At 67.3% G+C, this 48,164-nt stretch carries 44 protein-coding genes, 2 tRNA genes and 1 pseudogene; 26 read left to right on the forward strand and 21 right to left on the reverse strand.

What is annotated here, in order from left to right; translation table 11 throughout:
- Nucleotides 1-105: 105 nt before the first annotated feature.
- Nucleotides 106-513, forward strand: coding sequence for a hypothetical protein (locus tag AB0L57_RS30220; protein WP_364969403.1), 408 nt, complete (start codon nt 106-108; stop codon nt 511-513).
- 87 nt (nt 514-600) lie between these two features.
- Here the strand turns inward: AB0L57_RS30220 and AB0L57_RS30225 are convergent, their stop codons facing one another.
- The 4 genes from AB0L57_RS30225 to AB0L57_RS30240 form a co-directional block, all read right to left on the reverse strand.
- Nucleotides 601-2,685 carry a glycosyltransferase family 39 protein gene (locus AB0L57_RS30225; RefSeq protein WP_364969406.1) on the reverse strand — a complete coding sequence of 695 codons (2,085 nt, stop codon included), beginning with the start codon at nt 2,683-2,685 and terminating at the stop codon, nt 601-603.
- Nucleotides 2,686-3,150: 465 nt separating this feature from the next.
- Complete coding sequence (locus tag AB0L57_RS30230) at nt 3,151-5,181, reverse strand: glycosyltransferase family 39 protein (RefSeq protein WP_364969408.1); 2,031 nt, start codon at nt 5,179-5,181, stop codon at nt 3,151-3,153.
- A 10-nt stretch (nt 5,182-5,191) separates the two neighbouring features.
- Entirely contained in the window at nt 5,192-6,784 is a 1,593-nt protein-coding gene (locus AB0L57_RS30235; RefSeq protein ID WP_364969410.1) for a HAMP domain-containing sensor histidine kinase, read from the reverse strand.
- Complete coding sequence (locus AB0L57_RS30240; protein WP_364969508.1) at nt 6,762-7,466, reverse strand: response regulator transcription factor; 705 nt, start codon at nt 7,464-7,466, stop codon at nt 6,762-6,764. The genes AB0L57_RS30235 and AB0L57_RS30240 overlap by 23 nt, the downstream gene beginning before the upstream one ends.
- A 269-nt stretch (nt 7,467-7,735) precedes the next feature.
- Between AB0L57_RS30240 and AB0L57_RS30245 the strand changes: the two genes are divergently transcribed.
- The 3 genes from AB0L57_RS30245 (at nt 7,736) to AB0L57_RS30255 (ending at nt 9,558) form a co-directional block, all read left to right on the forward strand.
- Entirely contained in the window at nt 7,736-8,458 is a 723-nt protein-coding gene (locus AB0L57_RS30245; protein WP_364969413.1) for a hypothetical protein, read from the forward strand.
- A 140-nt stretch (nt 8,459-8,598) separates the two neighbouring features.
- Nucleotides 8,599-8,877, forward strand: coding sequence for a hypothetical protein (locus AB0L57_RS30250; protein WP_364969416.1), 279 nt, complete (start codon nt 8,599-8,601; stop codon nt 8,875-8,877).
- Nucleotides 8,878-9,003: 126 nt separating this feature from the next.
- Nucleotides 9,004-9,558, forward strand: coding sequence for a GNAT family N-acetyltransferase (locus AB0L57_RS30255; RefSeq protein WP_364969419.1), 555 nt, complete (start codon nt 9,004-9,006; stop codon nt 9,556-9,558).
- Between the two features lie 41 nt (nt 9,559-9,599).
- Here the strand turns inward: AB0L57_RS30255 and AB0L57_RS30260 are convergent, their stop codons facing one another.
- Entirely contained in the window at nt 9,600-10,055 is a 456-nt protein-coding gene (locus AB0L57_RS30260) for a MarR family winged helix-turn-helix transcriptional regulator (RefSeq protein ID WP_364969421.1), read from the reverse strand.
- 98 nt (nt 10,056-10,153) lie between these two features.
- Here AB0L57_RS30260 and AB0L57_RS30265 point away from each other — a divergent pair, with 98 nt between their 5' ends.
- Nucleotides 10,154-10,549, forward strand: coding sequence for a hypothetical protein (locus tag AB0L57_RS30265; protein WP_364969424.1), 396 nt, complete (start codon nt 10,154-10,156; stop codon nt 10,547-10,549).
- A gap of 37 nt (nt 10,550-10,586) precedes the next feature.
- On the opposite strand, the gene AB0L57_RS30270 is transcribed toward AB0L57_RS30265, so the two are convergent.
- The gene (locus tag AB0L57_RS30270) at nt 10,587-11,021 is read right to left on the reverse strand and encodes a DUF4345 domain-containing protein (protein WP_364969426.1); all 435 of its coding nucleotides are present in this window, start codon (nt 11,019-11,021) and stop codon (nt 10,587-10,589) included.
- A gap of 90 nt (nt 11,022-11,111) precedes the next feature.
- Here AB0L57_RS30270 and AB0L57_RS30275 point away from each other — a divergent pair, with 90 nt between their 5' ends.
- Complete coding sequence (locus tag AB0L57_RS30275) at nt 11,112-11,711, forward strand: TetR/AcrR family transcriptional regulator (protein ID WP_364969428.1); 600 nt, start codon at nt 11,112-11,114, stop codon at nt 11,709-11,711.
- A 96-nt stretch (nt 11,712-11,807) separates the two neighbouring features.
- Here the strand turns inward: AB0L57_RS30275 and AB0L57_RS30280 are convergent, their stop codons facing one another.
- Nucleotides 11,808-12,395: a TetR/AcrR family transcriptional regulator gene (locus tag AB0L57_RS30280; RefSeq protein ID WP_364969430.1), complete on the reverse strand. Its 588-nt coding sequence runs from the start codon at nt 12,393-12,395 to the stop codon at nt 11,808-11,810.
- Nucleotides 12,396-12,481: 86 nt separating this feature from the next.
- Here AB0L57_RS30280 and AB0L57_RS30285 point away from each other — a divergent pair, with 86 nt between their 5' ends.
- Nucleotides 12,482-12,994 (forward strand): DUF1772 domain-containing protein, encoded by a 513-nt coding sequence (locus tag AB0L57_RS30285; protein WP_364969432.1) that lies wholly within the window; start codon nt 12,482-12,484, stop codon nt 12,992-12,994.
- Between the two features lie 12 nt (nt 12,995-13,006).
- Nucleotides 13,007-13,408 carry a hypothetical protein gene (locus AB0L57_RS30290; RefSeq protein ID WP_364969435.1) on the forward strand — a complete coding sequence of 134 codons (402 nt, stop codon included), beginning with the start codon at nt 13,007-13,009 and terminating at the stop codon, nt 13,406-13,408.
- 16 nt (nt 13,409-13,424) lie between these two features.
- On the opposite strand, the gene AB0L57_RS30295 is transcribed toward AB0L57_RS30290, so the two are convergent.
- Both AB0L57_RS30295 and AB0L57_RS30300 read right to left on the reverse strand, forming a co-directional pair.
- Entirely contained in the window at nt 13,425-14,183 is a 759-nt protein-coding gene (locus AB0L57_RS30295) for an ABC transporter permease (protein WP_364969438.1), read from the reverse strand.
- Complete coding sequence (locus AB0L57_RS30300; RefSeq protein WP_364969441.1) at nt 14,180-15,457, reverse strand: glycosyltransferase; 1,278 nt, start codon at nt 15,455-15,457, stop codon at nt 14,180-14,182. The genes AB0L57_RS30295 and AB0L57_RS30300 overlap by 4 nt, the downstream gene beginning before the upstream one ends.
- Nucleotides 15,458-15,563: 106 nt before the next feature.
- On the opposite strand from AB0L57_RS30300, the gene AB0L57_RS30305 reads away from it, so the two are divergent.
- A complete protein-coding gene (locus tag AB0L57_RS30305; protein ID WP_364969443.1) occupies nt 15,564-18,188 on the forward strand; it encodes a cytochrome P450 in 2,625 nt (874 codons plus the stop codon).
- Here AB0L57_RS30305 and AB0L57_RS30310 read toward each other — a convergent pair.
- Entirely contained in the window at nt 18,185-18,697 is a 513-nt protein-coding gene (locus AB0L57_RS30310; protein ID WP_364969446.1) for a DUF664 domain-containing protein, read from the reverse strand. The genes AB0L57_RS30305 and AB0L57_RS30310 overlap by 4 nt on opposite strands.
- Before the next feature lie 248 nt (nt 18,698-18,945).
- On the opposite strand from AB0L57_RS30310, the gene AB0L57_RS30315 reads away from it, so the two are divergent.
- From AB0L57_RS30315 to AB0L57_RS30325, 3 genes are all read left to right on the forward strand, one after another.
- The gene (locus AB0L57_RS30315; RefSeq protein WP_364969449.1) at nt 18,946-20,220 is read left to right on the forward strand and encodes a cytochrome P450; all 1,275 of its coding nucleotides are present in this window, start codon (nt 18,946-18,948) and stop codon (nt 20,218-20,220) included.
- Nucleotides 20,221-20,234: 14 nt separating this feature from the next.
- Nucleotides 20,235-21,449 (forward strand): cytochrome P450, encoded by a 1,215-nt coding sequence (locus AB0L57_RS30320; protein WP_364969452.1) that lies wholly within the window; start codon nt 20,235-20,237, stop codon nt 21,447-21,449.
- Between the two features lie 106 nt (nt 21,450-21,555).
- Entirely contained in the window at nt 21,556-22,263 is a 708-nt protein-coding gene (locus AB0L57_RS30325) for a cyclase family protein (protein ID WP_364969455.1), read from the forward strand.
- A gap of 49 nt (nt 22,264-22,312) precedes the next feature.
- Here AB0L57_RS30325 and AB0L57_RS30330 read toward each other — a convergent pair whose 3' ends face one another.
- Both AB0L57_RS30330 and AB0L57_RS30335 read right to left on the reverse strand, forming a co-directional pair.
- Nucleotides 22,313-22,813 (reverse strand): nucleoside deaminase, encoded by a 501-nt coding sequence (locus AB0L57_RS30330; RefSeq protein WP_364969458.1) that lies wholly within the window; start codon nt 22,811-22,813, stop codon nt 22,313-22,315.
- Between the two features lie 130 nt (nt 22,814-22,943).
- Nucleotides 22,944-25,223 (reverse strand): hypothetical protein, encoded by a 2,280-nt coding sequence (locus AB0L57_RS30335; RefSeq protein WP_364969461.1) that lies wholly within the window; start codon nt 25,221-25,223, stop codon nt 22,944-22,946.
- A 425-nt stretch (nt 25,224-25,648) separates the two neighbouring features.
- On the opposite strand from AB0L57_RS30335, the gene AB0L57_RS30340 reads away from it, so the two are divergent.
- From AB0L57_RS30340 to AB0L57_RS30375, 8 genes are all read left to right on the forward strand, one after another.
- The gene (locus AB0L57_RS30340; protein WP_364969463.1) at nt 25,649-26,416 is read left to right on the forward strand and encodes a hypothetical protein; all 768 of its coding nucleotides are present in this window, start codon (nt 25,649-25,651) and stop codon (nt 26,414-26,416) included.
- Between the two features lie 52 nt (nt 26,417-26,468).
- Nucleotides 26,469-27,353 (forward strand): transcriptional regulator CynR, encoded by an 885-nt coding sequence (gene cynR, locus AB0L57_RS30345; RefSeq protein WP_364969466.1) that lies wholly within the window; start codon nt 26,469-26,471, stop codon nt 27,351-27,353.
- Nucleotides 27,354-27,452: 99 nt separating this feature from the next.
- Nucleotides 27,453-28,034, forward strand: coding sequence for a carbonic anhydrase (locus AB0L57_RS30350; RefSeq protein WP_364969469.1), 582 nt, complete (start codon nt 27,453-27,455; stop codon nt 28,032-28,034).
- Between the two features lie 53 nt (nt 28,035-28,087).
- Entirely contained in the window at nt 28,088-28,558 is a 471-nt protein-coding gene (cynS, locus tag AB0L57_RS30355; RefSeq protein ID WP_364969471.1) for a cyanase, read from the forward strand.
- Between the two features lie 22 nt (nt 28,559-28,580).
- Nucleotides 28,581-29,081: a nucleoside deaminase gene (locus AB0L57_RS30360; RefSeq protein WP_364969474.1), complete on the forward strand. Its 501-nt coding sequence runs from the start codon at nt 28,581-28,583 to the stop codon at nt 29,079-29,081.
- Between the two features lie 300 nt (nt 29,082-29,381).
- A complete protein-coding gene (locus tag AB0L57_RS30365) occupies nt 29,382-30,566 on the forward strand; it encodes an FAD-dependent oxidoreductase (protein ID WP_364969477.1) in 1,185 nt (394 codons plus the stop codon).
- Entirely contained in the window at nt 30,563-31,459 is an 897-nt protein-coding gene (gene sigJ, locus AB0L57_RS30370) for an RNA polymerase sigma factor SigJ (protein ID WP_364969480.1), read from the forward strand. The genes AB0L57_RS30365 and sigJ overlap by 4 nt, the downstream gene beginning before the upstream one ends.
- Before the next feature lie 392 nt (nt 31,460-31,851).
- Nucleotides 31,852-34,278, forward strand: a complete 2,427-nt coding sequence (locus AB0L57_RS30375; protein WP_364969483.1) for a hypothetical protein — start codon at nt 31,852-31,854, stop codon at nt 34,276-34,278.
- A 114-nt stretch (nt 34,279-34,392) separates the two neighbouring features.
- Here the strand turns inward: AB0L57_RS30375 and AB0L57_RS30380 are convergent, their stop codons facing one another.
- Entirely contained in the window at nt 34,393-35,211 is an 819-nt protein-coding gene (locus tag AB0L57_RS30380; protein WP_364969485.1) for an alpha/beta hydrolase, read from the reverse strand.
- A gap of 191 nt (nt 35,212-35,402) precedes the next feature.
- The gene (locus tag AB0L57_RS30385) at nt 35,403-35,606 is read right to left on the reverse strand and encodes a hypothetical protein (RefSeq protein WP_364969486.1); all 204 of its coding nucleotides are present in this window, start codon (nt 35,604-35,606) and stop codon (nt 35,403-35,405) included.
- Between the two features lie 137 nt (nt 35,607-35,743).
- Between AB0L57_RS30385 and AB0L57_RS30390 the strand changes: the two genes are divergently transcribed.
- Nucleotides 35,744-36,640, forward strand: coding sequence for a cation transporter (locus AB0L57_RS30390; RefSeq protein ID WP_364969487.1), 897 nt, complete (start codon nt 35,744-35,746; stop codon nt 36,638-36,640).
- Between the two features lie 20 nt (nt 36,641-36,660).
- Here the strand turns inward: AB0L57_RS30390 and AB0L57_RS30395 are convergent, their stop codons facing one another.
- Nucleotides 36,661-39,192 (reverse strand): AAA family ATPase, encoded by a 2,532-nt coding sequence (locus AB0L57_RS30395; protein WP_364969489.1) that lies wholly within the window; start codon nt 39,190-39,192, stop codon nt 36,661-36,663.
- A gap of 252 nt (nt 39,193-39,444) precedes the next feature.
- Here AB0L57_RS30395 and AB0L57_RS30400 point away from each other — a divergent pair, with 252 nt between their 5' ends.
- The 3 genes from AB0L57_RS30400 (at nt 39,445) to AB0L57_RS30410 (ending at nt 42,195) form a co-directional block, all read left to right on the forward strand.
- Entirely contained in the window at nt 39,445-39,624 is a 180-nt protein-coding gene (locus tag AB0L57_RS30400) for a hypothetical protein (RefSeq protein WP_364969491.1), read from the forward strand.
- 130 nt (nt 39,625-39,754) lie between these two features.
- Nucleotides 39,755-40,906: a styrene monooxygenase/indole monooxygenase family protein gene (locus tag AB0L57_RS30405; protein ID WP_364969492.1), complete on the forward strand. Its 1,152-nt coding sequence runs from the start codon at nt 39,755-39,757 to the stop codon at nt 40,904-40,906.
- Nucleotides 40,907-40,923: 17 nt separating this feature from the next.
- A complete protein-coding gene (locus tag AB0L57_RS30410; RefSeq protein ID WP_364969494.1) occupies nt 40,924-42,195 on the forward strand; it encodes a cytochrome P450 in 1,272 nt (423 codons plus the stop codon).
- Between the two features lie 115 nt (nt 42,196-42,310).
- Here AB0L57_RS30410 and AB0L57_RS30415 read toward each other — a convergent pair whose 3' ends face one another.
- The 3 genes from AB0L57_RS30415 to AB0L57_RS30425 form a co-directional block, all read right to left on the reverse strand.
- Complete coding sequence (locus tag AB0L57_RS30415; RefSeq protein WP_364969497.1) at nt 42,311-43,012, reverse strand: type 1 glutamine amidotransferase domain-containing protein; 702 nt, start codon at nt 43,010-43,012, stop codon at nt 42,311-42,313.
- A 140-nt stretch (nt 43,013-43,152) separates the two neighbouring features.
- A complete protein-coding gene (locus tag AB0L57_RS30420; protein WP_364969499.1) occupies nt 43,153-44,016 on the reverse strand; it encodes an SDR family oxidoreductase in 864 nt (287 codons plus the stop codon).
- A gap of 963 nt (nt 44,017-44,979) precedes the next feature.
- The gene (locus AB0L57_RS30425) at nt 44,980-45,390 is read right to left on the reverse strand and encodes a hypothetical protein (RefSeq protein ID WP_364969501.1); all 411 of its coding nucleotides are present in this window, start codon (nt 45,388-45,390) and stop codon (nt 44,980-44,982) included.
- A 372-nt stretch (nt 45,391-45,762) separates the two neighbouring features.
- On the opposite strand from AB0L57_RS30425, the gene AB0L57_RS30430 reads away from it, so the two are divergent.
- On the forward strand, nt 45,763-45,996 hold the full coding sequence (locus tag AB0L57_RS30430; RefSeq protein WP_364969503.1) for a hypothetical protein: 234 nt from the start codon (nt 45,763-45,765) through the stop codon (nt 45,994-45,996).
- Between the two features lie 57 nt (nt 45,997-46,053).
- Here AB0L57_RS30430 and AB0L57_RS30435 read toward each other — a convergent pair.
- A tRNA-Met gene (locus AB0L57_RS30435) sits at nt 46,054-46,127 on the reverse strand.
- Nucleotides 46,128-46,612: 485 nt separating this feature from the next.
- Nucleotides 46,613-46,686: transfer RNA gene (locus AB0L57_RS30440), tRNA-Met, on the reverse strand.
- A 713-nt stretch (nt 46,687-47,399) separates the two neighbouring features.
- On the opposite strand from AB0L57_RS30440, the gene AB0L57_RS30445 reads away from it, so the two are divergent.
- Nucleotides 47,400-47,933: a transglycosylase family protein gene (locus tag AB0L57_RS30445; RefSeq protein WP_364969505.1), complete on the forward strand. Its 534-nt coding sequence runs from the start codon at nt 47,400-47,402 to the stop codon at nt 47,931-47,933.
- 139 nt (nt 47,934-48,072) lie between these two features.
- On the opposite strand, the pseudogene AB0L57_RS30450 reads toward AB0L57_RS30445, so the two are convergent.
- Nucleotides 48,073-48,164: pseudogene (locus AB0L57_RS30450) on the reverse strand (Long-chain-fatty-acid--CoA ligase); the annotation flags it as partial.

Below are 48,164 nucleotides of genomic sequence, written 5' to 3' on the forward strand. Positions count from 1 at the left end.
AGGTTCGGGCGACGGGGGTCGGGTGAGCAGTTCGGCGTTCGGTCACCCCGGTCGGGTGACCGGCCGAACGCTCGACATCACGGCAACAGAGGAAATGGGTTCAGATTGATCAACGTCACGAAGTCGATCGCCGTATGCGCGGCCGCCCTCGGGATCACAGCCGGAGCGGCGATCCTGTTTCCCGCCACCGCGTCGGCAGCGACCTATCACGGCCAGTGCGGTGACGGCTTCAACGTCATCGACAAGCACGATCTGAAGGGGGGTACGGTCTTTCTGACCTACAACGGCCGGACGAACTGCGTGGTCACCGTGCGGGACCATCCGGGCGAGCCGATCTCGATGGGCGCCGCGGTACGGCAGTCGAAGGACCACTCCGCGGTGGTCATCAACGACGACCGCAAGTTCGGCGAATTCGCCTACGCGAAGGTCGAGGCGGAGGGTAAGTGCATCGACTGGGGCGGACGCATCCAGGACGATCTGTGGCAGGACTTCAACGTGCACTGCGGCCGGTAATCGTTCGATCGCATCGAGAACGACTGTGGCCGAGCCCCGGACACCGATACCGTCCGGGCCTCGGCCACCGCGTGCCGCTCGCCGTCCTCAGCCGATGGGCTGGGTGAGGTCGTAGACGGTGGTTCCGCCCACTGTTATTGCGGTGTAGTGGGATTGGACCCACGAGGTGATCTCGCTCGCACTGCCCGATCCGCCACCGGGACCACCGCCGCCACCCGGGCCACCGCCGGTGAAGAAGTAGTGGATCTCACCGTTGTTCACATGGTCCTGGAACTGTGCGAGGGTCGGCGAGTTGTCGCTTCCGGTGAAGCCGCCGATCGCCATGATCGATGTGCCCGTGGACAATTCGAGGCTGCCCGCGGACTGGGAGCCGACCGTGGCGGCGGCCCAGCGGTTGTTCGCACTCTTCACCAGTTCCTGCAGGGCGGTGTTGTCGGACATACCGCCGCCCGGTCCCGCATTGCGCGTGCCGGACCGCGAGGCGCTGTCCGTGCCGGGTGCCGAGCCCGCACCGTCGGCGGATTCCGGGCCCGCACCGGCGGGCGGTGTCGCTCCCCCGGCGTTCGATGTTCCCGCATCCGTTGTGCCACCGGCATTTCCACCCGGAGGCGTACCGCCGCCGTTCCCGCCGGGACCGCCCATTCCGTTACCGCTGTTCGGTCCGGAGGTGGGAATGGAACCCGAATGCGGCATCGACGCGGTCTCCAGGGCGTACGCGGCGGTGCCCGCGAAGCCGAACAGCAGTCCCGCGGCGGCGACGATCACCGTGAACCTGCCCAGCGCGTGCGCACCGGCGATGAGCACGGCGGCGATCACGATCGAGCCGATCAGCACCACCCACCGCAGCCAGGGGTACCAGTCCGGGGTGCGATCCAGCAGGACGAAGTTCCAGATACCGGTCAGGGCAAGCATCGCGCCCAGTGCGACGCGCGCCGAACGGAACTGCCGGCCGCGCCACAATTCGACCACCACGATACCCACGAGCGCGGCGATGGCGGGCGCCAGGGCCACCGTGTAGTACGGGTGAATCGTGCCCTGCATGAAGCTGAACACCACACCGGTGACGAGAAGCCAACCACCCCAGAGGATCAGACTCGCGCGGGTACGTCCGGTGCGCGGAGTGCGGCGGGTGAACCACAGTCCCGCCACCAGGCCGATCAGCGCCGCCGGCAGCAACCAGGAGATCTCGGTGCCCATCGAATCGCCGAACAGCCGGGTGATGCCGGTGCTACCACCGAACGCGGTGTTACCGCCCCCGCCGGGGCCCCCACCGCCGCCGCCGTTACCCTCGCCGCCCATGACCCGGCCGAGGCCGTTGTAGCCCAGCGCCAGGTCGAGCAGGCTGTTGTTGGTGGAACCGCCGATGTACGGACGGGAATCGGCGGGCCACAGGCTCACCAGTGCCACGAACCAGCCGCCCGAGATCACCAGCGCGACAAGGGCTCCCAGCAACTTCAGGATCCGGCGGCCCAGGCCGATCGGCGCGGCCACCAGGAACACCAGTCCGAAGGCCGGCAACACCAGGAAGGCCTGCAGCATCTTGGTCAGGAATCCGAATCCGACCGCGACACCCGCCAGCGCGAGCCAGCGGCCACTGCCCTTCTCGGTCGCCCGCACCGTGCAGTACGCGCCGGCCACGAGCAGCAGCACCAGCAGCGCATCCGGATTGTCGAACCGGAACATCAGCGCCGCAACGGGAGTGAGTGCCAGGGCCGCACCGGCGATCAGGCCGGCCGCGGGTCCCGCCCACCGACGCACCGCGCCGTGGAGCAGCCCCACCGAGGCCACTCCCATCAACGCCTGCGGCAGCAGCAGTGCGAACGAGCTGAATCCGAGCAGCCGTCCCGACAGGCCCATCACCCACAACGAGGCCGGGGGCTTGTCGACGGTGATGGCATTACCCGAGTCCAGCGACCCGAACAGCAACGCCTTCCAGCTCTGCGTACCGGCCTGCACAGCGGCGGCGTAGAAGTCATTGGCCCACCCGGAGGCAGACAGCCCCCACAGATACAACACGGCCGTCGCGATGAGCAGCACGAACAGTCCTGGTCGCGCCCACCGCGGCTGATCCGCCGCGCCCGAAAGCCACGTACTCCATCGGGCCGGCCGCGGCGGCGACCCGGTGGGCTCGCTGCGTTCGGCCCGCCGTCGCGGCGCCTCTGTGATCGTCATCGAATTCCTCTCGTCCGCCTCGCTCCCCCGGCTGTCGCCGAGGCCGTCGAAACGATGATCACGCGCCGAAGTGGGCTGAATCTTTGCCGAAGCTATGCGCCGACTGTGAGCGGGCGCTTCGCCGCCATGAACGTATGTCGCGCCCGAACGTGACGCGGCAAGACCTTCCCGAGCTCATGACATGGGAAGATCTCGCGCCCCGGTCACAAGCCCAGCCTTATCCGCTCAACCTGGACCCCGTGCCCGACGACGTCGTCCGCCACGTGCGAGCCGGTGGACCAGCCGAAATTGGATACGTGGACCGAACGCGTCCTGACGGCGACCACGCTCGAGCAATTTTCCGCCTGAAACGGAACGTGTGACCAGCAGACTCCGAGGGCGAAGGAGTCGTAGCGATCGGCTCTTGGCAGCCGACGACCAGGGATGACTGCATCCCCGTGGCGGGATGCAGCCACCGTGCCGGGATCACGAGGTGAGGTCGTAGACCGTCACTCCGTCGATGGTCCGGGCCGTGAACGTGGCCTCGACCCATTCCGCGATATCGGTCGCTTCCCGGCTGCCGCCGCTGTCGGAGCCACGCATACCGCTCATTCCGGCGCCACCGATGAAGTAGTGGATCTTGTGCTGCGCCACGTACTGCTTGAACTGCGCGAGGGTCGGTGCCGGGTCGGTGCCGTTGAAACCGCCGACCGCCATCACCGGATTCTCCGTGGCGAGCTGGTAGGCGGCGGCACTGTTGGAACCGACCGCGGCTGCCACCCAGGTGTATTCGGAGGCGTTGTCGTTCAGGGCCGCAACCATGGTCGAGCCGACCGAGACACCACCGAGAAGTCCGCCCATCGGTCCGCCCGTGTGGGTGGACCCGGTACCGGACGGCGCATTCGTGGTCGACTGTCCGGGGCCGGTGCCCGACTGCCCGCCCGCGGCACCGGGTTGCGTTGCGGGGGTTCCGGTCACGGTATTCGATTGCGCCCCAGCAGTTCCGGACGCCGAGTTGCCCGGTCCACCGCCCGGCGGCATCCCGCCGGGGAAGTGTCCGCTCGACGGACCGGCCGACGGTATCGCGCCGGTGTGCGGGGTCGACGCGGTGGCCAGGGCGTACCCGGTGGGACCGGCCAGCCCCGCCGCGAGTGCGAGTGCCACCACACCGGCGGCCATCGCCCGCGGCAACCGGGACACGACCAGCAGCAACGCGGCGGCTCCGATGCCCACGACAGCCACCACCGGCCGCAACCACGGCATCCAGTCACTGGTGCGCGCGAGCAGCAGGCAGGCGGTCACGGTGGTCACCACCAGGGTCGCCGACAGTACGGCCGTCGCGCGAATGTCGTTGCGCCGCTGCCACAACTGCGCCGCCCCGATCGCCACACTGCCCGCGATGGCCGGTGCCAGCGCCACGGTGTAGTACGGGTGCAGGATGCCACCAGCGAAGCTGAAGATCACGCCGGTGAGGACCAGCCAGCCCAGCCACAGCAGCAGCGATGCGCGCACCGGATCGGTGCGGGGCGCACGCCGGGTGAGCCACAATCCGGCCGCCCCGAGGATGAGCGCCGCGGGGATCAGCCAGGCGATCTGGCCGCCCATCTCCGAACCGAACAGCCGGGCCCAGCCCACGTCGTAGTTCATATTGCCCAGGCCGCCGACCTCGTCACCGGTAAGCCGACCGAAACCGTTGTAGCCCAAGGCCAATTCGAGCACGCTGTTGCGCTGCGAACCACCGATGAAGGGCCGATCCGACGCCGGCCACAGTGCCACGACGGCCAGATACCAGCCCGCGGACACGACCACCGCCACCACGGCCAGTACCGAGCGGACCAGTCGGGTGCGCCACGGTGTTTGCGCGGCAAGGAGATACACCACCGCGAAAACCGGCAGTACGACGAACGCCTGCATCATCTTCGCCAGGAACCCGAAGCCGATCGCGACGCCCGCCAGTGGCAACCACCATGCGGCACTGTTCTTCTCGATCGCGCGTACGACACAGTAGGTGGCCACGGTGAGCAGCAGCACGAGCATGGCATCGGGATTGTCGAAGCGGAACATCAACGCCGCGGCCGGGGTCAGGGCCAGGATCGCACCCGCCAGGATCCCCGGCCAGTGCCCGGAGACCCGCCGCACGGCGGCATACAGCACCCCGACGGCGAGGACGCCCTGTACAGCCTGCGGTACGAGCAGGCTCCAGGAATTGAAGCCGAAGATCCGGGCCGAGAGGTCCATGACCCACAGCGCGCCGGGCGTCTTGTCCACGGTGATCGCATTGGCGGCGTCGCTGGATCCGAACAGCATCGCCTTCCAGCTCTGCGATCCGGCCTGCACGGCCGCGGCGTAGAACTCGTTGGCCCAGCCACTCGCGCCCAGATCCCACAGATACAGCAATGCCGTACCCACCAGCAGGGCCGCCAGTGACAGCAGCCGCCACCTGGGGTTCGGGACGCGCACCGGGTCCGGCGCGGTCGTCGCCGCGGCCGGGGGTGCATCCAGCACAGTCGTCGTCATATTTCGATCTTCATCGGTCGAGGTGGTTGTCACCTGGGTCCTCACTGTGGGCCGGCTGTGTGGGTCCGGCGCCGGATTCGCCCGGTAACCGGACGGTGAAAACGGTGTGCCCGGGCGCGCTGTCGAGGTCGATCTCACCGCCGTGCGATTTCACGACCGCGGCCACGATGGCCAGGCCGAGACCACTGCTGCCGGCTCGGCGCGATCGCGAGGAGTCACCCCGCGCGAAGCGTTCGAACACCTCGGGCTGCAGCTCGGCGGGAATGCCGGGTCCGTCGTCGGCCACGCGCCAGATCGCCGTGCCGGACCGATCACGATGCAGTGCGACGGTGACCGTGGTGCCCGGGCCGGTGTGCACGCGGGCATTGGCGAGCAGATTCGTCAGCACCTGGTGCAGGCGCGCCGCGTCACCGGTGATCACGACCGGTTCGTCGGGTAGATCCAGATTCCATCGATGATCCGATCCGGCGATGTGGGCATCGCTGACGGCATCGACGGTGAGCTGGGTCAGATCCACCGGCTCGTGTTCGAGACCGCGGCCGGAGTCGAGCCGGGCCAGCAGCAGCATGTCCTCGACCAGAGCCGTCATCCGACGCGATTCCGAATCGACCCGGCTCATGGCGTTGGCGACGTCACCGGGGACCTCGGCCCGTTTGCGCTGGGCCAGTTCGGCATAGCCGCGGATCGCGGCGAGCGGTGTGCGCAGTTCGTGACTGGCGTCGGCGAGGAATTGCCGCACCCGGGTCTCACTGGCGTGGCGGGCCGACAGCGCGCCGTCGATGTGATCGAGCATGCGGTTGACCGTCGAGCCCAGCTGGCCGACCTCCGTGCGCGGATCGGCATCGGCGGCCGGAACCCGGACCGGGAGCACGACCTCACCCTTGTCGAGTTGCAGATCGGCCACCCGGGCCGCCGTCGCCGCGACCCGGTCCAGCGGTGTGAGTGCGCGGCGGATCACCCAGATCCCGACGGTGATCGCGATGACCAGCACGATCGCGGCGACCACCACCAGGATCAGCAGCACGCGCATCAGAGTCGCGTGCACCGCCGTCAGCGGCATACCCGTCACCACCGTCGCGCCCGACCAGGTGGAATTGGCGACCACGCGATAGGACCCCTGGCCGTCGAGATCCACGGTGACCGGATCGCCGTCCGAGGACACCTCGGCCAATTGCCGCTGCGCCTGTGCCGACAGCGCGGTCTGGGTGCCGTCGGCATCGATCTTGGCGGCCGTGGTCGTGTCATCGTCGATCATGGCGCCGACGGTGTCGGCCTGGATTCCGCGCCGGTCCAGGAAATCGGGACCGGGACCGCGATCGCCCGCCGGCGGCGGCGGAAGGTGATGCGCGGCGTCGGCACCGGGCGGCGGTCCCAGACTCGGCCCGCCCCCGGCCTCGCCGAGCGAACGCTTCTGCACATCGACCAGTTCGGTGTCGAGCTGATGGACCAGGAACTGCTGCAGCGCGAATTCGGTGGCCACACCGATACCGACGACCACGACGACCAGCAGCAGGACCTGGCCCACGAGCAACCGCGCCCGCAGCGACCAGCCGCGCGGCGACCACGATCGCCGCGGCCGGTCAGCCGGCGGGTTTGAGGACATATCCGGCACCGCGCAGGGTGTGGATCATCGGTTCGCGCCCGTTGTCGATCTTCTTGCGCAGGTAGGAGACATAGAGTTCGACGATATTGGAGCGACCGCCGAAGTCGTAGCTCCAGACCCGATCGAGGATCTGTGCCTTGCTGAGCACCCGGCGCGGATTGCGCATGAAGTAGCGCAGCAGTTCGAATTCGGTGGAGGTGAGGGTGATCGGCTCACCGGCCCGCGTCACCTCGTGGCTGTCCTCGTCGAGCATGAGATCGCCGACCACGATCTGCGCGTCGTTGTCGACGGCGGTGATGCCGGTGCGGCGCAGCAGCGCGCGCAGTCGCAGCACGACCTCCTCGATGCTGAACGGCTTGGTCACATAGTCGTCGCCGCCGGCGGTCAGACCCGCGATGCGGTCCTCCACCGAATCCTTGGCGGTGAGCAGCAGGACCGGCAGGTACGGCAGGTCGCGGCGCAGTTTCGCGAGCACCTCGAGGCCGGTCATATCGGGCAGCATGACGTCCAGGACGACCACGTCCGGGCGAGATTCACGCGCCGCGGTCACCGCGGTGCGGCCGTCGCCGGCGGTCACCACATGCCAGCCCTCGTAGCGCAGTGCCATCGACACCATCTCGGCCAGGACCGGCTCGTCGTCGACGACGAGAACGGTGACGGGACTACCGTCCGCGTGCTGCATCACAACACGTTCTGCAGGGGTGTTCGCCATGGTCATGACTCCAATGATGAGTCGCTGGGCTATGCGTCCGCTGTACCGTTCCTGGGGCTTCGCTGTGAACGATACGGTGCCGATTCGCCCGGCCGCCGCTGTTACCACTTCACCCACCACAGCGCCTACCGAAGCGATCCACAGCGCACACCCAGCTTCGCACCGCAGGGTTGTTGCAGCAACGGCGCGATCGCGGTCCCTCGACCGGCGACGCATTCGACCGACAAGGAGTTGTGCCGATGTCAGAGCCCACCTCACCGCCTCCGGTGCCCCGCCCGCAGTCCGCGGCCGAGCCGGATCAGACCTGGGGAGCGCCGCAGACCGCACCACCGGCCACCTGGTCCACGAAGCGGTCGCTGGCCGCGGTCGGAATCGCGGTGGTCATCGCCGCCGCGGGTGGCGGGATCGTCTACGCGGCAACCCATTCCAGTGGTAACGGCAACGGCCACGGGCCGGGTGGTGGCCCCGGCATGAGCTGGGGCGGCGGGCACAATTCCGCCGGACCCGGTGGGATGAACTCCGCCGGACCGGGTGGAATGGACTCCGCCGGGCCGAGCCTGCACGGTCAGTTCGTGATCTCCGACGGCAACGGCGGCTACACCACGGAGCTCACCCAGACCGGAACCGTCACGGCGGTATCGGACACCTCCATCACCGCCAAGAGCGCCGACGACTTCAGCCAGACCTACACCCTCGCCGACAGCACCCGGAAATCCGCGGTGAAGGTCGGTGACACCGTGCGCATCCAGGCCACCCAGGCGAACGGCACCGCGACCGCCACCACGGTCACCAGCGGCACGGAATCCGGGCCGATGGCCGACGGCGGTGCCGGACGGATGAGCCGACCCGGCGCGATGATCCCGGGCGGTCCCGGCCAGAACGGCAATGCTCCCGGGCAGAACGCCGGGCCCGGGATGGCCCCACCGGTGGACGGGGCGGCGCCGAATCAGCCCGGCAACTGATTTCACAGCCGGTACCCACCTCGCACCCACTGCCGCCCCACATCGGTGCGCGAGTGTAGACGTATCGCCCGGCCGCACGCCGACGGCGAAACCACAAGTACAAGAACACTTTTCACGTTCCACACAGTGAGGAATCCCCCATGTCCGTGAAGTCTAGAATCGCGAAGATCACCGCCGCGAGCGCGTTGACAGTCGGAATCGTCGGCCTGGGCGCCGGCATCGCGAGCGCACAGCCCGCCCAGCAGCCGGCCCCGCAGCAGCAACAGCAGCAGAACGACCAGCGCCCGCAGAACGATTCCAACCGTAACGACCAGGATCGCAACAATCAGGACCGGCACGACCAGGATCGCCACGATCAGAATCGCCAGCCCGCCGGACACGGCTTCTGGTTCTTCGGCACCTGGATTCCGCTGCCCTGATCCACCAGCCGTCGGCGGCACCCCTCGAACACCGCCGACCGGGGCGCGCCGCGTGTGCGCGGCGCGGCGCGCCCTCCCCTCAGCACCCCGAACCCGATTCCCGCACACCTCTGGCAAACTGAGGGAATGGCCGGCGATGTGGTGATCGTTCCGATGGGGCTCGGACATTTGCGGCAAGTGCTGGATCTGGGATACGAGGTCTTCGACACGGCGGCGAAGCCGTATACGTCGTGGTCGCTGACCTCGGTCGCCGAACATCTCGACTCGGCGGACGAGGCGTGCTGGGTCGCTCTGGATTCGGACCGCGTGGTGGGGTTCGTACTCGGGTCGATGGAGTTCGAATTACGCGACGACTGGGGATATCTGGAATGGATCGCCGTGGCGCCCGACATGCAGGGGCGTGGCGTGGCCCGGCGACTGGTCGACGTCTGTTCGGCGGCGCTGTTCGCACGCGGGGCCCGGCGCATCGTCACCGATGTGGAGCAGAGCAATACCGCCTCGGCCACCCTCATGACCCGCAGCGGGTTCACCGCGGCGACCTCCGTGACATTGTTCGTGCGGCCGAATCCCGATGAGCCGGAACACGATTCGGACGCGCCGCTGCCACCGGTCTCCCCCGGAACCAAACGCGCGCTGATCCGGCGGGGCAGACTCGCGGGAGACAACCGCCCGGCGCGCTGACCCCGCTCCCGGCGGATCCGGTGCGAGCACGGCCGACCACCTCAGCCGGACGAGACGGCGTCCTCATAAGCGCGCAGTGTCGCTATCACCAGGGCGCGCTGCTCGTCGGTCAACGGTCCCAGCGCGGCGCGCCAGCCACGGTCCGCGGCGCCGAGCCAGTCCGCCACGGCCGTTCGATGCGCATCGGCGATGGCGACGAGGGTGCGCCGGCGGTCGTTCGCGTCGGTGCTGCGCTCCAGAACGCCCTGACGGCCGAGATCGCTGATCATCAGGCTCACGGTCGTGGGCGCCACCTCGAGACGCCGCGCCAGTTCGTTCACCGTGAGCGGACCGTCGAAGAGCACATACGTCAGCAACGACAGATGCCGCGGCGCCAAATCGAACGATCGCAGCGCCTCGGGAACCGGCAGCCGCTTGGCCCGGCCGACGAGCCGCGGCATGAGCAGCACCATGGCCCGGACACTGTCGTCCAGAGTGAGACCACGCTCCGTTGACATACCTCTCTCCCTCTAATACCTTTGTATTCAAAGCTAAATGAGCGGATGCGCCCCATCGTCCCACGGAGCGAAGGCGCGACCCGAACACAGGAGAGTCGATGACCGGATCAGCCACACGCTTGCGCGCCCTGACCATCGGATTGCATCCGAAAGCCTTGGACTACAGCCGCTTCCCCGATCTGGACGAAGCGCAACTCACCGCCAGGGTCACCGCGGCCAACGCCGCATTGCGCAACACCGAGTTCGACATCACACCCTGCCTGGTTCCCGCCGCGCCGGAAGAGGCCGAGACCGACATTCGCGAACTACTGGCGAAACAATCGTTCGACCTGGTCATGGTGGGTGGCGCCGTGCGAGCCGTCCCCGAGCACACCCTGCTGTTCGAGCGCATCGTCAATCTCGTCGCCGCCGCGGCGCCGGGAATCCGGTTCTGCTTCAACACGTCCCCCGAGACCACCCTCGACGCCCTGCGCAGAGCCGCCGCGGCCGCGTGAGGACCGCGCGCGCCGGATCGGCACCGATGGACCGGACTCAACCCGCCGATGGATGTGTCGCGGCGACGACCTCCGGTCGCGCCGGGCCCGCCGCGGCCTCCTTGCGCACCACTCGCACCAGCAGGTAGTTGACGATCGGAATGACCAGCTCGACCGGCGTCATCAGCACATAGAACCAATTGGGCTGCCCGGTTGCCACCCAGGCCAGCAGGCGCGCCAGACCGCCCGCGAAGAAGATCGCGCCGAGCAGATCGATCGCGGTCGCCTTGCGCTCCACGTCGCGCGCACACCACATCACCGCCAGCCCATAGGCGCCGAACAGCACCGCGTAGAAGCGCATATCGGAATCGATGGTGGCGTTCACCGGACCGCCGCCGATGATGCTCGCGGTACCGAAGAACAAGTGCGCCACCGCGATTCCCACGCACACCACACCGAAGACAAGCAACCAGATCTGCAGTACTCGTCGCATACCGACCCCTATTAGACGGTTGTTGAATAAGATTCACGGTAGGCCGCCGGGCGCAGGCGCGTCAACCCGGATCGCGCCTACGATGACCAGATGCCCAGCCGACGCCGCCTGACCCCCGCGCAGCGCCGCGACGAACTCCTCGACATCGGCGAGCAAGTGTTCGGCGAACGGGCCTACGACGACATCGCGATGGAGGAGATCGCCGCCCGCGCCGAGGTCTCGCGCGCGCTGATGTACCACTACTTCCCCACCAAGGGACAGTTCTTCGCCGCGATCTGGCACCGCGCGCACGACCGCTTGTCCGGGGAACTCCACCTCGAGCCCGACCGGCCGGTGCGTACCGCGGTCTACACCGCGCTGACGGCCCACCTGGACTTCTACCGCGCCCACCTGCCACTGGTCCTCATCGCCAATCGCAGTGCGCTGGCAACCGATCCGGCCGTGCGCGACCCGGTCGTGGCGGAACTACACGCCCTGTGCGATCAGATCCTCGACGCCTGCGGGGCCACCGGTCACCGTCGCGACCTGGCCGGCACGGCGCTGCACGGCTGGATCGCCTTCATCCGCGAGGTGACCATCGAATGGCTTGCCCACGAACGCATCTCACGCGACGAGGTACTGCGGATCTGCATGGCCACCCTGGACGCCACCGCCGGCGCCCAACTCGACCTGACCGCACCACCCCACTGATCCGCCGGAATTCGGCCGGCCGGCACCCGCGCCGCCCCGACACCACGGCCCGGCCGGCGGGCGCCGACCAGGGCCCACAGCTCCCGCCCCGACGGTTCAGGTGAACAGCCGGGCGCGGGCAGCGGTCAAGGCCACCGCCGCCGCCGCATCGGCTGTCCCCTCATCCACCTGCTCGCCGGTGATCAGAACCCGGAAATATATCGGCGCCACCACCGTTTTGATCAGCTCGGCCGGATCGGTGCCGTCCGGGAGCTCACCTCGATCGACCGCACGCGTCACGACCGGAAGCGTCTGCCGAATCCGATCGCGGAAGACATGCCGAGCGGAGTTCGGCGGGGCGGGCAGGCCGGCGGTGGTGGACACCATGACGGCCAGGACCGCACGGCCGGACGGACTGTTGGTCCATGCCACGACACTGCGCGCGAGGGCGCGCAGATCCTCGTCGACCGAACCGGCGTCGGGAATGGGAATTTCGGCGGCGACGCTCTCCGCCAGCGCGTCCGCGATCAGGGCCTCACGGTCGGGCCATCGCCGGTAGACGGTGGTTTTGTGTACGCCGGTGCGGTGGGCGACATTCTCGATCGTGAATGCGGCATACCCGCGCTCGCTCAGCTCGTCGATGGTTGCGGCGAGCACGGCGGAGCGGACCTTCGGTCCACGACCCAGCGGGGCGGACGGACACATTGCAACTCCTAGTTGCGATATAGGCGATGAGCGGGCATGCTGACACTATCGCAACCAACTGTTGCGATATTCAGATCGGAGTATCGATGCCATCGAAGTCCATCCGGGCCGCCGCGGTGCTGTTTCCCGGACTGCTGGCCGGCGCGTTCGGATACGGCGCCGTGAACGTGCTCTACGCGTTTCGCGAGGTCCCCCTGGACGTCCGGTTCACCTTCCACACCGCCCTCATGCGGGTCAACGGGCCGGTCATGCAGTCGTTGATGGCCCTCGCGGTGCTGAGCACCCTGCTGCTCGCGCTGCGGTCCACGGCGCGACAGCGCTGGATCGCCGCGAGCGCCGCGGCACTGGCGGTCACCTCGTTCCTGGTGACCCGATTCGGGAACGTGCCGATCAACCAGCAGATCAAACGCTGGGCCGTGAGCACCCCGCCCGATGACTACGCCGAGATCCTGCGGCGCTGGGAGCTGTTCCACTTCACCCGGACCGGATGCGCCCTGGTGGCTTTCGCCCTGGCGATCACAGTGGTGATCGGGTTCACCGGCGAAACTCACACCAGCACAACCGATTCCACGCCCAGCCGCCGACTGTCCGGCAGATAGGAAGGATGCCACATGCCGCAACCATCGATCGGACCGGTCACCGCCCGAACATTCGGAATCCTTGCCGACGGCGCATTCAAAGTGCTGCTGGCCGGCGTCTACGCCCTCGGCGCCGGACCACTGAGTCATCGGCTCGCGGTGCCACCGTGGCTGTTGATCGTGTGCGGGGCAGCCCTGCTCGTAGGAGGGGTGAGTGAACTCGGGTATCTCCGCAGCCGGCCGGTGAGCGCATACCTGCCGCTCATGATCGCCTACGACAGCGGCTGGGTGGCGGTGACCGTCGCGGCCCTGCTCCTGGCCCGGCAGGACACCCGGTGGGCCGCAGAGCTGTGGATCGGCTATCAGACGCTGGCTCCCCTCGCCTTCGCCGCAGTACTTGCCGCGAGACCCCGGACCGCCGCCATGGTCGGCTGATCGGCCGATTCGGCGCCTACCTCCGCGAAAGCCGATCGAAAATCACACTCGCCGTTCCGAATCCGAGTGCGGTGAGCCCGGCGCACCACAGCACGCCGAGGGCGGCGCCGCCTCCCACTCCGGTCGAATTCAGCAGACCCCGCACGGTGTCGACCACCGGGGTGGCGGGCTGGTAGTCGGCGAAGCCCCGCAGCCAGCCGGGCATGGTCTCGGTGCGGACGAACGCGCTGCTGATGTACGGGATGAACATGATCGCGTAGGTCATGCCCCCGGCCGCCTCGGGGTTCTTGGCCACCAGCCCCAGTGCGACCGCGATCCACGAGATCGCCACCACGAACAGCACGATCATGGCCAGGGCGCCCAGCCAGCCGAGGAGGTTCGCCTGCGGCCGGTAGCCGAGGACCGCCGCCACGGCCACCGCGATCGCGATGGCGGCGAGGTTGCGTGCCACCCCCTCGCCCACATGCCCGGCGAGGATCGCCTGACGGAACATCGGCAACGTCCGGAAGCGGTCGATACTGCCCTTGGTCATATCGGCGGAGACCGCGGTGGCGGTGATGGAGGCGCCGAACCCGGTGCACAGCAACATGATTCCGGGCACCACGTAGTCCAGGTACGAGCCGCCGACCTCGATCGCACCGCCGAAGACGTAGGTGAACAGCATCATCACCAGGATCGGCATCAGCAGTGAGATGACCAGCGTGTCCGGGCTGCGCAGGGTGTGGCGGGCACAGCGCCGGAACATGACCGCCGAATCGGCGGCGACCGCTCTCACCGGGCGGACGCCTCGACGATATCGGCGGCCCGCGCGGCGGCACCCTCGGTGCGCAGCGTGCTCGCGAACTGCGCCGAGCGTTCCCGCCGTCCGGGTTCGAACAGCGCCGACACTCCGCGTACCAGCCGTTCGGTGCCGAGTTCGGTGAAGCGCAGATGCGCACCCAGCCCGAGTCGTTCGACCTGAGCGCCCCACATCGGCTGCTCGAACGACACCGAGCACACCAGGGTCGGCAAACCGGCGCGCAGTCCTTCGAACAGGGTGCCGATCCCGCCGTGGTGCACCGCGGCCGCACACTGCGGAAACACCAGATCGAAGGCGAACGGGCCGACCACCTTCACCGCCGAATCCGATTGCGCCCCAGACGCTTGCATTCCCGCCCAGCCCGCACTCACCAGCGCGCGCACGCCGAGCCGCGCGGTCACCTCGTGCACCATCGCCAGGACGGCGTCGGGATTGCGGATGGGCATACTGCCGAATCCGAAGAACACCGGCGGCGCACCCGCGGCCACCCACTCCAGGATGTCGGTGTGATCGTCGCCGAGCTCGCCGATCGCCCGGCGGGTGTCCTGGTCCAGCGTGAGGAATCCGGTGAAGGGGCGACGCTCGTCCCACTGCTCGGCGAGACCGGGAACCAGTGCGGGATCGTAGATCTGCACCTCCGGAACCCGCCGGCGCGCCAGCTCGGCGGCGATACTCGCCCGCGATGCCGGCAGCCCCAGCAGCGTGCGCAGATCGTTGAGATAGCGCATGAACACGACTCGGCGCAGATTCTCCGCCACCGCCCAGGTCACGCGGTTGACCGCGGCGGGCGGAGCCCAGCTCGGGGGCAGCGCGCCCGGAAAGGGATAGGCGCCGTTGGCCCGTGCCGGGTAATAGTGCAGGCTCACCAGCCCCACATCCATCGCCTCGGCGACCGATGCGGCCCGATCCTCGGTGACCGTGGTCGCCACGATCAGATCGGCGCCGGTGCACACCTCGACGACCTCACGGTTCATCCGATCCGCGTAATCGGCCATCTGCCGCGCGACCAGCTGCATCAGCCGCAACGTATTGCCCGCGACCAGTGCCCGCTGGCCCTCCTCGGAAGAGTAGAGCTGCTGGATGTCGGGTCCGCACGGTTGCGCGGCCAGTCCGGCCGAGGTGGTGAAGCCGACCAGATTCGGCGGCGCGCCGAGCACCACGTCGTGTCCACGGCGCTGCAGTTCGAGGCCCAGGGCCAGAACCGGCTGCACATCGCCGCGGGTACCGGTCAGCGGAATGGCGATTTTCACCGCGTCACCGCCCGGTGAACAGTCGAAACCGGAAGCGTCATGTCGAGTTATCTTCCCTTTCGCCGCGAGCGCAACACTTTCGGCCGAAAAACCCGATGAAGAAAATATGGGCTCTCAGACAGTCGAGCACGTGGGTATCGTCCCGAGCGTGCACATCGCCATGTTCATGGACTATCACCCGACGACGCTCGGCGGGGTGCAGACCGCCGTCGCGGCACTGCGCCGCGGACTCGAGCGCGCCGGACACCGGGTGACGGTGTTCGCCGCGCCACTTCCGGCCGCACCCACCGATCCGGACACGGATGTGGTGGAGCTGGCGCCGCTGGCGGGAGCGGTGGTGAACGGCTTCCCGATGGTGCTGCCCACCGCTCGCAACGCCGCACTCATCGATGCCGCCTTCGCCGCCCGCGGCCCGATCGACGTGGTACACACCCACACCACCTACGGTGTCGCGATCGCCGGGATGAAAGCCGCGCGGCGGCACCGTATTCCACTGGTACACACCGCGCAGAGCCGCGACGACGCCTTCATCGAGAACACCTCGCCCGCCCCGTATCTGTCGGCGCTGGCGCTGCGCACCCTGCACGGCCGCTTCATCGATCATCCCGCCGTGCCGGATCGCCCGGAGAGCCGCGCGGCGCGACACGCCTGGCACACGATCGTGGGGCAGGCACAGGTGGCCGATCGGGTGATCGCGCCGACCCGGCATTTCGCGGATCTGCTGCTCGCCCACGGGCTCACCCGGCCCGTGCGGGTGATCTCCAACGGCGTCGACGACGCCCTGATCGACGGCACACCGCCCGACCGCGCCGGACATGATCGCCGCACCGATACCGCCGCACCGCTGCGGTTGATCTGGTGCGGGCGACTGTCGGCGGAGAAGCGTCTGCTCGAATCGATCGACGCCGTCCGGCGCGTCACCGACTGCACGCTCGACATCTACGGCGAGGGCGACCTGTCCGACCGCGCCGCCGCCACCATCACCGACCACGGCCTCGGTGACCGCATCACCCTGCACGGCCGGGTGTCCCAGCAGCGCTGCCTCGACGCCATGGCCGCCGCCGATGCCCTGCTGTTCCCGTCCATGGGCTTCGACACCCAGGGCATGGTGCTGCTGGAAGCGGTCGCGATGGGCCTGCCGGTCGTCTATTGCGATCCCGATCTCGCCGAATCCGTCCCCGCCGGAGCCGGTCTGCGCGCCGCCGACCCCTCGCCCGCGGCACTCGCCGAGGCCGTCGGCACGCTGGCGAGCGACCGTACCCGGGTCGCGGCCCTGCACACCGAGATGGCCCGCCACCGCGATTCGGTCCGGCAGTCGCGGACCGTCGAAGCGATCGTGGAGGTCTACCGGCAGGCCCGCGCCGATACCGATCCGAGCCCGCATCCGGATGTGCCGCAACGACTGTCCGAGGTGCCGACCGCACCCGGTGCGCTGCCGCTGATCGGCCACAGTCTGGCGGCTCTGCGCGACGCACCCGGCTTCGTCACCTCACTCGCCGATCTCGGACCGATCGTGCGCATCCGATTCGGCCGCAAGACCGGCTATCTGCTGACCACGCCGGAACTGGTGCGCGAGGTGGGCCTGGGCGAGGCCGACCTCAACCGCGACGATCTGCGGGAGGCGATCGCCGATGTCGCGGGCGGTTCGGTCAATGTGCTGCGCGGCGCCGAGCACAAACTGCGCCGCCGGATGATCGCGCCCGCGCTGCGCCAGACCCGGCTGGCCGAATACACGATCACGGCGGCGGAACTGGCCGACACCTGGTCGGCGGGCCTCCCGTCGGGCACCCGGGTGGATCTGATGGACGAGGCGCACGGCCTGATTCTCGACACCGTGTCCTCCACCCTGTTCACCGCCGAATTCAGCGATCCGGTCCGCCGCCGCATCCGCGACAATGTGCCGTGGCTGCTCAGCCAGGTCATCCTGCGCACCGCGCTGCCACCGCAGATTCGCCGGCTGCGGCTGATCGCGAATGCGCGCTGGCGGCACAAGGCCCGCGCACTACGTTCCGAGATCGGCGCCGCGGTCATCGAATACCGCCGCCGCGACGAGGACTTCGACGATGTGGTCTCCGCGCTGATCCGTCACACCGATCCCGAGACCGGCGCACAGCTGTCGGACGAGCACATCATCGACGAGGCCATTCTGATGCTGGCCGGCGGTGTGGGGTCGATGGCATCGCTGACCGGCTGGCTGTGGCACGAGGTGATGCGCCGCCCCGCGATCGCCGAGCGGCTCTACGCCGAACTCGACGATGTGGTGGGGCCCGGCCCGGTCCGGGCCGATCACATCGGAAAGCTCAGCTACCTGAAACAGGTTGTCTCGGAAACACTTCGGTTCTGGGGTCCGTGGATCAGCGCCGGCAACGCCTCCGGGCCGGTCACCATCGGCGGACTCACCATCCCCGACGGCACCGCGATCATGTTCAGCCCCTATCTGATCCAGCACGACAAGCGGCATTTCCCGAATCCGGAGGCCTTCGATCCGGACCGCTGGTCACCCGAACGCGCCGAGGACATCGACAAGAAGGCCAATCTGTCCTTCGGTGTGGGCCGCCGCCGCTGTCTCGGCGATCATTTCGCGCTGCTCGAGATCACCCTGGCCTCGGCGGCGCTGCTGGCCCGCTGGCGCCCGGAACCCGATCCGGGTCACGTCGTGCGCGCCTCGAACCGGGACTTCGTCCTGTCCCCCTCGGCAATTCCGGTGACCCTGCGCCGCCGGGAGGGCTAACGGCGGCGCAGCAGCACTCCGCGCACGAATGCCGCCTGGCCGGAGTGCTGGATATCGTCGTCGACCACGCTGATCAAACGCACGCCGAGAGTGACCGGCGGATCCCAGCGGGTGTCGACGACGCGCGGCAGATCGGCATCGGTGAGCCCGCCGACGTAGTCGACCGTGCGCTCGTGGACCGCGTCGTAATAGCCCAGCAGGAGCTCGGCGGTGACACCGTCCAGTGCCGCCACCTCGTCGGGGCCGTCACCGTAGCCGGTGGCCGCGTCGTCGAAGGGCAGATCGAAACGGCGGGCCCAGCCTCCGGTCGTCCACACCTGCTCGGTTCCGGCGACATCGGCGACGTGGTCGTCCTGCACGCGGGTCAGATGCCAGATCAGCCAGGCGATGGAATTGGCGCCCGGGTCCAGCCGGGCGGCCAGTTCCTCCGGGGTGAGCCCGGCAACCGCCCCGTGCACGTTCTCCTCGATTCGCCCGAAGGCATCCACCAGTAGATCAGCACTCGTCATATCGATATACGAACATGCGTGGTTCCCGGATTTCATCCCGGCGCGCGGAAAGGATGTGCCGGCAGTCGATCATCGCCGGTATGTTTCTGTCCGGTCCTGCTACCCTGGTCGTCGGTCCGATAACGGGCACTCGGCCGAGCGGCTGCGAAGTCTCTTGTCCTGCAACCGATGTGAGGTGACGCTGTGCGGTCGTACCGGCAGCGGATTCCTTCTTCGCGCTAGACGGTTCATTCTCTGGAGTCACATCTTTGACCACACCACGTTCTGCACTCACCGTAGTTCCCGGCGGCTCCGCCGGCTGCCCCGTCCAGCACCTGGGATCACCCGTCGACACCGACGGCCCCCGAATCCTGCTGGACACACCCGGATTTGCTGCCGATCCGCACGGCACCTACCGGGACATGCGGCAACGCTACGGTTCGCTGGTGCCGATCGAATTGTCGCCGGGCGTACCGGCGACGCTGGTCATCGGGTATCACACCGCGCTGCGAATCCTCAACGACCCGGAGCATTTCCCGGCCGATCCGCGCTTCTGGCAGGGCACCGTTCCCGCGGACTGCCCATTGCTGCCGATGATGCAGTGGTATCCGAACGCGCTGCGCAACGCCGGGAACGCACATCTGCGCTACCGGCAGGCCTACACCGCCGCCATCGACGGCATCGACCTGCACGCCCTGCACACCACGGTCGAGAAGATCGCCATCCCGCTGATCAACGACTTCTGCCAGACCGGCACCGCGGACCTGGTGTCCCAGTACGCGTTCCCGTTGGCCTTCGACGCGATCAACCGCATGGTCGGATGCTCCGCGGAGCTGGGACAGCGCGTGGCCACCGGCATGGCCGCACTGTTCGACAACGTGAACCCCGCCTGGGGAATGGACCATTTGAGCCAGGCGCTGATGGAACTGGTCCAGCTGCGTCGCGCCTCCCCCGGCGATGACGTCACCTCGCGAATGGCCCACCATCCGGCCAAACTCACCGACGAGGAGATGCTCTACAACCTGATCAGCTTCTACGGCGCCGGTATCGAACCGCAGCAGAACCTGATCTCCAACACCCTGCTGCTGATGATCACCGATCATCGTTTCGGCGGTGGCATGCTCGGCGGCAGTCTGTCCACGCGCGACGCGCTGGACGAGGTGCTGTTCAAGGATCCGCCGCTGGCCAACTACGCGATCACCTATCCGCGCCAGCCGATTCTCATCGACAATGCCTGGCTGCCCGCCAATCAGCCGGTGGTGATCAGCCTGTCGGCCTGCAACAACGATCCGGTCATCGGCGGCGGCGACCGCACCGGCAATCGGTCACACCTGGCCTGGAGTGCCGGTCCCCATGCCTGCCCGGCCCGGTCGGTGGCGTATCTGGTCGTGCAGGACGCCATCGACCAGCTGCTCGACGCGCTGCCGGAGATGCGCCTCGCGGTCGATCAGAATGAGCTCAGCTGGCGCCCCGGACCTTTCCACCGCGCCATGGCAGCGCTGCCGGTCACCTTCCCCGCATCACCTCCGTTGAATCTGGTGTAGAAGGAGCCCTTTCGATGACAGTCGAACCACTGGTACTCGATCTGACCGGTGCCGATATCCATGCCGAGAACGAGCGCATCCGCGCCCGTGGGCCGGTCGCGCTGGTGGAACTACCGGGCGGGGTTCCGGCCTGGTCGGTCACCGATGCGGTGGTGCTCGAGAGTCTGCTGTCGGATTCGCGGGTGTCCAAGGATCCGCGGCAGCACTGGTCGGCCTACATGAACGGCGACATCAACGAATCGTGGCCGCTGCAGCCGTGGGTGGCCGCGCAGAACATGTTCACCGCCTACGGTCCCGACCATCGGCGGCTGCGCAAGCTCGTATCGCCCGCGTTCACCAACCGGCGCACCGCCGAGATGCGGCCGCGGATCGAGGCCATCGTCGAGGATCTGCTCGAGCGCCTGGGCTCGATGGCGCCCGGCGAGGTCGTCGATCTACGCCCGAACTACGCCTATCCGGTACCGATCCGGGTCATCAGCGAATTGCTGGGCGTGCCCGAACATCTCGATGCCGACATCCATGCCTGTGTGGACGGCTTCTTCGACACCTCGTTCACGCCGGAGCAGGCGCAGGCCAACTTCATCGAAATGGGCCGTCTCATCGGCGAACTGGTGGCCCACCGGCGCGAGCACCCCGGTGACGACATCACCAGTGTGCTGATCGCCAACCGCGAAGAGGACGGTTCGCGGCTGTCGGAGACCGAACTGGTCGACACCTTGATGCTGGTGATCAACGCCGGCCACGAGACGACACAGAACCTGATCGACCAGGCCGTCGTCGCGATGCTCACCCATCCGCGGCAGCGCGCCGATGTCGTCTCCGGTCGCGTGCCGTGGGCGGAGCTGATCGAGGAGTCGCTGCGGCACCAGGCGCCGATCGCCCATCTCCCGCTGCGCTACGCGGTCGACGACATCGCGGTCGGCGAGACCGTCATCGGCAAGGGTGAGGCGATCCTCGCCTCCTACGCCGCCGCCTGCCGCGACCCACGACTGCACGGCGAGAGCGCCGCCGAATTCGATGTGCACCGGAAGAACAAGGAGCACATCGCCTTCGGCCACGGGGCCCATCACTGCCTGGGCGCTCCCCTGGCGCGGATGGAAGCCGCCATCGCCCTGCCCGCGCTCTTCGAACGTTTCCCCGGCCTGCGCCTGGCGGTGGATCCGGCCGAACTCAGGCCCCTGGGCAGCTTCCTGTCCAACGGCCACATCTCGATCCCGGTGTATCTATAGTCCTTGCACGCGAACGCGGTCCCGCGCCCCGGCACCGAGCCGCGTTCGCCTGTGGTGTGACAGTCCGAGGCGCGGACGGGGTCGGCGGATCAGGAGGTCGTGACCAATGGGGTACTCGCGCGTGCGCAATCTGTCACATCCGTTGTCGACGACGCGGGTGTCACTGTTCCCCGGCGACCCGCCACCGCGTATCGAGACCGTGAACACGCTCGCCGACGACGGCTTCCTGCTGCGTACCGTGACCGTCGGCGAACACACCGGAACCCATTGGGGCGCACCGGCGCACTTCACCGCGGGCGCCGCCACGGCCGATCGGCTCGATGCCGAGGACTTCGTACTGCCCGCGGTGGTGCTCGACATCGCGGGACGGGCGGCGCACGATCGCGATTGCCTGCTGACCGTCGAGGATCTGCTGGCATGGCAGGATCGCCACGGCCCGTTCCCCGCCGAGGCCGCGGTCCTGCTGCACACCGGCTGGGACAAGTACTGGGGCACAGCCGATTTCAGCGGGATGGACGCCAGCGGAAGACTGCACCACCCGGGCTTCTCGGCGGCGGCGGTGCGATGGTTGCTCGACCGGGGCGTGCTGGGCAGGCGTGGAGCGCTGGGCACCGACACCTTCGGCCCGGATGCCGGGATCGACGACACCTTCCGGGTATCGAAGATGCTGTACCGCGAGCACCGCCTCAGTCTGGAGATACTCACCGGCCTCGCGGATCTGCCCGCCCGCGACTTCACCGTCGTGGTGGGCGGATTCATCACCGAACAGGGCTCGGGATCACCCGCGACGATCTACGCGCTGCTCGACCGCTGACCGCGCGGGGTCCGCGGTACGCCGGCCGGGCACCACTCGTGCGCCTGGGTCATGGTGTCTCCCGGTGCTGTTCGATGTGTTCCGGGCGGCTGTCGACATAGCGGCGAAAGGGGATCAGCGCATCCTCGCCGAGGTGCGGACCGGAGACCTCGATCTCGGCGTCACTGGCGGCGATCACCTGCGAACACCGCAGGTCGAATCGCGGATGCCCGCCGATGATCGCGCCGAAATCGGGTTCGGCGGCGGCGAAGACGATCCGGGTGATACCCGCCCAGACCATGGCCGCGGCACACATCGGGCACGGCTCACCGCTGGCGTAGACCGTGCCGCCGGCCAGATCCGCGACCAGACCGGCATCGGTGGCATGGGCGATCGCGGTGAGTTCGGCATGGGCGGTGATCACGCCCGACTCGGCCACCTCGTTGCGCCCCTCCGCCAGCACGACACCGCCGGAAGTGGCGATGACCGCACCGAACGGACGATTCCCACGACGCCCCGCCTCCTCGGCGAGTGCGAGCGTCCGGCGTAGTAGTTCGTTGTCGCGGCTCATCGCTGTCCTCGATTCTGGGTGCGCAGGATCGTGACGATAGCGGTCCGCCCGTGCCGCCGGGCGCTGTCGAGTGCGGTGTGTCCGGATCCGTCGCGAACCGATCAGCGGGCTCCGGCCGGCCGGGGTCCGTTCAGAAGCTGGGAACAGCTTTCGACGGCGTGAGTTTGCTGGTTCCGAGCCAGTATTCGGGCAGTGCCATCGTCTGCAGGACCTGCGAGGCGGTGGAAAAATCCTCGACGCGGGCGGCCGCCAGATACCGGCGGCTCAGATGGACGTTGATGAAGCGATTCATCAGAGCCGCCCGGTCGGCCGTGACCGGTCCGGGCATGCCCGGCAGGGTGGTTCCGGCTCCCGTCACCACCTGGTTGATTCCCTCGATCACCGCCCTGGTCGGTGTGGCGAAATAGCCGCGCAGCAATTCCCGCTCCGCCGCGTCGAAACTGCTGAACCGCAACTCGGGGTCGGCGAATCGACGGTTCGCCAGCCGATGCGCGGTGCGTTGGAACAGGGCGATATTGGCCGGCGTATGACCGAGTTTGAGCACACTCATCGAGGCGATCGCCTGGCCGAGATGCTTGTCGCCGTCCCACATGTTCGGCCCCCAGCTGGTGCGATAGTTGTAGGCCCGAATGGCATCGAGCCGTATCCGGTGGTTCGCGAAACCCGCACTGGTCAAGGCGGAGTCGAGGTCGCCCATACCGCCGCCCCGGTCGATCACCCGGTCCACCGCCACCGCGGCCCCCATCGGCGTGTGCCCGTATTCCGCCGCGGCCGAACGTGCCGAGTCGATGATCTGTTCGCGTGTGCGGTTGTAGTTCAGCAGCCAGCCCCGGCGACCGGATTCCACCGCCAGCCGCATATTCGCCGTCTCCGCCCGCTGCCGCAGGCCCGATCGCGCGCTGAGCGGGGAACGCCTGCCTCCCATCAGGTATTCGGTGACCGGATTCGCGTTCAATGTATTCATCGCGGCCAGTGTCGTGAGCAGGTGCGGCGAGCTCCCACCGGCTCGGGCGCCGGCGGCAGTCGCGTCCGGCGCCGCCGGTGCGCCCGCGAGCGCCGCGCCGATCTGCGCGACGGCCCGGTCACCACGGGCGGCCACATTGGGACCGACTCGGCGCAGCAACACCACACCGACCATCATGATCGCGCCACCGAGGACGATCACCTGGATGCCGTGGCCCGACGTCTGCCGGAACAGGTCGTCGAGAATCAGCGCGTACACACCGAGGTAGATGGTGAAGGCCATCATCTTGCCCGCGGACACGAACGCGTCGACGATATTGCGCACCAGGAATGTCTGAGTCGGGCCGTAGACGAAACCGCCTGCGGCGAAACCGAATATCGCCATGAACGCGTGATAGATCGACTCCGCGGCCGCCAGCACGATCTTGCCCGAGAGGTAGACCCCGAACAGGAGTAGTACCGCGGCGAAGAGCAGCAGGAGCAATCCCGTGCACACCTGGCCGGCATTGGGGTTGTGTGTTTTCGCATAGGCCGCGCTGTCGCCGCAGCGCTGCAGACCGGATGTCACCCGGCTGTCGCTGCCGGCGGCGACCCCGGTCGACCAGGCTGCCCGGCACGCGGGCGATTCGTCGACGATGTGGCCGAAGTTCCAGACCTGCAGTGGATGCCGGACGAAGTTGTCGGCGAGTGTGCTCTCCAGCGACGTGACCAGCGCGTGGGGATCGGGATTCGCATCGCCGTTCAACCCCGCCGCCACCGCGACCCCGACATCGCGGCCCTGGGCGAGCAGGCCGTCCGGAGACAGCACATCGGCCATGGGATCGGCGAGAAATCCGACCCCGAACATCGCCACCGCGATCATGGTCACGACTTGGAGGGTCGCTTTGCCGAACCAGCCGCGCAGCACGAACCACGCGACGCAGAAGGCGCCCACCGCGGCGGCGACGGTGATGACGGCCGGTGTGCCGATCTGCCCCGAAAGAGCGCGCGCCACGCCATCCAGCGGCGCCGAGACCAGTTCGAGCCAGCGGAAACTCAGCCCGTAACCGATCAGCCAGATGGCGGTGACGCCGATCGCCATGAAGCCGGCGAATTCCAGGTCCAGCACGGTCGCCATCGCCGTATTGCCCGGATGCAGCAGGCCGCCGTGATCGGTGACGAAGACATAGTCCGACACCGGGACCCCCGCCGAATCACGCACGTTCATCCAGCCGATGGCATCGATCGTGGAGGCGCCGGCGGCATCGGTGCGCGACTGCGCGGTCGCGATCGCACCCACGCCGATCGGCAGGCCGAACACGGCCAGGGCGACGAGCACCACTCGGGTACCGATCCGACGCAATCGGCCGGCACGCAACCATATTCCCGCGCGCCGAGCAGCTGCCGCGGGCCGCCACCGCGCGTAGTCCCAGAACTCCCAGGCCGACCGCCACGCTTGCGCCGGCACCTTCGTGTCCGACGCACCACTCCGCCCACAAGCCATGCCCAACAAACGATCATCCTGTCGAATCGTTGCGAGGGCGGCTCGCACCTACGTGCCCATGCTGTCACTCGCTGATACCAGAATCGGCGGACGTCGCCGGCGGCCGATGATCATGAGACTCTACGAATGCCGATCGACGTCGTAACCCGTTGCGCTCGAGCAGATTCTGTCCCGAGCCGATCGCGGGTTCTGGATGCCGTGCCGGTTCACCCGGTGGACGCGACAACCGTTCTGCGGCCGGGTGATTGCAGACAGCCTGATTAAAAGTCGACCTCGGCAGGTCCGTTGCGGCAAAGGCACAGGAAGAGCATCGCCGTGACGCTGTCGACGCTGCCGGGAGCAGTGCGACACGGCCCGGACGTGTGCGCACCGCCGCTTAGATTGAGCCGGTGGGACAATCCAACCCGTGGCAGAAGAGCCGGACCGGCCACCGACAGGAGGCGCCGCGTCCACAGCCATCGGACTCCACCGCAACGCGCACGCGTTTGCCGTCGATACCCAGCGGAACCGCGGGCTATCTCTGCGGCGGGATCGGGAGCCTGGTCGTCTTCGCCCTGATGTTCCGGCCGTGGCTCACCGCGGGTGGGTGGGACGGTCGAGCAGAAGCCAACGCGTTCGGCCAGATTCACGCCAGCACCACCTATTTGAACATCTGGTCGAAGTCCGGGCCGCGGCTGGCTCAGCTCACCAGCGTGTGGCCACCGCTGATCGTCGTCGCCGTCACGTCGACGGTCTTCACCGTCCTGCTCATCATGCGCGGCGCCGGGAGCAGGCCGATACACATCGCTGCCACCACATCGACTGTGGCCGTGGCTGTTTCGGTAGTTTTCGACGTGCTCCACCTCCAGAGCAAGGGACCCGACCTCAAAGCGATGGTCGGTCTCGGCGGAGACCTGGGCAGCCAAGCGGGGCTCGTCTACCGCGCCCTCTCGGGCAAGGGCAGGTATCCGATGCCGGGCAGCACGGTCGATTCCTACGCCAACGCCGGACTCACCGGCTGGGCGCTGACCGCTTGCGCCCTTGCGATCGTGTCGGCCGCGGCAGCGCTCGCCCAGTGGAACCACAATCGGCGGCCGGCGGGCAGCCCCGCGGCGGACCGAGGCCGGTCGGCAACGGTACGCGTGGTTCCGGGGTCGGGCGCCGAACAAGTTCGATAGCTTCACAGCGATAGTTTTCACAGAATCCATCGACACCGCCTATAGTTACGCGATGGAGTTGCGCCACATCAAGTATCTGCTCGCGGTGGCCGACCACGGGAACTTCACCCGCGCGGCCGAATCGCTGCACATCTCACAACCGACGCTGTCCCAGCAGATCAAACAGCTCGAGCGCGCCCTGGGCGTGGAATTGCTCGACCGGTCCGGCCGCACGGTGCGGCTCACCGATGCCGGGGATGCCTACGCCCGGTACGCCCGGCTGGCATTGCGCGATCTCGACGCCGGCGAGCGCGCGGTCCACGATGTACAGGATCTGAGCCGTGGACATCTGCGGATCGCGACGACGCCCACCTTCACCGCATATCTGATCGGGCCGCTGGTACACCGGTTCCGCGGCGAACATCCGGGGATCACCCTGACCGTCCGGGAGACGACGCAGGATCGGCTCGAGGCGGACCTGGCCGCCGACCGGCTCGATCTCGGGATCGCGTTCACCGGCACGCATGCCGCGGGGATCGAGCACACGGCGCTGTTCACCGAGAAATTGAGCCTGGTCGTCGGCCCGGACCACCCGCTGGCAGCGACCACGCCGGCCTTGCCGGTGACCGAACTCGCCGGACAGCCATTGGGCCTGCTCAGCGCGGACTTCGCGACCCGCCTGCACATCGACCGGTATTTCGACGACCACGCGGTGACTCCGGAGATCGCGATCGAGGCCAATTCGATCAGCGCACTACTGGAATTCGTCCACCGGGGCACTCTGGCCACCGTGTTGCCCGATGCGGTCACCCGGGCGCACCCCGATCTGCGCCCGATACCACTGGAGCCGCCGCTGCCCATCCGCACCGTGGAACTGCTGCGCCGCCACAGCGCCTACCACTCGGCCGCAGCGCGCGCCTTCACCGCGATCCTGCGGACCGTCGCAGAAAACTATTGAGTAAATCTATCGTTACCATCAAAGACAAATATTGGACGCTATAGCTCCAGGTCGTGCAGGCTGGAATCAGTTCCCCGGCGACCCGAAACGGAGCGATCCATGCACGACCTCGCGACCGGTGTCAGGCATTTCCGCGACACGGTATTTCCAGCCCAGGCCGAGTTGTTCACCCGGCTGGCCACGACCCACAGGCCGGACACCCTGTTCATCGGATGTTCCGACGCACGCGTCGTACCCGAACTGATCACCAGCAGCCGGCCGGGCGAACTGTTCGTCATCCGCACCGCGGGCAATCTCGTTCCCGCCCATGGTCCCGGCACCGACGGCGTGGCGGCCAGTATCGAGTACGCCGTCACCGTGCTGGGCGTCGGCCGCATCGTGGTGTGCGGACATTCGGGCTGCGGTGCGATGACCGCACTCGCCGAGGGACACGATCTGAGCTCGGTACCGGCGGTGGCCGCCTGGTTGCGGCATGCCGATGCGGCCGCGGCGCGCTGCGAGGATCTGTCCACCGACGCGCTGATCGAGGCGAATGTCACCGCGCAGCAAGCGAATCTGGCAACCCACCCGGCGGTCGCCCGAGCGCTGGCGGCGGGAACCGTGACCGTCGAGGGCTGGGTCTTCGACATCGGCAGCGGCGCGGTCACGATCGTCGGCGCCGATCGGCTCGCCGCCGCCTGAGAACCGTCCCGCCGGAGCCCACCGTCCGGCGACAACCCGAAAGGAATCACCTCATGGTGCACGCACAATTCGACCCCACCGCCCGGCAGGCACTGGCCACCACCGCGGTCGAGGCCAAGATCGCCAAGGATCTGACCTGGGAGCAGATCGCCGAAACCGCGGGATATTCCACGGCTTTCGTCACCGCGGCGATTCTCGGCCAGCATCCGTTGCCGGAGCGGGCCGCACACGCGGTCGCGGATCTGCTCGGTCTCGGTGACGAGGCCGCGACGCTGCTGCAGACCATTCCGACCCGGGGATCGATTCCCGGCGGGGTGCCGACGGATCCGACCATCTACCGGTTCCACGAGATGTTGCAGGTGTACGGAACCACACTGAAGGCGCTGGTCCACGAGCAGTTCGGCGACGGCATCATCAGCGCGATCAACTTCAAGCTCGATGTGCGCAAGGTGGCCGATCCGGAGGGCGGCGAGCGTGCCGTGATCACCCTGGACGGCAAGTACCTGCCCACCAAGCCGTTCTGAGCTTCTCCCCGGAAGGACCACAATGGATTTCGCACAGCGCACCATCGACCTCGCACGCCGCAACGTCGAGGAGGGCGGCCGGCCGTTCGCCACGGTCATCGTGAAGGACGGCGACATTCTCGCCGAGAGTCCCAATCTGGTGGCGCAGACCAACGACCCCACCGCACATGCCGAGATTCTCGCGATCCGCGAGGCGTGCACGACACTCGGCACCGAGCACCTCACCGGCGCCACGATCTACATCCTGGCGCTGCCGTGCCCGATGTGCCTGGGCGCGCTGTACTACTGCTCCCCCGCCGAGGTGGTGTTCCTGACCACCCGCGAGGCCTACGCACCGCACTACGTCGACGATCGCAAGTACTTCGAACTCGAGACCTTCTACGGCGAGTTCGCCGAGCCGTGGGATCGGCGCCGCCTGCCGATGCGGCACGAATCCCGCGACGACGCCGTCGATGTCTACCGTCGCTGGCAGGAGCGCAACAACGGGGAGCGCCGGGTGGCAGGAGCACCCACCTCCGCGTAGGCACGCACGATACGAACAACGGTGGCCCGGAACGGAATACGTTCCGGGCCACGTCGCCGCGCGCGGCCTCCGGCTCCTCGGCCGCCGACCGATCCAGCGTGGCACGCGCACGCCGGACACGATGCCCACACCGCGGTCCCGGGTCCGGGCATCTACCGTCTGTTCCTCGATTTCCGTCACGACGACGTCGTGCGCACCGCGGCTTTCACCCTGCCTGCCGCTCGAACCCCGACGCCCGTGCAGTGACGCACATCACCATCGGCCATGTCATGTTCGATCACCCTGCGGTGTCCAGAGGGCATGACCGACAACAACAGCAACGCAACGCAACGCGTCGTCGTGATCGGCGGCGGCTATTCCGGGACCGTCGCGGCCAACCGGCTGCGGATGCGGCCCGATACCGACATCACGCTCGTCAACCCCCGTCCGCACTTCGTCGACCGGATACGGCTGCATCAGTTCGTGGCCGGAACCGGTGATGCGAGCATCGAGTACGGCACACTGCTCGGTGCGGGCATCCGGCTCGTCGTCGACAGCGCGACCCGGATCGACAGCGTCGAGCGCACCGTGACACTGGCTTCGGGCAGCGTCGTGGACTACGACCATCTCGTCTACGCGGTCGGCAGCGCCGCGGCGGTACCTTCGGTCCCGGGCGCGGCCGAATCCGCCTGTGCCATAGCAGAGTTCGAACTGGCGCAGCGGCTGCGAGCCGATCTGGAGCAGCTCGGTCCTGAGGCGCCGATCGTCGTGGTCGGCGGCGGCCCGACCGGTATCGAGACCGCCGCCGAACTGGCCGAACGAGGCCGAGCGGTCACCCTGGTCTGCGGCGGGACCCTGATGCCGTCGCTGAGCGAGCCGGGACGCCGCTACGTCGCGAAATGGCTGTCGCGCCACGGTGTCACCGTCCTCGAAAAGCAGCGGGTGGCCGAGGTCCGCCCGGATGCGGTGCTCTTCGCCGACGGCGCCGCACACCCCAGCGCCCGCACCGTCTGGACCACCGGTTTCGCTGTGCCACAGCTGGCCGCCACGAGCGGGCTGCGTACCGATCCACTGGGACGCCTGCTCACCGACGAGACCCTGACCAGCATCGACGACGACCGCATCGTCGCGACCGGAGACGCCGCGGCACCGTCGGGCGTACCTCTGCGGATGAGTTCACAGGCCGCCGGCGCACTGGGCGCGCGGGCCGCGGACACCGTGCTCAGCCACATCGCGGGTACCGAAGCCGCGGTCATCGACCTGGCCCTGATCGGGACCTGCGTCAGTCTCGGCCGCCGCGCGGGGATCCGGCAGCTCGCGCACAAGGACGACACGGCGATGAACCTCTACATCGGCGGTCGCGCGGGTGCCAGAATCAAGGAGGTGACCTGCAAGATCGGAGTCGGGAAAATCCGCCGCGAGGCCCGCGGGCCCGGTTCGCTGATGTGGCCCAAGGGCGGGCCGCGCCCCCAACAGCCCGCATCCGCCCGGATCACCTCGGCATGATCACCGACGAACACGCCGAGCGATTCACGCTGCTGCGACCGCTGCTGTTCACCATCGTCTACGAAATCCTCGGCTCGGCAACCGATTCCGACGATGTACTGCAGGACAGCTATCTGCGCTGGGCGGCGGTCGATCTCACGACCGTGCGCGACACCAAGTCGTATCTCGCGCGCCTGGTGACCCGCCAGGCACTCAATGCCCTGCGGGCCGGGGCGCGGCGGCGTGAGGACTACATCGGTCCCTGGCTGCCCGAACCGCTACTGCTCGACGAGCGCGATCCCGCGGCCGATCTGGTGCTCGCCGAATCGGTGTCGATGGCGATGCTGGTGCTGCTGGAAACCCTCACCCCTGACGAACGCGCGGTATTCGTCCTGCGCGAGGTATTCGGCTTCGACTACGACGAGGTCGCCGCCGCGGTAGGCAAATCGGTCGCCGCGGCACGTCAGGTGGCCCATCGCGCCCGCGAACACGTCCAGGCCCGCCGGCAGCGTTTCACCCCCGCCGACGCCGCCACGGTGGAGCGGATCACCGGACAGTTCATGGCCGCGGTGAGCACCGGTGACACCCAGGGCCTGCTCGCCCTGCTCGCACCGAACGCCACCTGGACCGCCGACAGCGGCGGTAAGGCCGTCGCCGTACGCCGGCCGGTGGTAGGTGCCGAAAATGTCGCCCACTACCTGATGCGCCTGTTCCGCAAACTGGGCAGCACCCCGGAACTGCGCATCGAAACGATCAACTGCAACCACACCCCCGCACTGGCCGTGCACCGCGACGGCCGACTGGAGAGCGTCTACCTGATCGAGATGGCCGGGGACCGGATCGCCAACTTCTACGCCATCCGGAACCCGGACAAACTACTCGCGGCAACCGTCCCGCACCGGATCAGCCGATAGCGACCGGCCCGAAACCTTCTGGTTCCGGGCCGGTGTCGCGCCGGGGTTCAGGCTCTCCCCGACGACCGGCAGAGCCCGCGGATCAATCGGCGGCTCGCCGGGCCTCGCCCCGGTCGCGACGAACGCCATTGGCCCGGAACACATTGCGTTCCGATCCGGCGAGGGTTGCGAACTCCGGGTGAACATCCGCCATCGTGATGCGAACGAGATACCAACTGGTTCAGCACTTTCCGTTCAGCTCAGTTCACCGACACGGAAATCTCCGTTCACGACAGCGGATTAGCGTCGAAGAATCTACCGGGGACTGTCGAGCAGCCCCGATGAGTGCTGCGACGCACCGCCGACGTGGTCACGTTCTTTTGCGATGGTCACGTTCGGTGCGCCCAGGTGGCGTGAAGACGAAACAGGATGCGGTGGTGGACATCTGGTTCCCGGTTCGGCACGTCTGCACACGACTGCTGCCGACCCGACGACGTCGGCGGATCGCCGCGGCAGTGTCGATCTCATTCGCTTTGTTCGTATTTCCGGGCGTGCTCGGCTCGGCAGCCCTGGCGGACAACGGTGACCACTCGGCCGGCTCGTCCACCGGCAGCTCCCTGGCGTGGACGAATCTGACCGACTCGTCACATGTTCCGGTCTCCAGCTACCTGTTCGCGACCGATCACGGCAGCATTCTGCACCCGGGCAATTCCGCGGTCTCCACGGTGCTGGGACTCGAATTCGCGGGCTGGAAGATCATGGTGATCACCGCGATCTGGCTGATCGGATACGCGCTGAGTTTCCGGTGGCTCGACCTCTTCGACAAGGCGCTCACAGGTGTGGCGCACAGCCTGTCCGGACAACTCGCCACACCGATGATGCTGGTCACGGCCGCGACGATCGGCGCGTTCTGTGTCGCCTGGTTCGTCGTGCGCGGCTTCCACGCCAAAGCGACGGTCCAAGTGGTGACGATGCTGGCCGTCGCGGTGATCGGTCCGGTCTTTCTCGCCGAACCGCTGGCGGATGTGTTGTCGCAGGACGGATTACTGGCGAAGGGACGCGATCTCGGCATCGCGGTCGCGGCCGGATTGGACGGACAGAGCAGTTCCGACCCGGCGAACATGGTCGCGTCGATGCAGACGACACTGACCGACAATTTCGCGCGTCGTCCACTCCAGGTCTGGAATTTCGGGCATATCGTCGACGAGCGCTCCGCCTGCCGGACGGCCTGGTCGGCCGCAATCTCGTCGGGCAGTGAGGATCGGGTCAAGCACGGTATCGCGGGCTGCGGCGACTCCGCCGCCCGCGAATCGATCGAGAATCCGAGCTTCGAGCAGGTCGGCACCGGACTGCTGCTGTTGTTGTCCGGTGCGATCCTGCTGGCGTTCGGGGCCGTATTGGCGATCAAGGTATTACGCGCCGCGCTCGACACGGTCTACCACGGCCTGATGTCGATCTTCGGTTTCGCGGCAGGCGGATTCGTCTACGGGCCGACCCAGACCTTCCTGATCCGCAATGTGGTGGACGGATTCGTCGCCGCCGCGCGGATGACCGCGTACACCATATTCCTGGGCGTGTACGTGCTGATCCTGCACGATCTGTTCCGGCTGGCCGGCGACCAGGTGACGATCGTGTTCCTGGTCGGCGCACTGGTGGAGATCATCGCCATCCTGCAGCTGCGCAAGCTCGGTGCCGCCTTCGATCGCGGCAACGAATGGATCGCCAACCGGTTCGCGCTGACCGTCCAGGGCCAAGGTGCTCGAAGTTCCGGTTCCGGTAGCGGGGCACATGCGCTCGGCATGGGCGAGACCGGGGCCACACACACCCTGCGCGCGGGTCTGCTGCCGGCCCTCGCCGCGGTGAGCACGGTGAGCAATTCACCTGCGACAGAATGGTTGTGGGGTGCGACCCGCTCGCCGTTGCGGCCGTTCTCGCGCGCCGAGCGCGCGGCACAGGTCGGCCAGTGGCGGTTCTGGGGTTCACCGGGCGTGGGCGGCGACTCCGGCGTCTACGCCCAGTCCTATATGCATCGTCGGATGTATGTGATGGCGGCCCGCCGCGCGGCGGAGGCGACCGGCGGGGTGAACACCGTGCGCGGCGCCGCGGCGGCCCTTCAGGGTGTGGAGGACGTCGGCGGCAAGATGTCCGACGCGTGGGCGGCACTCACCGTCGCGGGATTCACCGACGATGCCGTCAAATTCAACGCCATTCGCTCCTGGAGCATCGTCGACGGCAACGCCGACGACTGGACCCTCGCGGACAAGCACCTCGGCCACGTGGTGGCGGCCGTGCAACGCGCTCAGGATTCGTCGCTGCGTCTCACCGGGGGCGGGGGAGATCCCGCCGAGGTCGCCGCGGATATGGCAACTCTGCAGGCGGCGGCGTTCCGCTATCGCCGCGCCAATCCGGGTGGCGTCACTCTCGACGGCGGTGTGCCGCACGGACGGCAGACGCGGTTCGTCACCGACTACATGAACTCCCCGACCGAAGCGAAGATCCACCAACTGCAACGGCTCACCAGCGGCGACCTGTCCGCGGCCAGCGGGGATCTGGCTGGAATCAGCCAAGCCGACGCCGCTCGTATGATGCAGTGGATCGGCAACGAACACGCCCAGCGTGCCCTCGTGAGCGTCAACGAGGTGCTGGCCGATCCGTCCGATCCGGACCGTCTGCGCAATGCCAGGCGAGTGATCTCCGATGCGGCGAATACCGATCAGTGGGCCGCCGGATCGAAGCGAACGCCCTGGAACTCGCTCGCCCCGCCCAGGCGCAATCGACCCCGTGCCCCGAGACGTCCGGAGTTCGACCCCACGGGAGCATTGCTGAACGGAAGCAGGTAGCGGCGACCGGACCGGGATTCGAGGACTGCTGATTATGAAATGGCGCAAACCACAACGAGTTTCGAGTATTCACCGGGAACGGCGGCCACCGCCGCCGGAGCCTGCGGCGGCCGTCTAGAGTGTGTGACCGAGTATCGAGCGGGCGAGGGCGTCGTGGTCCTCGAGCATCGCCACATGCCCGATGCCGCGAAGGTATTCGAGCTTGGCACCCGGCACCGCCTCGTACTGGTGTGCGGAGGTCGGGTCCCACCGAGGGTCGGCGTCCCCGAAGATCACGAGCAGGGGCTTCCCGGCGGCCATGAGGCGCTCGGGCACGGTCCCCGCGACGAGGTAGTCCATGTTGGCGGCGAGAATCGCTCGCAACCCTCGATAGGTCGTCCTTCGCAGATCGACCACAGCTGCGTCGGGCACCGTGATCGGGGCCGCCGCGGTCGCCGCCAGTCCACGGCGGATCATCGAGTCGGTACGAATCGCCCACACGAGCGGCCCGAAAGGCGGCGAGGCGAGCACCTTGACGATCGTCGGCTCGGGCAAGAGCGCCGTGCGACTCGGCCCTGTGCTGACCAGAACCAGCTCACCGACCAGGTCCGGACGACGCTCCACGAGGGCGGTGGCGACGTATCCCCCGCTGGAGTGACCCACCACCTTCACATTCCGGAACCCGAGCTCGTCCAGCACCGCCGCCGTCCGATCCGCCTGCTGCGCAACGGCGTACGTGGACGCCGGCTCGGATCGGCCGCATCCCGGAAGGTCGATCGTGATCACCCGATACTTCGTGGCCAGCGTCGGCACCACCGGCGACCACGTCGAACCGGTTGCGCCCGAACCGTGGATGAGCAACAACGGCGGTGCCGCCGGGGCCCCGTCGATGACAACGTGCAACCCATGGACTGTCGCGCCATCGCCCGTCCGGGCGGGTCTCGATTCGCTCATACCGACATCTTCGTCGCAGTCTCGTCGCACCGTCTTGTACGAATGTCATGGTGTTCCGAACTCGTCCACTTCGACCATTCCACGCATCTGCCGATGGCAGATCGCTCGCCCGCGGATACCACGGTCGAGGCAGGCTGTGTGCCTGCCCGTCGTGCACATGAGACCCGGGTGACCCGCGCGGCCGGCTTCCTTCAGACCGCGCTTCGTGTCGGCAACGTCGCGAGTGCGCGGATGGCCTCCGCGGTCGCCCACTGGGCTTCCGCCTGCGCGAGGGCAGCATGTGCCTGTGCCTGTGCGATCACGTTCCGCCGCTCCGCGTCGCTGACCGCGTCGCCGGCGGTGAGGCCACCGAGCAGTGCCTCGGCGCGCTGCTTGTGCGTGGTGTAGTCATCCATCGCCGAATTCTCGCACTCCTGGAACGAGCGGATTCCCGGACGACGGCGGGAGGTGGATCGGACGCGTCTGCCGGAACCGCGAGCCGCAGCGGCGAATACCCGCACGCATGAGTTTGCCGGGTCGTAGCCTGGCCGGTATGCGCGCACTGGCATTCTCCCTGTGGGCCTCGGTGGTGTTCGTGGTGATGGCGCTGGTGTGGGGACTGGCGGCCGGGTCTCAGATGATCGTGTTCGACGGTCTGTATTCACTTGTCGGTGTCGGCCTTTCGGCGCTGTCGGTGGCCGCGCAGCGGACGGTGGCCAAGGGGCCCGACGCGGCCTATCCATGGGGTCGGGAGACATGGGAGCCGGTCGCGATCGTGGTGAAGGCGACCGCGCTCGGCGGACTCTGCGTCTACGGGTCGGTGAATGCCGTGCGCGAGATTCTGCACGGCGGCCGGGCGGTGTCGGCGGAGTCGGCGCTGATGTATGCGATCACGGCGGCACTGCTCAGCATCGTGGTCGCGCTGGTCCTGTTCCGTGCCGCCCGCGCCGGTTCCGGGCTGGTGCGGGCCGAAGCGGCGGAATGGGCCGGCGATGCCGGATTGAGCCTGATCACACTGGCCGGATTCGCCGTGGCACTCGCGCTGGTCCGGACCGGCAACGAGGTACCGGCGCGCTACGTGGACCCGGCGTTGGTGATCATCGTGTCCACGGTCTACCTCTGGATTCCGGTTCACCTGTTTCGCGACGCAATGCGCCAGATCCTCACCATGGCCGCACCGGCCGCGGTCGTATCGCAGGTGCAGCGGCTGTGCGACGAGGTCCGGGTGACGCACGGATTCGACGAGTCGGTGGTGCGTGCCGGCACCGTCGGGTCCCGCCTCGACCTCGAATTCGCATTCGTCCTCGGTCCGGCCACTCCGAGCCGCGATGTCGGTTCCTTCGACGACATCCGCGCCGAGATCGACCGGCGGCTCACCATGCTGGGCTATCACCACTCGACATCGGTCGTCTTCACCGCGCAGCGCCGGTGGGTGCAATGGGCAAGGTGACCGGCGAGACCACCGCACCCTCACGACGGACGCGCTCGCGATCTGTTTTCCTGTTCCCGAGCGATCAGACTGCTCTGGTCGGGCGGTACCAGGGCCCCGATCTCATCGCGCGAGCCGATCATGAGTTTGCGCAGAACCGCGGCAACCTGAGTATCAACGGTGCGATGCGAACTCCCCCGCCGGGATGCGATGGCGGTGTTGGTCCATCCAGCGGCCGCCAGCAGCGCCACTTCCTGCTCGGCGCGTGACAGCTGTTTCCACAGCTTCGCCGCGGCGTGCTGCACCGTCGGCTGCGCCGACCGCTGTGGCGTCGGCGAATCAGCGAGCGCAAGCCGTGCGACCTCCACCATCGGCGGGCGAAGCAATCTGCCCTCCTGCACCAATGTATCGAACTTGGTTGCGCCCAATATCTTTCGTATGCGCCCCACGGCCATATCGGTCTCCACGGCGAATGGGCGCAGATTGTCGATGTCGACCCCCAACTGCCTGCGCATCGCCTCGGCGCCGCCGAGCAGTTTGGCCACCGCGGCCGCGTCTGCCGGTGCCGGCGGACGCGCGCCTGCGGGACAACTGCTGACCATGTACGACAGCGTCCAGATGTAGGCGTGGACGGTCCACACCGCACCCCACGAGTCACGCATGGCAATTTGACGGGCCAGCGTGGACCGCGCCGCCGACACCGCGGCACGCAGATCCCCATGCTTGGTCTCGGCGACGATCCACGCGATCTCTGCCCACGACTTCGCCCATTCACCGCCGGATCGCGCGGCGTTGTCCAAGTGACGTCGGGTGATGTCGAGCGCCTCCCGCTCGGGCATGAGGAACGCCGCGGCCAGAGCCTCGAACAGCTCGCTCATGGCTGCCATACCGGGTTGCTCGAGGGCGGAGAACTTCTCGCGCGCACGCTCCAGCACCACCGACGCTCGGGCATCCTGGCGAACCAGCAACAGGTGGCAACCAGCAGCGAATTCCGCCTCGGCCGGCACACCACGGTCGGGCACCGGGTCGGCCAGCCACGCATCGCGCGTCTCGGCGTCCTCCAGGCAGATGTCGGCACATTCGCGAATCCTGCGCTCCGCGTCGCGGGGCAGACCCTGGCACAGACAGATCCAGGCAATCGCCGCCGTCGTCGCCAGTTGCATCTGGACCGGCTGCGGATCCGCGACACGAGAGGCATCCAGCGTCTTCTCCGCCCAGCTGCGCGACTCTCGCAACGACCCCCGGAAGAATGGGACCCGTAGTGCGATCATCCCGACCACGATCTCCAGTCCGACCACCGCCTCGCTCGGCGTACCGAGGCTGCCGTCGATCGCCAGCAGGAGATCGTCCCACGACGCACGAGCCCAGTTCAGCAGTTCACGTTCTCGATGGCTGAACCATGCCTGGTTCGCGGCGACCACCCGATCGCGGTAATAGCGGCGATGCCGGGCCGCCAGACGAGCCACCTCGCCACGCGCCCGAAGCGCGGATCTCTGCTGCGCGAAGACTCGAATACTCTCGAGCAACGAATACCGGGCCTCGTCACCGGAGAGGTGCAGCGAGACCAGTGACTGGTCGGTGAGCCGATCCAGCAGTCGCTGGATGTCGCCGCTGTCGAGTGCCGCGCCCGTGGCGTCGGGCCCACTGCAGATGGCCCGCACCGCATCGACATCCGCGCCGACCTCGACGCCGTAGCCGTCGTCATTGTCCTGCTCGCTGTCGTGACCGGGCGCGAACACCGACATCCGCTCCAGCAGCAGGCGTTCCTTCTCTCCGCACAAGTCGAACGACCACGCGATGACCTCGTTGATTCCCCGGTGACGTTCATCCGCACCGAGCTGCGTCTCGTCCGACCAGAGCAATCGGCGATCCGCGGGCTCACCACTGAGGTCCTGCAGTATCGCGGGCAGTGGCTGTCGATACAGCCGGGCCGCCGCCAGCCGGATGTGCAGCGGCTGGTTGTTGACGTGCCCGCATATCGACCGCACCGTCGTGATGCCTTTGTCCTCGATGCGCGTTCCGGTGAGTTCGGCGCGACGTCGGAACAGTTCCACGGCGTGCGCGGAGCTCAGTGGCGGGACGTGCAGCAGTTGCTCGTCCACCCACCCGATCCGGCCCCGGCTCGTGGCCAGCACCACCAGCTCGGGAAGCTCCTCGAGAAGATCCGATATGAGCTTGCCGGCCTCGGTGACCACATGCTCGCAGTTGTCGATGATCAGCAGTGGCCGCGGGGAGGGGCTGTCTTCGATGGTTTCCACGAGTGCCTGCCAGGGCGGGCGGCCGGAGAAATCGTTGTCCACCACAGAGCGCACGACCTCGTCCTCCACCGCGGCCGCACCAGCGTCTTTGGGAAGGCGTGCCAGACGTACCCACGGCACCGGCGCTTGGCCCGGTCGACGGAAACGGTGGACCGCTTCGGCGACCAAACGGGTCTTGCCGATCCCGCCGGGTCCGAGAACCGTGATCAATCGGGCAGACCCGAGCAGCAGGGTCGCCAGTCGGTCCAACTCGCGTTCGCGACCGATGAAATCGTCAGCAGGTGACGGCACACTGCTTCGGCGGCGCGGTGGCATAGCCCCGCACCTTACCGCCGCGGCCGCCATGATGCCTACGCAGAGCGAGCCGTATCGCATGCGACAAGGTACCTACGTGTGTGGCGGTACCCACCGATGCCGACCGTGCCTCTTCCCGGCGATGGTGGTCGAGGCACGCGCAAGCGACACAAGTCATGTAAACGGAATGCGGCGGAGTAGCACATGTGCAGCGATCCCACACCGGCCACAGGCAGGGTCCGGCACCTGCGGCGGGCATCGACCCTGTGCCGGGTGAGTGTCCGCTTCACCAACCCGGCGATACAGTTCGATTACCGCGCCGAACAATCCACCGCTCGACGGTTCGGAGCGGCGATGGCGCCCACCGGCGCCGAGGTGACGATCGAGTTCGATCCGGGCGAGAGCTGCATCGCCGCGCTCCCGCCCTTGCCGTGTGCCCGGCTGTGGGCGTGACTCAGCCGCATTCCTACCAGGCTCGATCCGACCGCGGAATGACTTCCGCGGTCGGATCGCGATGAGATTTGGCGAAAGGCTCTCAATGTATCGAGTGCAGATCCTCGGAGCAGGAGAATGCGGACTCGCTTTGGCGCACCAACTGCTCGGCCGGGCAGATGTGCACCTGGTGGCCGACCGCGACGCGGAATCCGTGGCCTCGGGTGGTGTCATGAGCACACAGGTCAAGTTCCCTCCCGTGCTGGACATGGAAGCCGCTGCGGGACTGAACTTCTGGCGATCGAAGGCACCCGAGATCTCGGGAATTTCTTTTCGCATGGTTGTCGACGGCGAACAGAAACTCGGCTGGACCGGGCGGTTCAGCCGACCGGCCCAGAGCGTGGACCAGCGGACGACATTCAGCCGCTGGATGTCGGCGTTCGCCGATGCGGGTGGCGACCTCGAAGTCGCCAAACTCCCGCTGGACGAGATCGACCGCCGCGCGCAGTCCTATGACCTGACGGTCGTCACCAGAGCGGACCGCGACCTCCTCGCTCGTTTCGCCACGGACACGGCACGGCCCGTATCCAGCCGACCGTTACGTCAGCTGTCGGTGCTCTATCTCGACGGTGTGCAGCCCGATGCGCACAACCGTGGGAATTATGTCGCGCTGCCCGGACTCGGCGAATTCATCTCCTACCCCGGCCTGACCGGTAGGCAAGGTCATGAACGCCGGTGCGAGATGGTGCTTTTCGAAGGTATCGCCGGCTCGGCACTGGATGCCGCCTTCGCGAGCGCCACCACCCCGCAAGAGCGGCTCGCGACAGCCAAATCGCTGATCCGACAGCACCTTCCCGCCGATCTGGCCGATCGTTTCCGCGATGCCGAACTGACCGACGCCGGCGCCACCCTGGCCGGGGCGGTCACTCCCGCGATGCGGCACCCGGTGACCACACTCCCCTCCGGCACCCCGGTGCTCGGTGCGGCGGACGTGGTGTGCCGGATGGATCCCGGTGGCGCACAGGGGGCCAACAACGCTGTTCGATGCGGATTCCACTACGGCAACGAGATACTCCACAACCTCGACGGAAATTTCGACCAGGCCTGGCTGACTCGGACCGCGGATGCCTGGCTGCGCGACGTCGCCCTTCCCGCCGCACGCTGGACCGAGGCCGTACTCGACCCGCCACCCGCGCTGCAGGATCTCATGTTCGCTGCCGCGGACGACTCCGCACTGGCCGACGCATTCGCTGATACATTCATTCGGCCGGCAAATCTGGCACTCGTGGACCCGGCCAGATGAGCACATAGGAGTTTCCCGTGCCCGCCTCACCGCATGCAGATCGCCCGGACGAAGGCCATCACGCGCCACGTCCGTCCCCCGCCGACGCCGATACCGAGCGGGTGAAGCTGCACTCGGCCGAGTTCGCCGCGGACCCGCATCGCTCTTATCGGGCGATGCGGGAACGCTACGGGTCGCTCGTGCCGGTGGAACTTGCTCAGGGTGTGCCGGCGACACTCGCGGTCGGGTATCGAACCGGACTGCAGATCCTGCACGACCCCGATCATTTCCCCGCCGACCCGCGGGCATGGGAGAAGACCGTCGCCTCCGACTGCCCGGTGTTGCCGATCCTGCAGTGGCGCCCGAATGCACTGCGCAGCACCGGAATCGAGCATCAGCGCTACCGCGGCGCGAACACGGCCGCCATCAACGGCGTCGATCTGCACGGTCTGCATGCGACGGTGGAACAGATCGCGATGGGCCTGATCGAGGGCTTCCGCGGCCGGGAGAGTGCGGACTTGGTCGCGGATTACGCTCTCCCGCTGGCCTTCGCAGCAATCAACACCATGCTCGGTTGCCCACCGGAGATCGGGCAACGTATCGCCGTCGCCACCGCGGGTGTCTTCGATGGAGTCGACGCCGAGAACAGCAATCTGCAACTGGCCGAGGCCGTACTGGAATTGGTGGAACTCAAACGCCGCGAACCCGGTGACGACATCACATCGCGACTGCTTGCCCATTCCAGCGCACTCGACGAGACCGAACTGATCCATCAAATCGTCGTTCTCTACGGCGCCGGCATCGAACCGCTGCAGAATCTGATCGCCAATACCCTGGTGCTGATACTCACCTCCGACCAGCTGGCCGGGCATGTGCTGGGCGGCAGCCTGTCCACCCGCGACGCACTCGATGAAGTTCTCTTCAACGACCCCCCGATGGCGAATTTCTCCATCACCTATCCCCGCCAGCCGGTACTGCTGGAAGACATGTGGCTCCCAGCCCATCAGCCGGTCGTCGTCAGCCTGGCCGGATGCAACAACGACCCCCACATCAACAACGGCGACCACACCGGAAATCGTGCGCATCTGGCCTGGGGAGCCGGACCGCACGCCTGCCCCGCACGCCAGCCCGCCTACCTGATCGCCCAGGACGCCATCGATCAACTCCTCGACGCGATCCCCGAACTTTCCTTGGCAGTGCCCCGAAGCGAGTTGCGCTGGCGTCCGGGCCCGTTTCACCGAGCCCTGACGACCCTGCCCGTCCGATACCCGCCGGACACCACACCGGTCGACCCGCAGAGCCTCCCGTAGCGGCCACCGGGCGGGCTGCCTCCGCCACCGTACGCGGCCACGACCTCGAAATCGGCGCGCACAGCCACTGGCCTGATCGGTATCGGGGACAGGATTCGAACGTGCGCCCTCTGGGTCACGAGCCCTCGAGGATCTCGACCATCCGGGCCCCGAGGACAGCTGCCGACGCCGGGTTCTGTCCGGTGATCAGGTTCCGGTCCTCGACCATGTAGGGCTCCCAGATCGGACCGCGACTGAACTCGATCCCGATCTTCGCCTTCAGATCGGTCTCCAGCAGCCATGGCGCGATCGCCGCGACACCCACGGCCTCTTCCTCCTCGTCGGTGAAGCACGTCATGCGGTAGCCCGTGAACGGTGACTCGCCGTGTATCCGGGTCGACAGGATCGATGCCGGGGCGTGGCAAACGATGAACAGCGGGTTCCCCGATGCCAGTTGCTGTCGCAGCAGCCGCCCGCAGTCCGCATCGAATGCCAGGTCCGCCATCGGACCATGCCCACCGGGCAGATACAGCGCGTCGTAGTCCTCGAGGCGCACGTCCGACAGCTGCAGCGGCCGACGCAACGCCTCCGCCTCACGAATGATCGACTCCAACCGCAAGGCTCCGTCGATACCGCCGGCCATCGCCGGCCGCAGACTCATCATGTCCGGCGTCGGAACCACACCGTTCGGAGTCGCCACGATCACCTCGTGCCCGGCATCGATCAGTACTCGATACGGATTCGCGAACTCCTCGGCCCAGTAGCCGGTCGCATACCGCGAACCGTCCTTCACCACCCAGTAACTGGCACCACTGACAATGAAAAGAACCTTCGCCATCGGGAAACTCCTCTCGGATTCCTGCGCGGTCGTCGAGTTCGGTGAACGGGTGGACACCGAAGATCCCGTGCGGACCCGCGGGTGGACCTTCGGGGTGCCACTGCGGACGAGGCCGATCACGGCCTGCCGGCCGATATCTTTCAGCGCCCGACCGGGGTCTCGGGCTGCATCCGGTAGGAACGCTGCACGGCTTCATTCCGAGTCCCGAGACCGTCGGCGATCTTGCGCTGCCAGGGCACCTGCTGGAGACGCATGGTCTCCTCCCGCATCGACCCGGGCTCCAGGTTGCGGAAGTTGTCGAGCTCGCCGGCGGCTACCGCCGTCAACGTCGCGTACACCGGTTCCGGATCGAACTGCGCCCGCGGAAAGGCCAGCTCCGAGTAGTCGAAAAGTCGTCCGGACGGGTCGTCCTCCCAGCTCTGCCAGGTCTGGAACATCCGGTCGTTGAATCCGGTCAGAAACGGGCCCGGATTGACCGTGGCGACTTCGACATTGTATTCCTGTAGCTCATCCGCCATTGTCTCCGCGATCGCCTCGATCGCGTGCTTGGAGGCGGAGTACAAACCGGTGAAGGGATTGACGTTCAGCCCCTCGCGAGAGGAGACCCACACAATACGCCCGCCACCGCGGCCGATCATCTGTTTGGCAATTCCCTGAGTAAGTAGAAGCGGTCCGGTGACGTTGACCTCGAACTGATGTCTGATATTCCACGCCGGAATATCGACCGTCGACCCGCCTTCGCCGATTCCCGCGTTGTTCACCAGAATCTGCACATCCCAGCCCAGGGCTTTGCGACGGTCTCCGGCGTGGGTGACATCGAGCTTCTCGACACGCAGATCGACTCCTCTCTGGGCCGCATGCCGCTTCAGGGATTGGACCTGGGCATAGATCTCGACCGCCGCGATGACGTCGAATCCCTTCTCCGCCAAGCGCATAGCAGCTTCGTATCCGAACCCGGTGCCCGCTCCGGTGACCAAGACCTTCCGGTACGCAGAATCACCCATATCGACATCTCCGTCTCCGAATTCCGGACCGCGCGTGTCATGGAGCCCTGATGCCACCCTCCACTTGTCACCGACTGAATTTAATCGGACAAGTCGGCGTTTCCGCGAAATCGTCAGCCTCGCACCGGGGCCTACCGCCTGATTTTCCAACCGAAATGCGTGAACAATGGTAGCCCCGGCACCGAGGAAATGACAGATGCGTCGGCCACATCAAGGTCGCACGGTCGGTGACGGAGCGGGCCGCATTCGCCCCGCCCTCGGTTGCCGCCGACTGTGACCGCGGCGGGTACATCGAAGGGATCCCGGATCGATTCGACGAGGATCGACCGGTCGCCGGGTGCGGCAAGGGCGTTGTGCGGGTCCGCGGAAGCCTCAGCGACGAGCGAGCGTGCCGCGGTTGCTACGACGCCGCGTTCGGCGCTCGCATGTTCGCGTCGCGAATCTGCTGCAACGCAAGGTTTCCGGACCGGCAGCGAGACAACTCCGGTGAACGACCAGCCGGTCGCGATCGGCACCTGGACCGAATACTCACCCTCGCCGCCGATGCCGGGCTCGACTCGACTGGACGCACTGGAATTGTCAAAGTCACTCCAGCGAAAAAGCTCTTTTCATTTGGGACTTCCCTTCATATTCTGCGACTCCGATAACCTGGCCACAGCCCCCACGGAATCAGTAGATAATTCGGTCTCGAGTTCTGCCGCACGGGCGAGGGATTCGGCTACATGCGAACTCACTTTCCGAATGATCGCGCGCACGACCGGGCGTCATTCAGTTTCCGACGCCCCTCGTCGGAACGATCGTCAGCAGCGGTAGCCGTGTCGGCTGTTCATGTGACCGTCGGTATGCATCCAGACCTGCAGATATAGACCGCGGCACAGTCGCGATCCTGTGCGTCGACCCACCACGGAGCTGCCCAGCCCGAATGCGGTGACCAAGAGGCCCAATACGAGATTCATCCAGCCTTCACGCAGGTCGCTCAGCACCGGGCGGCGTGCGGTTGGCTCGGTCTGCCAGCACACCACCATGGAGCACGACGAGCGCATAACCAACGGCACGCGCGGCGAGCACGATCGCGATACCCGATGCCGAGACTCCTACCAGGAGCAGGCAGAACGGCACGACGACATAGCTGATGCGGTCACCAATGGTCGAGACGGCCTGCGAAATCAGGAGCCGGGCGTAACCGCCGCGCCACCAGTTGCGTTGCACTGAGCGTTGTATGCCCGGCCGGTCGGGTTCGACGGTCGCCTCGGACTCTTGCGCGGGCTTCATCCATCCCCCTTCATGGTGACGCCGGATGGAAGCCGGCCAGCTTTCGATCGCGCGCCGCGACCAGAATGCTGGATTCTGTTGCGGCACTGCTTGGATGACCATCCTTCACCCAATACCTGTCGGGGCCGACAGCCAACTGCGCGGTGGCCGACCATGGAGTTATACACACGCGGGCCGGCGTCAGCACTCGGGCGCTCAACTCCTCACCGGCCCAACGGATCGCTGCTCGCTGACTTCGGCCGGCCGGCTGCGGTAGGCGACACCGAATTTCCACACTCGGGCATGGGACCGAGTTCACCTGCTCAGAGTCAGATCTGCACCCAGGCGTCTCAGGCGCGCGGCCCGCCACCAATCTGGCATCTCGGGGCAGGCCGTGCCCGATATGGCCGTCGCGGTCGATTCGGCAGCCGCACAAGTGAATCCCGCACATACGGGCGCGATCGGCACCCGGGGGTGGGACATCGATTGTCGTCGATGCGCGCGAACACCGGTGCGGCATTGGGGCGATGGGGCACGACCGTCGGTGATTTCGCGACCACCCTCCGGCAGGCTGCGACTGCGTACCAGCGGCAGGAGCAGGCCAATGCTGTGACGATCGACGCCACCACGGCGGCGGAGCTGTCGATATGCCCGAAGACGCTGCCACAGCCGCCACGCATCTACTGGGCGGGACACCACGGCACAGCTGACACTCGGTTTGACCCGTGATGCGCAACAGAATGAAAAGCGGCCCCGGAACCATGGTTCCGGGGCCGCTTCCCCTAGTAGCGGGGACAGGATTTGAACCTGCGACCTCTGGGTTATGAGCCCAGCGAGCTACCGAGCTGCTCCACCCCGCGTCGGTAGGACCAACCCTACGGCACCGGGGGCCGGATCACCAAAACGGCCGCTGTACAGCGCGAATACCGTGCCGACCGCTGTCCGCGCTGCCAGTGTTCCCGGGAATCGGTGGCCGTTCACCTAGGCGTCGTGGAGCCGGCGCGGTTCCCGAAAGGTTTGCGGTCTTCCGAAAAGCGCGGGAATGCTGGAACTTTCGAGGTGACCGTTCAGCCCGGGTATCGCGTCCCGGTTGCCGGCGGGCTTCGCCACCGACCGGCACCTGGCGCACCGCGATGAGCACCGAATTCGACACCTGTGCGGTGACCGACCGCGCGGCCGTTGACACCCGCCGGATGGCAGCGCCGCACGCTCACACGTTTCGGGAAATACGTGCTGACGATCGAGCGGGCCCCGGACAACTCTCGGTTCGTCACACCGATCCGCGCATTACTCCGTCAACGAAAAATGGTCCCGAAACCATTGGTTTCGGGACCATTCTCCCTAGTAGCGGGGACAGGATTTGAACCTGCGACCTCTGGGTTATGAGCCCAGCGAGCTACCGAGCTGCTCCACCCCGCGTCGGTGAACACAACATTACACACGAGTGGGAGAGCATCGCAAATCGCATGATCAAGGCGGGTTTCCGAGCCCGAATCGATGATCTTGCCGACCGCCGCAGACTCTGGCTCAGCGAAGGAATCCCCCGACAAATCCCACATCTCGAGACGCCCCCCAGGAGATTCGCGGCAGTCGACAACGGACCGGGGCAACCCGCAGCGAATCACGGAGCCGGCCTCGAGCACGCACCTCGACCGAACCGGGCGCGAACCGGTTGCGGACATCAGGAGGCAAGGACGCGATCCGAAATTGGCGAGCCGAAAACCTCGCACAGTCGCCTTCGTCCGGACGAGACAGAAGCGCAAGCATGGGAAACGCGCGCGTTTCCAAGTTTCACACCGAAGAAACGTGACCCGGACCACAATTTTGGCGTGATTCATCGCACATCACGGCCGCATAACAACGGTTCAAAATGATCAAACTTGGCATAGCCAACCTGCATCAACGTATGGAATCGGGTTATTCGCTTCATGCAATTGTCGCTGTTATCAAGACGTGATCTGTTGAAATATGTTCGTTATGGTCGTCTGCGGCCCGGATCGACCTCGTGATGGGCTCCGACCCGAACCGCTGCACACCGGCAACCCTGCCCCGCGGTCCGGGGATCCCCGACCTCCTGGGGGCAGGGACGCGGCGATATCGCCGGGCCGGCGGGCGCAGGGAGGGACACCACCATGAACAAGAACCGGAAGATCAGCAGTCGCGCTCTCGGCTTCGCCGCCGTCGCCGGCGCCCTTGTTGCCGTCCCGTTCGCAGCATCCAGCACCGCTTCCGCTGCCTCCGCCCACGATTGGGACGGTGTCGCGCAGTGCGAGAGCGGCGGCGACTGGAACATCAACACCGGTAACGGGTACTACGGCGGACTGCAGTTCACGCAGTCGACCTGGAACGCCAACGGTGGCAACGGCTCGCCTCAGAACGCCAGCAAGGACGAGCAGATCCGCGTCGCGGAGAACGTGCTGGACACCCAGGGCCCCGGTGCGTGGCCGGTCTGTGGCCAGTACCTGCGCTACGCCCCGGCCGAGGAGACCCAGCCGGCGCCCGCCCCGCAGCCCGAGCCGGCCGCGCAGCTGCCGACCGATCGCCAGGAGCTGGTCAGCAAGGCCACCGAGGCCGGTAAGCAGGCCGCTCAGCAGTACGGATACGGCCCGCAGTTCCAACAGGTCCTCGACCAGAACAGCGGTCTGATCGACACCCTGGGCCGCTGAGGCCGGTAGTGGGGATTCGCCGTCGGAACCGGTAGGGACCGCGCGAACCGACTGCGACTCGAACGAGTTCGGCGCCGCCATCATGATGATGGCGGCGCCGCACTCGTTTCCGTATCCGTTGCCCGCGGCGGCGTCAGTCTTCGGGATTCGCGATCCGGACCTCCATACCGCCGAACGGGCGTCCGCAGCTGCCCCAGGCCGCCGGCCGCATGTCGGTGTCGGCGGGGTAGC

It is taken from the genome of Nocardia sp. NPDC052254 (assembly GCF_040679495.1).
Lineage (GTDB): Bacteria > Actinomycetota > Actinomycetes > Mycobacteriales > Mycobacteriaceae > Nocardia.

Bases quoted from the DNA above. Each gene is read 5' to 3' on its own strand.
- AB0L57_RS30360 (WP_364969474.1), top strand. From the start codon at position 28,581: ATGGATTTCGCACAGCGCACCATCGACCTCGCACGCCGCAACGTCGAG.
- AB0L57_RS30425 (WP_364969501.1), bottom strand. From the start codon at position 45,390: ATGGTCATCCAAGCAGTGCCGCAACAGAATCCAGCATTCTGGTCGCGG.
- AB0L57_RS30280 (WP_364969430.1), bottom strand. From the start codon at position 12,395: ATGTGTCCGTCCGCCCCGCTGGGTCGTGGACCGAAGGTCCGCTCCGCC.
- AB0L57_RS30245 (WP_364969413.1), top strand. From the start codon at position 7,736: ATGTCAGAGCCCACCTCACCGCCTCCGGTGCCCCGCCCGCAGTCCGCG.
- cynR (WP_364969466.1), top strand. From the start codon at position 26,469: ATGGAGTTGCGCCACATCAAGTATCTGCTCGCGGTGGCCGACCACGGG.
- AB0L57_RS30265 (WP_364969424.1), top strand. From the start codon at position 10,154: ATGACCGGATCAGCCACACGCTTGCGCGCCCTGACCATCGGATTGCAT.
- AB0L57_RS30230 (WP_364969408.1), bottom strand. From the start codon at position 5,181: ATGACGACGACTGTGCTGGATGCACCCCCGGCCGCGGCGACGACCGCG.
- AB0L57_RS30330 (WP_364969458.1), bottom strand. From the start codon at position 22,813: ATGAGCCGCGACAACGAACTACTACGCCGGACGCTCGCACTCGCCGAG.
- sigJ (WP_364969480.1), top strand. From the start codon at position 30,563: ATGATCACCGACGAACACGCCGAGCGATTCACGCTGCTGCGACCGCTG.
- AB0L57_RS30270 (WP_364969426.1), bottom strand. From the start codon at position 11,021: ATGCGACGAGTACTGCAGATCTGGTTGCTTGTCTTCGGTGTGGTGTGC.
- AB0L57_RS30445 (WP_364969505.1), top strand. From the start codon at position 47,400: ATGAACAAGAACCGGAAGATCAGCAGTCGCGCTCTCGGCTTCGCCGCC.
- AB0L57_RS30290 (WP_364969435.1), top strand. From the start codon at position 13,007: ATGCCGCAACCATCGATCGGACCGGTCACCGCCCGAACATTCGGAATC.
- AB0L57_RS30415 (WP_364969497.1), bottom strand. From the start codon at position 43,012: ATGGCGAAGGTTCTTTTCATTGTCAGTGGTGCCAGTTACTGGGTGGTG.
- AB0L57_RS30305 (WP_364969443.1), top strand. From the start codon at position 15,564: ATGGGCTCTCAGACAGTCGAGCACGTGGGTATCGTCCCGAGCGTGCAC.
- AB0L57_RS30285 (WP_364969432.1), top strand. From the start codon at position 12,482: ATGCCATCGAAGTCCATCCGGGCCGCCGCGGTGCTGTTTCCCGGACTG.
- AB0L57_RS30385 (WP_364969486.1), bottom strand. From the start codon at position 35,606: ATGGATGACTACACCACGCACAAGCAGCGCGCCGAGGCACTGCTCGGT.
- AB0L57_RS30320 (WP_364969452.1), top strand. From the start codon at position 20,235: ATGACAGTCGAACCACTGGTACTCGATCTGACCGGTGCCGATATCCAT.
- AB0L57_RS30390 (WP_364969487.1), top strand. From the start codon at position 35,744: ATGCGCGCACTGGCATTCTCCCTGTGGGCCTCGGTGGTGTTCGTGGTG.
- AB0L57_RS30250 (WP_364969416.1), top strand. From the start codon at position 8,599: ATGTCCGTGAAGTCTAGAATCGCGAAGATCACCGCCGCGAGCGCGTTG.
- AB0L57_RS30420 (WP_364969499.1), bottom strand. From the start codon at position 44,016: ATGGGTGATTCTGCGTACCGGAAGGTCTTGGTCACCGGAGCGGGCACC.
- AB0L57_RS30365 (WP_364969477.1), top strand. From the start codon at position 29,382: ATGACCGACAACAACAGCAACGCAACGCAACGCGTCGTCGTGATCGGC.
- AB0L57_RS30430 (WP_364969503.1), top strand. From the start codon at position 45,763: ATGCGCGCGAACACCGGTGCGGCATTGGGGCGATGGGGCACGACCGTC.
- AB0L57_RS30395 (WP_364969489.1), bottom strand. From the start codon at position 39,192: ATGCCACCGCGCCGCCGAAGCAGTGTGCCGTCACCTGCTGACGATTTC.
- AB0L57_RS30235 (WP_364969410.1), bottom strand. From the start codon at position 6,784: ATGTCCTCAAACCCGCCGGCTGACCGGCCGCGGCGATCGTGGTCGCCG.
- AB0L57_RS30240 (WP_364969508.1), bottom strand. From the start codon at position 7,466: ATGCAGCACGCGGACGGTAGTCCCGTCACCGTTCTCGTCGTCGACGAC.
- AB0L57_RS30225 (WP_364969406.1), bottom strand. From the start codon at position 2,685: ATGACGATCACAGAGGCGCCGCGACGGCGGGCCGAACGCAGCGAGCCC.
- AB0L57_RS30260 (WP_364969421.1), bottom strand. From the start codon at position 10,055: ATGTCAACGGAGCGTGGTCTCACTCTGGACGACAGTGTCCGGGCCATG.
- AB0L57_RS30310 (WP_364969446.1), bottom strand. From the start codon at position 18,697: ATGACGAGTGCTGATCTACTGGTGGATGCCTTCGGGCGAATCGAGGAG.
- AB0L57_RS30255 (WP_364969419.1), top strand. From the start codon at position 9,004: ATGGCCGGCGATGTGGTGATCGTTCCGATGGGGCTCGGACATTTGCGG.
- AB0L57_RS30275 (WP_364969428.1), top strand. From the start codon at position 11,112: ATGCCCAGCCGACGCCGCCTGACCCCCGCGCAGCGCCGCGACGAACTC.
- cynS (WP_364969471.1), top strand. From the start codon at position 28,088: ATGGTGCACGCACAATTCGACCCCACCGCCCGGCAGGCACTGGCCACC.
- AB0L57_RS30380 (WP_364969485.1), bottom strand. From the start codon at position 35,211: ATGAGCGAATCGAGACCCGCCCGGACGGGCGATGGCGCGACAGTCCAT.
- AB0L57_RS30325 (WP_364969455.1), top strand. From the start codon at position 21,556: ATGGGGTACTCGCGCGTGCGCAATCTGTCACATCCGTTGTCGACGACG.
- AB0L57_RS30350 (WP_364969469.1), top strand. From the start codon at position 27,453: ATGCACGACCTCGCGACCGGTGTCAGGCATTTCCGCGACACGGTATTT.